The following is a 57671-nucleotide window of genomic DNA, read 5'->3' as shown; positions in this document are numbered from 1 at the left end:
CGACATCGCCGCGGTACGGGGCATCCTGCCGCGCGGCGGGACCATCCTCGGCTCCTCCCGCACCAACCCGTTCAAGCAGGAACACGGGGTCCGGCGGATCAAGGAGAACCTCGCCAAGCACGAGGTCGAGGCCCTGGTCGCGATCGGCGGCGAGGACACCCTGGGCGTCGCCGCGCGACTGTTCGAGGAGTACGGCATTCCGTGCGTCGGCGTGCCGAAGACCATCGACAACGACCTGTCGGCCACCGACTACACCTTCGGCTTCGACACCGCCGTCGGCATCGCCACCGAGGCCATCGACCGGCTCCACACCACGGCCGAGTCCCACATGCGGGTCCTGGTCGTCGAGGTCATGGGCCGCCACGCCGGCTGGATCGCCCTGCACTCGGGCCTGGCGGGCGGCGCCAACGTCATCCTCATCCCCGAGCAGCGCTTCGACATGGACCAGGTGTGCGCCTGGGTGACCTCCCGCTTCACGTCGAGCTACGCGCCGATCGTGGTCGTCGCGGAGGGCGCCATGCCCAAGGACGGCGACATGGTCCTCAAGGACACCACCAAGGACTCCTTCGGACACGTCCGACTGTCGGGCGTCGGCGAGTGGCTGGCCAAGGAGATCGAGGCGCGGACCGGCAAGGAGGCCCGTACGACCGTGCTGGGACACGTCCAGCGCGGCGGCACGCCCAGCGCCTTCGACCGGTGGCTGGCCACCCGGTTCGGGCTGCACGCCATCGACGCGGTCCGCGACGGCGACTTCGGCAAGATGGTCGCGCTCAAGGGCACCGACATCGTCCGGGTGCCGATCATCGAGGCCACCTCGAAGCTGAAGACGGTGGACCCGGCGCTGTACGCGGAGGCCGGAGTGTTCTTCGGCTGAGCCGGAGCGCACCCGCGGATCATGGGTCGTATCGTGACGAAACGACCCATGATCCGTCTTTTCCGGGCCCGGCGGGAGCGCACGTGGAGATCCTGGCATTCGGGGTGCAGGCCGACGAGAGGCCGCTGATCGAGAAGGCGTTCGCCGGCCACCACGACGTGCGCTGTCTGGACGTCTTCCTGACCGAGGACACCGCGCCCCTCGCCGCCGGCTACGAGATCGTCTCCACCAGCGTCAACGCCGACCTCGGCGCACGGGTCCTGCGGGCGCTGGCCGACGCCGGGACCAAGATGATCGCCCAGCGCTCCACCGGCTTCGACAACATCGACCTGGACGCCGCCCGGGAACTCGGTCTCACGGTCAGCCGGGTGTCCTCCTACTCGCCCCACTCCGTCGCCGAGTTCGCCTGGGCCCTCGCCCTGGCCGTGAACCGGCGCATCGTCCGCGCGTCGAACCGGACGCGGGACTTCGACTTCCGCCTGGACGGGTTGATGGGCCGGGACATGCGGGGCCGCACCGTCGGCGTCCTCGGCACCGGCAAGATCGGCGAGGCGTTCACCCGGATCGCCCACGGCTTCGGGATGAACCTGCTGGGCTGGGACGTCGAGCCCAACCCCGCCTGCGTGGAGCTGGGCATGCGCTACGTCGACAAGGACGAGCTGTTCGTCGCCTCCGACCTGGTCAGCCTGCACCTGCCGCTCCTCGACACCACGCACCACCTCGTCGACGGCGCGGCCCTGCGACTGATGAAGGACGACGCGATCCTGGTGAACGCCGGCCGGGGCGGTCTGGTGGACACCGAGGCACTGGTCGACGAACTGCGCGACGGGCGTTTCGCGGGGGTGGGGCTCGACGTGTACGAGGCGGAGGCCGGCGTGTTCTTCCTCGACAAGTCCCTGGAGGCCCCGGAAGACGACACGCTGGCGCGCCTGCTCACGTTCCCGCACGTGGTGGTCACCTCCCACCAGGCGTACTACACGCACGACGCGGTCGGACAGATCGTCGGCGCGACGGTGGCCAACGTGGCCGACTACCTGGCCGGCCGCCGCTCCGGGAACACCCTGACACCGGCGGGGTAGGGGCCGCGCGGCCGTCCCGAGCCGCCGCCCCCACCCCGAAGGCCTACGCCGGGGCGCCCGCGCGGACGGACGTCAACAGGTCGCCCAGCAGCTCCGCGCCGCGCAGGGTCAGGACCGACTCCGGGTGGAACTGGACCCCCGCGAAGCCCGCCGCCGAGCGCATGGCGTGCACCTCACCGCTCGCCGGGTCCCGGGCCACCTCGACCCCGCGCGCCGCCAAGCGCTGCGCGTCCCGCTCCGTGCAGTGCGCCGTGTAGGTGTTGTAGAACCCGACCACCTCCGGCTCCCCGAACAGGTCGATCCGCGTCTGCGCCCCCTGCGCGGGCTCCGCCTTGCGGATCAGCGGCAGCCCGAGTTCGGCGGCCAGCAGCTCGTGGCCCAGGCAGACCCCGAGCAGGCCGCCCCGGTGCCCGGCCAGGAGGTCCGCCGCCAGCGCGCGCAACGTCCGCATCTTCGGGTCGGCCGCGTCCGCCGGGTTCCCCGGCCCGGGGCCCAGCACGACCGGGCCCTCCCACGCCAGGTCCGCCCCCCGCAGGCCCGGGTCGTCGAAGTGGCGCACGGTCACCTCCAGTCCGGTCACCCGCAGGACATGGGCCAGCATCGCCGTGAAGGTGTCCTCCCCGTCCACCACCAGCGCGTGACCGGTCGCCCCCGCCGGCCGGTCCTGCATCCGCAGCCAGAACGGCGCCAGGTCGTGCCGCCGGGCCGCGAGGGCCGCCTGCACCCGAGGGTCGGATCCCAAGGCCGCCCCGGCGGACACCGGGCGGGGCGCCGCCGGTCGGACCCCCAGCGCCGCCAGCACCCCGGCCGCCTTGGCGTGGGTCTCGGCCACCTCGCCCGCCGGGTCGGAGTGCCGCACCAGGGTCGCCCCGACCGGCACGCGCAGGGTCCCGTCCGGCGCGATGTCGGCGGTGCGGATCAGGATGGGGGAGTCCAGCGTCTGCGCTCCGGCGCCGTCCCGGCCCAGCAGCGCGAGGGCGCCCGCGTAGTAGCCGCGCCCGCCGCTCTCGTACCGCTCGATCACCCGGCAGGCGTTCTGCACGGGTGAGCCGGTCACGGTGGCCGCGAACATGGTCTCCCGCAGCACCTCGCGGACGTCCAGCGAGGACCGCCCGCGCAGCTCGTACTCGGTGTGCGCGAGGTGCGCCATCTCCTTGAGCCGTGGTCCGACGACGACACCGCCCAAGGCGGCGACCGTGCACATCATCTTGAGTTCCTCGTCGACCACCATCGACAGCTCCTCGGTCTCCTTGCGGTCGCCGAGGAACGCCAGGAGGGATTCGGCCGTGGGTCCCCCGGCGGGATACCGGTACGTCCCGCTGATCGGGTTCATCACGACCGTCCCGCCGGACATCCGCACGTGCACCTCGGGGCTGGCGCCGACCAGCGTCCGCTCCCCGGTGTGGACCAGGTACGTCCAGTACGCGCCGCGCTCGCCCAGCAGCAGCCGCCGGAACAGGGCGAGCGCGTCGGCCCGCCCGAAGCCGTCGATCCGGCCCTCGAAGGTGCGCCGGATGACGAAGTTCGCGCCCTCGCCGCGCCCGATCTCGTCCCGGATCACGCGCTCGACGGTGGCGGCGTACTCCTCGTCGGGGACATCGAAACGGCCGCCCTCGACGCGTACCGCGTGGTCCGGCAGCGCGGCCAGCGCGTCGGCGAGCGGGACCTCGTAGGCGTCCTCGGCGACCAGCACGCTCATCGGGGTCCCGTCGTCGCGCACGTCGAACCCGCGCTCGCGGATCTGCCGGAACGGCACCAGGGCGAGGGTGGGCAGCTCCCGTACGGGCAGGTCGGCGAGGCGCTCGGCCTCGTGGACCGGGCCCAGCAGCACCTCGACGGTGTCGTGGTCCCGGCCGGGGGTGCGGCGGCGCAGCAGGGCGAACGGGGGGCAGGACTCGTCCAGCAGGCGGCTGAGGTCCGTGGTCATGGGGCGGGGCGTCCTTCCGGAGGGAGGGGCGGCCCGCGTCGGCATACGCCGAAGGCCGCCCCTCGGGGCGGCCTTCGTGTCGCTCGTGTCGTTACGTACGCGAGAGCAGCGGGCCGCCGGGAGCGGGCCACCACCAGTTCTGGTTCGAGTGCGCGTACATGCCGCCGAGCCTAGGGGATGACCCGCCGGAGGCGAAGCCTCCGGACCGCGTCCCCCATATCCGGAGACACCCGTCTCACGAAGTGGGCATCGGGCTGGACGTCCCGCGTGACGACGTAATGTGTACGAGGTGACCGTGAACGCTGAAAACCACGCCCCCGCCGTCAAGGCGACCTGGCGAGACCTTCCCGCGGCGCAGCAGCCTTCGTACCCCGATGCCGAGGCACTGCGCGCTGTCGTCGCGGACCTCGAGTCGTATCCGCCCCTGGTGTTCGCGGGTGAGTGCGACCAGCTGCGCGCCCGCTTGGGAGCCGTCGCCAAGGGCGAGGCGTTCCTGCTCCAGGGCGGCGACTGTGCCGAGGCATTCGACGCCGTATCCGCCGACCACATCCGCGCCAAGCTCAAGACGCTGCTCCAGATGAGCGCCGTCCTGACGTACGCGGCCTCCGTGCCCGTCGTCAAGGTCGGCCGCATCGCCGGCCAGTACTCCAAGCCGCGCTCCAAGGACACCGAGACCCGCGACGGCGTCACCCTGCCGACCTACCGCGGTGACTCCGTCAACGGCTTCGCCTTCACCGAAGAGGCCCGGATCCCGGACCCGGAGCGGCTGAAGCGCATGTACCACGCGTCCGCGTCGACGCTGAACCTGGTGCGCGCCTTCACCACCGGTGGTTACGCCGACCTGCGCCAGGTGCACGCCTGGAACCAGGACTTCGTGAAGAACTCCCCGTCCGGGCAGCGCTACGAGCAGCTCGCGCGGGAGATCGACAACGCCCTGAACTTCATGAAGGCGTGCGGCACCGACCCGGCCGAGTTCAAGGCGGTGGAGTTCTACGCCTCCCACGAGGCGCTGCTCCTCGACTACGAGGGCGCGCTGACCCGCACCGACTCGCGCACCGGCAAGCTGTACGACACCTCAGGCCACATGGTCTGGATCGGTGAGCGCACCCGCCAGCTCGACCACGCGCACATCGAGTTCTGCTCGCGGATCGCCAACCCGATCGGCATCAAGCTCGGCCCGACCACCACCGTGGACGAGGCGCTGACGTACATCGACCGCCTGGACCCCGAGCGCGAGCCGGGGCGGCTGACCTTCGTCGTCCGCATGGGCGCCGACAAGGTACGCGACAAGCTTCCCGAGCTGGTCGAGAAGGTCACGGCCTCGGGCGCGACGGTCGCCTGGGTCACCGACCCGATGCACGGCAACACCTTCGAGGCGGCCTCCGGCCACAAGACGCGTCGTTTCGACGACGTGCTCGACGAGGTCAAGGGCTTCTTCGAGGTCCACAAGGCCCTGGGCACCCACCCGGGCGGCATCCACGTCGAGCTCACCGGTGACGACGTCACCGAGTGCGTGGGCGGCGGCGACGAGATCTTCGTCGACGACCTGCACCAGCGCTACGAGACGGCCTGCGACCCGCGCCTCAACCGCAGCCAGTCCCTGGACCTGGCGTTCCTGGTCGCCGAGATGTACCGCGACCAGTAAGCGGCTCGTGACGGTGGGGCGCGGATCCGTGTGATCCGCGCCCCACTGTCGTATCCGGGTCTTTTAGGGGACCCTCACCTTAGGTACGGTTAGGTAAGCCTCACCGAATAGGAGTGGCTCGTCCGACCCCGTCCACTCCCAGGAGGTGAACCGCGTGTACGTCTGCTCGTGCTTCGGGATCACCGACAAGCAGGTCAAGGAACACGCGGAAGCCGGGGCCTGCACCCCCCGGCAGATCGCCTCGGCCACCAAGGCCGGCACCGACTGCGGATCGTGCGTCCGCACCATCCAGGGCCTCCTCGGCCGCGGCGCGTGCCCGCGCCGCGAGCTGCTGGAGAAGGGCCGGACGGCGGCCGTGCTCGCCGCCGAGTCCGCACCGGTGGCCCGGCCCGTGCCGGCGGACGCGGCCTGAGCACCCCGGCCTGACCACCCCGGCAGCGGGCTCAGCTCTCCGGCTGCTCGATCTGCTGGGCGATGTAGAGCGGCTCGCCGATGCTCTCAATGAGCTCCAGCTGCGTGTCGAGGTAGTCGATGTGGTGCTCCTCGTCCGCCAGGATCTCCTCGAAGAGGCGCGCGGAGGTGACGTCGCCCTTGCCGCGCATGACCTCGATGCCGCGCCGCAGGCGGTCGATCGCCTCCACTTCGACCTGCCGGTCCGCCTGGAACATCTCCGTCAGCGTCTGGCCGACGCGCACGTGGAAAAGACGCTGGTAGTTCGGCAGGCCGTCGAGCATGAGGATGCGCTCGGTGATCTTGTCCGCGTGCTTCATCTCGTCGATGGATTCGGCACGGGTGTAGTGGGCGAGCTTCGTCCAGCCCTTGTTGTCCTGGATGCGGTAGTGCAGCCAGTACTGGTTGATGGCCGTGAGCTCGCCGGTCAGCTGCTCGTTGAGAAACTCAAGGACCTCGGGGTCGCCCTGCATCGCAGAGGCTCCTTCCAAGCAATGTCGGCTAGGTGACTGGGCAGTGCGCGCATCCTTCCACCGTCCCCCGGGGCAGTCCAGTAAGTGCCTCCTTAGTGGGAGTTATCGTGACTTGCCCGGATCGGCCCGAAGCTGGTCATGACCACCCCACGGCGTCTGTCACCATGGAGACATGGGTCAGCCGGAAAGCCGGGAATCTCCGGGAGCAGAGCAGTTCGAGCTCCCTCCGGGGCAGCGGTTGCAGCGGGGCTGGCCGGTCACCCACTACGGTCCGGTACCCAAGTTCAAGCCCGACCGCTGGGAGTTCCGCGTCTTCGGGGCCACGGCCGACGGGGAGAAGCACTGCTGGAACCACGAGGAGTTCACGGCCCTGCCGTTCGACTCCGTCGTGGCGGACCTGCACTGCGTGACGAAGTTCAGCATGCAGGGGGCCGAATGGGGTGGCGTGCTCGCGCGGACCGTCCTCGAACTGGCCCCGCCGGCACCGCAGGTCACGCATGTGATGGTGTGGGCCGAGTACGGCTTCAGTTCGAACATGCGATTGGATGATTTCTCCTCGGAGCGGACCGTCTTCGCCACCCACCAGGGTGGCGAACTGCTGACGGCCGAGCACGGTTTCCCCCTGCGGCTCGTGGTGCCGCACCTCTACGCCTGGAAGGGGCCCAAGTGGGTCCGCGGCGTCGAGTACATGACCGCCGACCGGCGAGGCTTCTGGGAGGAGCGGGGGTACCACAACATCGGGGACCCCTGGCGCGAGCAGCGCTACTCGTACCAGGAGGAGCCGGGCGACGGGCCCGAGGTCTAGCTTCCCCCAGGTCCCCGAAGGACCTGGTGGTGGTGCTGGTGGACGACCGCGTGACCCTTGCCGCGGCCGATCATCCACTTGTTCACCGGCGTCGTGACGATGAAGGCCAACGCGAGGGATGGCGCGAGCGTCGTCCAGAACAGCGCGTCCGAGAGGTGCGCGTCCATCGCGCCCGGCCACAGCGCGATCACCCCGTTGTCGATCAGCTCCATCACCGCGATGGAGAGGGTGTCGGCGGCCAGTGCCACCCGGACGGCCGTACGGGTGTCGACGCCCGCGCCGAGGATGCCGCGCAGGGTGAGCGCGTAGCCGAAGAAGAAGGCGAGGGCGATGGCCGCGATCATCGTGGCCGCGTTGCCCCAGCCGAGCGCGGTTCCGATGATCATGCCGAGCACTTCGCCGATGGCGCAGCCGGTGAGGCAGTGCAGGGTGGCCTTGGCGGCCGTGGCCCAGCCGACGGGGGCGGGACCGGAGCTGTCGTGGTGCGCGTGTGCGTGGCCGCCGTGTGCGTGGTCGTGGTGCGCGTGTGCGTGGTCCATCGTCAGCCTCCTGGGGACGCCCGCCTCTTCTCGTGAGGCGGGGCACGTTCCTGCGGATACCGGAACCGTATACCCCCCAGGGGTATTCCCCAGGTGTTATGCGTGCGCCTCGCGCAACTCCTTCAGGAGCGCCACGTCCGCGGCGTGGCCCTCTTTTCCGCCCGGCGTCTCGATGATCAGCGGTACGCCCTCCATCGCGGGATGCGAGAACAGCTCGCCGAACGCCTCCCGCCCGATGTGCCCCTGCCCGATGTTCGCGTGGCGGTCCTTGTGCGCGCCGACGCCCTCCTTGGAGTCGTTGGCGTGGATCAGCTTCAACCGCCCCTCGCCCACCGTGTCCACGAGCAGGTCCAGCGTCTGCTTGGCGCCGCCCGGCTCCGCCAGGTCGTGACCCGCCGCGAAGATGTGGCAGGTGTCCAGGCAGATGCCGAGCTTCGGGTGGTGGTCGAGCGCGTCGAAGTACGGGCCGAAGTCCCAGGTGCGCGAGCACAGGGAAGAGCCCTGCCCGGCGGTGGACTCCAGCAGCAGGAACGGGTCGTCGTCGTGCGTGAGCTCGTCCAGCAGCGGCAGCATGTACTGCCTGACCTGCGCGTACGCCACCTCGCGCGATCGGCCGCCGGTGGCTGAGCCGGTGTGCACGACCACCCCGAGCGCGCCGATCTCCCGGGCGCGACGGAGCGAGTGGCGCAGGGACTCCACCGACTTCTCGACGGTCGCCTCGGTGTGGGAGCCGAAGTTGATCAGGTACGGCGCGTGTACGTAGGCCGGAACGGACGCCGCCGCGCACTGGGCCCGGAACAGCTCGTCCTGCGCCGGGTTCCCGATCGGGGTGGCCCAGCCGCGCGGGTTGGCCACGAAGACCTGGACGGCCTCGGCGCCCATCTCGCGCGCGTACGTCAGGCCGATCGAGGCGAGCCCGCCGGCCACGGGTACGTGGCCGCCCACGGGGTTGCGGCGCGCCGCGGCCCGGTCGGTTGCTTGGTCGGTGGCCCGGTCGACGAGCACTTACAGCCCCTTGGTCCTGATGATGATCGTGCTGCCTTCGGGGGCGCTCTGACCGCCCGACACCGACTGCGCGTCGACCGTGTTGCTGAAGCCGAAGAAGGGACGCTCCACCTTCACCTTGAAGCCCAGGGCCTCCAGTGCCTTGCGGGCCACCTCGGCGTCCTGGCCCGTGACGTTCGGCACCGGCACCGGGCGCGGACCCTTCGACACCGTGAGGGTCACCGTGTCACCAGCCGCGGCCTGGGTACCGGCGGCGGCCGACTGGTTGGCGACCGTACCGGCGGGGGAGGGGGAGTCGACCTGCTCGGCCGCCGTCTCCACCTTCAGGCCGAGGTCCTGGAGCGCGACGCGGGCCTGGTCCACCGGCCGGCCTGCCACGTTCGGGACCTGGATCGGGCGGCCCTTGCTGACGACGATCGCAACCGCCGTGTCGGGCGCGCGCTTCTGGCCGCCCTCCGGGTCGGTGCTGATCACCGCGCCCTGGGGGACGTCCTGACTGAAGGCCTGCGTCACGATGCCGGGTGCGAGCCCGGCCGAGGTCAGCTCCGCCTTGGCGGCGTCCAGCGTCTTGCCCTTGACCGCCGGCACGCTGACGACCTCGGGGCCGCGGGAGAGCGTCAGCGTCACCGCGCCGTTGCCGCGGATGCGCTTACCGCCCTGGGGGTCGGTGTTCATGACCGTGCCGCGGTCGAACACCTCGCTGAACTTGCGGTCCACCCCCTTCACCCCGAGACCGGCCGCCGACAGCTCGGAGCGGGCCTGCTCCTCCGTCTTGCCCAGGAGGTTGGGCACCTTCGTGAACTGGCCCGAATTGATGTACCAGACCCCCACGCCGAGACCGAGGGCCACCAGAACCCCGGCGACGACCAGGTACAGGCCGCGCGGCCGGGACCGGCGGCGGGACCGGGCCGGGGGCGGCGGGGTCGTCAGACGCGAGGTGTGGTGGACGCCGTCGGCCGCAGCCGCGCCCACCGGGGCGACGGGCCGGGGGATGACGCTGGTGCGGTCCTCGCTCGCGGCCCGCTCACCCGGGAGCGCCTGGGGCGGTACCGCGTCCAGCTCGGCCTCGCTCAGCCCGGCGCGGGCCTCCAACGTCAGGCCCAGCAGCGCGGCGGCGTCGGCGGGCCGCAGCCGCGGGTCGCGGGCCGTGGCGTGCGCGACCAGCCCGTCGAGGCCGGCGGGCAGCCCGGGCACGGCGGCCGACGGGGGCGGAACGTCCTCGTTGAGGTGCTGGTACAGCACCTGGGCGGGGGTGCCGCCGGTGTGCGGCTTGCCTCCGGTGAGCATCTCGTAGAAGACGACACCGCAGGCGTACACGTCCACGCGGGTGTCGGTGACGCCGTTCTCGATCTGCTCCGGGGCGAGATACGAGACGGTGCCGAGGACGGAACCGGTGGTGCTGGTGACCGTGTCGACACTGCGGACCAGACCGAAGTCGGCGACCTTCACCCGGCCGTCGTCGCCGATCAGGACGTTCTCGGGCTTCATGTCACGGTGGACGAAGCCCGCCCGGTGCGCGGCGCCGAGGGCGGCGAGGACCGGTTCGAGGATGTCGAGGGCGGCCCGCGGCTGAAGGGCGCCGCGCTGGCGCAGCACGTCGCGCAGGGTGCAGCCGGAGACGTACTCCATCGCCAGGTACGTGTACGGGCCGTCCGTGCCCTGGTCGAAAACGGCGACGACATTGGGGTGCGCGAGGCGGGCCACCGACTTCGCCTCGCGGATGAAGCGGTCGACGAAGGCGGCGTCCGCGGCGAGCGCCGGGTGCATCACCTTGAGCGCGAGGACACGGTCGAGGCGGGTGTCGAGGGCCCGGTAGACCGTGGCCATGCCGCCGGCCGCTATGCGGGCGTCGATGCGGTAGCGGCCGTCGAGCGTCTGCCCGACGAGGGGGTCATCCAGGGTCGTGTCCACCCGGCGATTCTACGAGCCGCCCCGGCGGGCCCTGCCGGTGCGGGTCGCCTTGCAGCCCAGCTGTGACGATGCCGCGTGCGGCGCCTCCGCCCCCGCGGGCCCCGCCCCGGGGCGGGGCCCCCGTACGGGCGCGGACCCGTACCCCCGATCCCGCCCCGCACCCTCAGAACGCCGGCCGTTCCGGGTCGAGGGTGGCGCGGCCGTCCTTCGGGGAGGAGGCTTCCGCGAAGCGGCGCTGGGGGATGCGGCCCGCGCGGTACGCGAGGCGGCCCGCCGTGACCGCGTCCCGCATGGCCGCCGCCATCAGCACCGGCGCCTGCGCGCGGGTCACCGCCGAGGCCAGCATCACCCCGGCGCAGCCCAGCTCCATCGCCAGCGCGGCGTCCGACGCCGTACCGGCCCCCGCGTCCAGGATCACCGGCACGCCCGCCCGCTCCGTGATCAACTCGAAGTTGTGCGGGTTGCGGATGCCCATCCCCGAGCCGATCGGCGAGCCCAGCGGCATGATCGCCGCGCAGCCCACGTCCTCCAGCTTCCGCGCCAGCACCGGGTCGTCGTTCGTGTACGGCAGCACGGTGAAGCCGTCGTCGACCAGGATCTCGGCGGCGTCCAGCAGCTCGACGCCGTCCGGCAGCAGCGTGCGTTCGTCCGCGACGACCTCCAGCTTGATCCAGTCCGTGCCCAGCGCCTCCCGGGCCAGGCGCGCCGTCAGCACGGCCTCGCCCGCCGTGAAGCAGCCCGCGGTGTTCGGCAGCACCGCGATGCCGAGCTTGTCCAGCACCGACAGCACCGAGCCCTGGACCGTCGGGTCCAGCCGGCGCATGGCGACGGTCGTGAGTTCCGTACCGGAGGCGACCAGCGCGCGCTCCAGCACGTCCAGGCTCGGGGCGCCGCCCGTGCCCATGATCAGGCGGGAGGAGAAGCTCCGGCCGCCGAGGGTGAAGACGTCGTCCGCCATGGGTCAGCCTCCCTGCACCGCGGTCAGGACCTCGACCCGGTCGCCGTCGTCCAGCAGGGTGTGCGGCCACCGCCCGCGCGGCACGACCGTCTCGTTGAGGGCCGCGGCGACCCCCTTGGAGGCCGGGGTCAAGGTGGCGACCACCGCGTCGAGCGTGGTGCCGGCCGCGACCTCGCGCGGCTCGCCGTTGACGGAGATGGTCATGCGTACGACTCCTGACGTGCCTCGGTGAACCGGCGCGGGGTGAAGGGGCGGGCGATCTCCGGCAGCGTGCCGGTGGCCAGCAGTTCCGCCATCACGTCGCCGGTGAGCGGGGTCAGCAGCACCCCGTTGCGGTAGTGCCCCGTCGCCAGGTGCAGGCCGGGAAGCGCGGTCGGCCCCAGCAGCGGGGCGTTGTCGGGGGAGCCGGGCCGCAACCCGGCCCGGGTCTCGGTCAGCGGCAGTTCGGTGATGCCCGGTACCAGTTCGTGGGCGTCCCGCAGCAGTTCGTAGACCCCGCCGGCGGTGACGGTGGTGTCCCAGCCCAGCTCCTCGCTGGTCGCGCCGACGACGAGTTCGCCGTTCTCGCGCGGCACGAGGTAGACGTGGCTGCCGCGTACGACCGCCCGTACGGTCCGGGACAGGAACGGCGCGTACGGGGCGGGCACCGTCAGCCGCAGTACCTGGCCCTTCACCGGCCGCACGGGAACCGCCACCTCCGGCGGCACCCCGGGCAACCGACCCGAGAGCGAGCCCGCCGCCAGGACCGTCTGGCCGGCGCGGAGCTCCGTACCGTCGTCGAGCAGGGCGCCGGCGGCCCGGTCGCCGGTGACGAGGAGCCGGGCGGCGGCCGCCCGGTGCACGGCCACACCGGCGCGTTCGCAGGCGGCAAGCAGCGCGGCCGTCAGCCGGCGCGGATCGACCTGGTGGTCGCCGTCGACCCGCAGACCGCCGCGTACGCCCGGGGCCAGCATGGGCTCCAGGCGGCGGCACTCGCGGCCGGTCAGCCACTGCGAGTCCAGGCCGCAGCGGCGCTGGAGGGCGTGCAGCTCCCGCAGGTGGAGGCGGTCGTCGGCGTCGAGCGCGACGGCGAGGGTGCCGCAGGCCCGGTAGCCGATGTCCATGCCGCCGCTCGCCTCGGCGAGTTCGGCGGTGAACTCCGGGTAGCGGGCGGCGGAGGCGACATTGAGCCCGAGCAGGGTCTCCTCGCCGTAGTGCAGTTCGGTGACGGCGGCGAGCATGCCGGCCGCGACCTGGGCGGCGCCGCCGCCGGGGGCCGGGTCGGCCAGTACGGTCCGCAGTCCGCGCCGGGCGGCGCGCCAGGCGGTGACCAGGCCGATGATGCCGCCCCCGATGACGAGGACGTCGGATCCCTTCGGGGATCCCCTCCGAGATGAGTGCATGGGCGTCCAGCCCCTCCCTTCGCCGGCATGACCCGGATCAGGTTCGTACGGTCGGAGGCCGGCCAGCCTCCCTCTCAGCCCGGTGCGTCCGGACTCCCGCGATAGGTACGGTGGCCAGACTAACCCCGCCGCGCATGCCGGGTAAGGCTGCCTCCCCCGGGCATGTTCCTGATGAAACGTCAGGAGATTAGGGTGGGCCGCGTGAGCGAGCAGACGGAACAGACTCAGAGCGGCGTCGTCATCGTCGGTGCCGGAATGGCCGGGGTGCAGACCGCGGTCGCCCTGCGGGAACAGGGCTTCACCGGCCCCGTGACCCTGCTGGGAGCCGAACCCCATCAGCCCTACGACCGGCCCCCGCTGTCCAAGGCGGTGCTGCTCGGCAAGGCCGAGGGCTCCGCCTTCGACGTGGACTTCGAGGCCCTCGGCATCGGCCTGCGGCTCGGCGTCGAGGTCACCGGGCTACGGGCGGACGCGCGCGTTGTGGACACCGAGGCGGGCCCGGTCCCGTACGACGTCCTGGTCCTGGCGACCGGCGCCCGCCCGCTGACCCTGCCCGGCTCCGACGGGGTCCCCGGCGTGCACCTGCTGCGCACGCTGGACGACGCGACCCGGCTGCGGCCGGTGCTCGCGGCGGCGCCGCCGGTGGTGGTGGTCGGGGCCGGGTGGATCGGCGCGGAGTTCGCGACGGCGGCCCGGGAGGCGGGCTGCGCGGTGACCGTGGTCGAGGCGGCGGAGCGGGTGCTGGCCGGTGCCGTGCCGGCGGAGGTCGCCGAGCCCATGGGGCGCTGGTACGCCGAGGCGGGCACGGAGCTGCTGACCGGGGCCCGGGTGGCGTCCGTGGAGGAGGGTCGGGTCCACTTGGCGGACGGGCGGACGCTGGAGGCGGGCGCGGTCGTCGTCGGCGTCGGGGCGCGGCCGGCGACGGACTGGCTCGCCGGATCCGGGGTCGAGCTGGGCGCGGACGGTTCGGTCACCGCCGACTCCCGGCTGCGGACCTCCGTGCCGGGCGTGTACGCGGTGGGGGACTGCGCGTCGTTCCCGTCGGCGCGGTACGGGGAGCGGCTGCTGGTCCATCACTGGGACAACGCGCTCCAGGGCCCGAGGGTGGTCGCGGCCAACGTGGTCGCGGGGGAGGCGGTGGAGACCGAGCCCTACGACCCGGTGCCGTACTTCTGGTCGGAGCAGTTCGGGCGGTTCGTGCAGTACGCGGGGCACCACGGCGGGGCGGACGAGATGGTGTGGCGCGGCGATCCCGCGGGCGCGTCGTGGTCGGTGTGCTGGCTGCGGGACGGGGCGCTGGTGGCGGTCCTGGCGGTGGGGCGGCCCCGGGACCTGGCTCAGGGGCGCCGGCTGATCGAGGCCGGCACGGTGCTCTCCGCGGCCGCGGTCTCCGACTCCGACACCCCGCTCAAATCGGCGTCGGTCTGACCCGGCCCCAACCCGGACGGGGTGGCCCAGGTACCGGCGGCGAGTCCGAGATGGCAGGCTTGTGCCCGTGACCGAGATTGACGCAAAGATCGATGCCCTTGTCCCCGCCTGGCTCTACCTCCCCGACATCGCAGAGATGCTCGACATCGAAGTGACCCGGGTCCGCCAGCTGGTCAAGGAAGGTCAGCTGCTCGCGGTGCGCCGCGGTGAGAACCGCTCCCTCCAGGTCCCCGCCCCCTTCATCGACGGCGACAAGATCGTCAAGGGCCTCACCGGTCTGCTGACCGTGCTCCGTGACGACGGCTTCTCCGACGAGGAGATCCTGGAGTGGATGTTCACCCCCGACCCGACCCTCCCCGGCACCCCCGCGCAGGCGCTGAGCGAGAATCGTGGCACGGAGGTGAAGCGCCGCGCTCAGGCGCTCGCCCTCTGATTCCACAGGCACTGATCCACAGGCGCTGATCCACACGGTGTACGGGCCACCCGCGGCCCGTACACCGCCACGACCACCGGGGGTACACCCATGCTGCTGTCCGACGCCCGGCTCTACCTGTGCACGGACGCCCGCAAGCGGCAGGGTGACCTCCCCGAGTTCCTCGACGCCGCCCTGGCCGGCGGCGTGGACATCGTCCAGCTCCGCGACAAGGGCATGGAGGCCGGCGAGGAACTCGAACACCTCCGGGTCTTCGCCGAGGCCGCCCGCCGCCACGGCAAGCTGCTCGCCGTCAACGACCGTGCCGACGTCGCGCACGCCATCGGCTCCGACGTGCTCCACCTCGGCCAGGGCGACATCCCCGTCCCCGCCGCCCGGGCGATCCTCGGCCGGAAGGTCCTCGTCGGCCGCTCCTGCCACGGCGAGTCCGAGGTCGACGCGGCCGTCGCCGAGCCCGGCGTGGACTACTTCTGCACCGGCCCCTGCTGGCCCACCCCCACCAAGCCCGGCCGCTACGCCCCGGGCCTCGACCTCGTCCGGTACGCGGCCTCCCTGCGCCAGGACCGCCCCTGGTTCGCCATCGGCGGCATCGACGCCACGAACCTGGACCAGGTGCTCGACGCCGGGGCCACCCGCATCGTGGTCGTACGGGCCATCACCGAGGCGACCGACCCCGGCGCCGCCGCCAACGAGCTCGCCAAGCGGGTCCGCGAGCGCGCCTGACCGGCCGACGACCTCCCGCCGCCACGGGTGTCCAAAAAGCTGTCCAATTGGCGGACCGGGCTACGGCGGGTGCCCACCCCCGTCTAACCTGCCCGTATGGCCTTTGGTACCGCTTCCACCTGGTCGGACCGTGCACACACGGTCCGCGACCTCCTCGCGTCCGGGCGCTCGTACTCCTTCGAGTTCTGGGCCCCCAAGACCGAGAAGGGCGAGCGCAACCTGTGGAACGCGCTGCGCCGGATCGAAGCGGTGGCCCCCGGCTTCGTCTCCGTCACCTACGGAGCCGGCGGCTCCACCCGCGGCGGCACCGTCCGCGCCACCGAGCAGATCGCCGCGAACACCACCCTGACCCCCGTCGCGCACCTCACCGCCGTGGACCACTCCATCGCGGAGCTGCGCCACGTCATCGGACAGTTCGCCGACGCGGGGATCCGCAACATGCTCGCGCTGCGCGGTGACCCGCCGGGCGACCCCATGGGCCCCTGGGTCAAGCACCCGGAGGGCGTGGACTACGCCGCAGACCTCGTGCGCCTGCTCAAGGAGTCCGGCGACTTCTGCGTGGGCGTCGCGGCCTTCCCCGAGATGCACCCCCGCTCCGAGGACTGGGACACGGACATCCGGCACTTCGTGGACAAGTGCCGTGCCGGCGCCGACTACGCCATCACGCAGATGTTCTTCGACCCGGAGAATTATCTGAGGCTGCGTGACAGCGTGCAGAAGGCGGGCTGTGAGACCCCGATCATCCCCGAGGTCATGCCTGTTGTGGGGATCAAGCAGTTGGACCGACTGCCCCAGCTCAGCAACGCCGTCTTCCCCGAGGCGGTAAAAGACCGCATGCTCGCGGTCAAGGACGACCCGGCGGCTGTACGCTCCATTGGCATCGAGTTCGCCACGGAGTTCTGCGCGCGGCTGCTGTCCGAGGGTGTCCCGGGGCTGCACTTCATCACGCTGAACAATTCCACGGCGACTCTCGAGATCTACGAAAACCTGGGTCTGCACCAGCGGGCCTGATCGGCCGGCCCCCGTTTCCCGCGCGGTCGGCCGTACGAGAGGGGCCATGCATGGGAATGACGGTCCTCTACATCGCGTTCGGCTTCGTCGCGTTGTGGCTGCTTGCCGAGGTCCTGATGCAGTACAAGGCCCGGCTCCGCTGGCGCCTGCTCGCCTTCGCCGGCTTCGTCGGCGTGGTCGCCGGGGTGGTGCTGCCGTCGGTGCTGGTCATCGCCGTCGGCGCGAGCGCTTTCGCGGTGGGCCAGACCCTGGTGACGCTCTCCTTCCGCAAGGGCTTCGTGGCCGGTTGGGCGCTGCGCCGGGGCGGGGAGCCGGTGCGCAAGGGCGGACGCCGCCGCAGTGGCGGCGCCCCGCGACCGCCGCGTCCGGAGCCCGCGCTGGAGGTGACGGCGCTGGAGTACGGCGCCGAGCGCGACCTGCCCGAGTACGAGGCGTCGTCCGGGCACCAGACGGCGGACCGGGACGCGTTGGACGCGGGGGACGAGGACGTGTTCACCCCGCAGCCCGTGCCCGAGGAGACCGGCTCCTACGGCATACAGAGTTTCGCGCCCCAGGCGGCGGCGTACTCCGAACACCCCGCCGAGACGGCCGCCTTCGCCCCGCCGTTCACCTCGCCCGAGCAGGACGCCCACCAGTTCGCCGCCTACTACGACCCGCAGAACCAGGGCGGTTACGACTACTCCGCGGGCTACCCGGGAGCCGAACAGCAGGTCTACGCCGCCTACTCGGACCCGTACATCGGCACCGGCGGCGGCGTCGCCCCGCAGCAGTACGACTACACCGCGTACGGCGACTACGGCCGGCAGCAGTACTCCATGGACACCCCTCCCGGCGGGGTCTGGGTGCCGCAACAGCGGGACGCCGCCCAGCCCTACCCGCCGGAGGACCAGCAACCCCCACAGCAGCCGCAGGGCTACCCGTACCAGGGCGACCCGGGCGAGTACGGCCAGTACCGCTACTGAGCCCCCCGGGCTGTCGTCAGCGGGAGCCGCGGAAGCCGGCGCCCTCCACGATCAGCCCGGCCACCAGGGCGCCGGTCATTCCCGCGTGCGGGAGGCCGCCGCCCGGGTGGGCCCAGCCGCCCGCGAGGTACAGGCCGGGCAGGGCGGTGGTGTTCGCGGGGTAGAGCAGCCGCCCGCCGGCCCCGGCCAGCGCGGGCGCCGGGACCGCGCCGTCCTCCGCGCCCGTGACGTCGGCGATGTCGGCCGGGGTGCGCAGCTCGTGCCACAGCAGCCGCTCCCGCAGCCCGGGCACGGCGCGGGCGGCCGCCGCCAGCAGGTCCTCGGCCGAAGGCGCCGCTGCGGCATCCACGACGGCCTGTACGGTGACGGCCTCGTGCTCCGGGTCGGGCGCCGTGGCCGGGTCGTCCGGGCGCAGCACGGTGACGCCGGCCCCCGCCAGGGTGCGGTGCACGGCATCCGCCGGGCGGGCCCCGCGCAGGGCCAGGAACAGGGTGGAGCGGGAGCGCAGGCCCGCACCGCCGCGGGCGGGCGTGGAACCGGGAGCGAGCGGGATCGCCAGTGCCCTCGGGTCCACTCCGCACACCACCGCGTCGGCCTCCGCCACCTCACCGTCGGCCAGCAGCAGCCCGGCGGCCCGTCCGTCGCGCTGTACGACCTCCCGCACCTCGGAGCCGAAGACGAAGTCGACCTTCCGCTCACGGCACCGCTCGTGGACGGCGGTGGCCAGCGCCCGCATTCCGCCGCGCACGTACCAACTCCCGAAGGTCTGCTCCATGTACGGCAGCACCGCCGCGGCGGCGGGCGCGGTCGCGGGGTCCACCCCGTAGGCGAGCACCCGCTCGGCGAGCAGGTCGCCCAGCGGGCCGCCCAGTTCGCGCGCGGCGATTTCGGCGAGGGTGGGCGGCCGGCGTCGCAGCAGGCCGCTCTTGCGCACCGCGGGGTAGGGGTCCGCGCCCAGCACCTGCCAGTCGGGCCACAGCGGCTCTTCCAGCAGGGGTCGGCGGGTGGCGTTCCAGGCGTCCCGGGCGCGGCCGAGCACCGCGCTCCAGCGGTCCCCGGCGCCGGTGCCGAAGGCGTCGTCCAAGACGGCCGCCGCGCCGCCGCGCGAGGCGTTGGGCAGGGTCACCGCCGCACCGTCGGGCAGTACGTGCCGAACTGCCGGGTCGACTTGGACGAGCTCGACGCACTCCTCCAGGGGCCGCTTGCCGGTCTTCACGAAGAGGTCGCGGTAGACGGCGGGCAGGTGCAGCAGTCCGGGGCCGGTGTCGAAGGCGAAGCCGTCGCGCTCGTACCGTCCGACGGCGCCGCCGTACGTGCTCGTGCGCTCGTACACCGTCACCTGGTGGCCCGCCACGGCCAGCCGGGCCGCCGTCGCCATCGCGCCCATGCCGGCGCCGATCACCGCAATTCGTGCCATGCGGGGAGCCTACCGAGCGCCGCGCACACGGACCGAGCCAGGTCAGTCCCGTTAAGCCCGGGTCAGTCGAGACCGGCCCGGGTCGGTCGCGGTCAGTACGGCGGGACGCCGGCGGTCCGGCGGGTTTCGGCCGCGAGCCGCTTCTCCTCGCGGCGCCGGGCCCGGCGGCGCAGGTAGCGGCGGATACGGGTCCAGAGGTAGATCACCAGGGCCAGGCCCGAAGCGAGCAGGACGGCGGCGATGACGGCCGCCGCCCACGGGTAGAACATCGCGAAGGTGACGACGCCGGCCACGCCGAGGTCCTCGGCGGTGCTGAGCGCGATGTTGCTGAACGGCTCCGGCGATGTGTTGACCGCCATGCGGGCGCCCGCCTTGACGAGGTGGCTGGCCAGTGCTGTGGAGCCGCCGATCGCACCGGCCGCGATGTGGGAGAGCGAGCCGCTCTGCCCGGCCAGCAGGGCGCCGACCACCGCCCCCGCGACGGGGCGGATCACCGTGTGGACGGAGTCCCACACGGAGTCCACGTACGGGATCTTGTCGGCCACGGCCTCGCAGAGGAACAGCACGGCCGCGACGATCAGGACGTCGGGGCGCTGGAGGGAGGCCGGAACGTCGTCGCTCAGCCCGGTCGCGCCGAAGACGCCGAGCAGGAGGACCACCGCGTAGGCGTTGATCCCGCTGGCCCAGCCGCTGGTGAAGACCAGGGGGAGGACGGTCATCGGGCCATCATGCCGCAGGGCCGGGCGCGCCGGGCGCGGCCGCAGGGCCGGGCGCGCCGGGCGCGAGCGGGCCGTATGGGAGCGGGCCGTATGCGTGAGGGACGGCCGCCATCCGGCGGCCGTCCCTCACGAAGCCATACGGGGTCACTGCCCCTGATCGTCCCGGCGGCGCTGCCACCGTTCCTCGATGCGGGTCATCATGGACCGACGCTGCCGGTTCTGCCCGCGGGCCGAACCACCTGCACTTCCGGAGACGGGCTGCTCGCCAGGCTTCGGGGCTCTGCGCCACCCGGTGACGACCAGGACCGTGCAGGCCAGCATGACGAGGAATCCCACCACGCTGATCCAGAGCACGCTCTGCCAGATCACACCGGTCATGAGGAGCGCGATACCCACCACAATGCCTGCGACTGCCTGGTAGACCCGTCGCCGGGTGTACGTACGCAGTCCGCTTCCCTCAAGCGCTGTCGCGAACTTGGGGTCTTCGGCGTACAGCGCTCGCTCCATCTGCTCGAGCATTCGCTGCTCGTGCTCCGAGAGCGGCACGGGAGTCCTCCTCATCCGTCGGTCGCGGGGGGAGCGACCAGGGGTCCCTTTCAGGATAGGCGGGGAATCGCCCCCGTGACACCCGCCCTCTACGCCAGGTTCGAAAAAGCACCGCCTGGAAAAGCACTGCCGGAAAGGCGCGCCTCGAACGAGCGCAGCGCCAGACCGCACCGCCGCGGGCGTGGTCATTGAGGCGCTTATTCCCCGATGACCGTTCCGCCATGCCGACCGGTGCACTCGATCATACGGTGACGGCGGCCCGTTCGGAGGGTGTCCGGCGAACCCCGCTCACGAGAGCTCCGCAGATCAGGCGGGCTTCTCGCCCAGGACGTGCAACTGCGTGGCGACCGCGTGGAAGGCCGGCAGCTCGGCGGCGGCCTCCTCCAGACGCAGCAGCGCCTCCACCGCCCCCGGCTCGGTGTCCACCAGCACACCGGGGACGAGGTCGGCGAAGATCCGGACGCCGTGCACCGAGCCGACGTCGAGTCCGGCTCCACCCACCACCTCGGACAGCTGCTCGGCGGTGAAGCGGCGCGGTACGGGGTCGCCCGCGCCCCAGCGGCCGGCCGGGTCGGTCAGGGCGGTGCGGGCCTCGGTGAAATGCCCGGCCAGCGCGCGGGCCAGTACGGCTCCGCCGAGGCCGGCGGCGAGCAGGCTGAGGACACCGCCGGGGCGCAGGGCGGCGACCGCGTTGGCCACACCCTCGGCCGGGTCGTCCACGTACTCCAGCACGCCGTGGCACAGCACGACGTCGTACGCGTCCCGCTCGACCACGTCCAGGAGGCCCTGGGCGTCACCCTGCACGCCGCGCACCAGATCGGCGACGCCCGCCTCGGCGACCCGGCGCTCCAGCCCGAACAGGGCGTTCGGGCTGGGGTCGACCACGGTGACGCGGTGGCCCAACCGGGCCACCGGTACCGCGAACTTGCCGGTGCCGCCGCCGGTGTCCAGTACGTCCAACACGTCCCGGCCGGTCGCCTTCACCCGGCGGTCGAGGACCTCCTTGAGGACCTCCCACACCACGGCGGTGCGGAGCGAGGCGCGGGGGCGGGAAGTGTCCGACACGACTGATGACTCCTCGGCGTAGGGGCACGTCCCAGCGGTAGCTGGGGGAGGGTGAAGCGGTGCAGGCCCCACCCTATTGCCTCCCGCAGCCGGGCAGGTCATCCCGCCTGCGGACGCTCCGACCGGGGTTGCGGCAGACCCTGCCGGCCGCCCGGGGCGACGGGCCGCAGCGCCAACATCCGCTCGACCAGGCGCAGGAACATGCCCACCTCGCGGACCAGGTCGTCGGCGTCCCGGCCGGTCGCCGCATCCGGTATGCCGGCCTCCGCCCGGGCCCGACGGGCGGCGCCCGAGGCGAACAGCGCACTCCACTCCGTCAGCTCCGGCGCTATCTCCGGCAGTACCTCCCACGCGCTGCGGATGCGAGGTCGCCGCCGCGGGTTCACCGGCTCGGGCCTGCCGCGGGCGGCGAGGACGGCCGCCGCCGCGCGCAGGGCGGCGAGGTGGGCGGTGGCGTACCGCTCGTTGGGCCGGGGCAGAAGGGCAGCCTCGGCCAGGCCGTCATGGGCCTTGGCGAGCAGGTCGAGGGCGGCCGGTGGGGCCGCCGACTTCCTCGGGACGGGGTGGACAGGGGACGGGGACGGTGTGGCCATGACGAACCTCCTGTCGATGCGTACTGCTGCGAACCGCTGGATGGTGCCGGGCAACTGTTCCGCTGCCTGTTCCCCATCGTGACGGGCCCCACTGACAATCGCGCTGACCTGCGGTTTGTCGCCAAGGTGGCCATTTGTGGCCCCTCGGGAGGCGAAGTACAACTAAGCCTGGTAGTTTTTGAACTGACCGGTCAGTTCAAAAGAAGGGGGACGGCATGGACAGCCCACAGGGCGCGGCCGTCAAGGCCGAGGGCTTCGGACTCAGGGGCCCGCGCGGCTGGGTGTTCCGCGGGGTGGCCATCGAAGCGGAGCCCGGCTCGCTCATCGCCATCGCGGGCCCCTCGGGCAGCGGTCGCACCTGTCTCCTGCTCGCCCTCACCGGCCGCATGAAGTCCTCCGAGGGGCATGCCGAGATCGGTCGCCACCGGCTGCCGAAGAAGATGGCAGCGGTCCGCCGGATCTCCGCCCTCGCCCACGTACCCGGGGTCAACGACCTGGACCCCGCCCTCACCGTCGCCGAACAGCTCCGCGAGGGAGCCCTGCTCCAGCGCCGTTACGAGGGCCCCGTGCGCGCCCTGCTGCGCCCGAGCGGCGAGCGCCGGATCTCCACCGCTGCCCGGATCGACGAGGCGCTCGCCGCCGCCGGACTGGACCTCGCCACCCTGCCCAAGGGCCCGCGCACCTCGGTGCGCGACCTCGAACGGCTGGAGTCCCTGCGGCTCTCGGTGGCCATCGCCCTGCTCGCGCAGCCCCGGCTGCTGGCCCTGGACGACGTCGACCTCAAACTCCCGGCCGCCCAGAGCGCCGAAGCCTGGGCCCTGCTCCGCTCGCTCGCCGAGCGCGGCACCACCGTCCTCGCGGCGTGCAGCGAGGCGCCGCGGGACGCGACGGTCCTGCGCCTGGGCGCAGCCGGCGAGGCGGCGGCACAGTCCGAGCCGCCCACCGCGCCGGCTGCCGGGCCCGACACCGCCGGGTCCGCGCCCGACGCCGCCGCAACCGACCAGCACGACCGCACCGACGGGGACCGCACCGACGCGGACCGCACCGACAAGGGCCACACCGACGCGGACACCGACGACGACACGAACACGAAGGGGGCCGACGATGCGCTCACCGAAGCTCGCCGCGCTTGAGCTCAAGCGCTTCGGCCGGGGCAAGCTCCCCGCCGCCGCCCTCGTCGCGCTGCTCCTCCTGCCCCTGCTCTACGGCGCGCTGTACCTGTGCTCGTTCTGGGACCCGTACAGCCGCCTCGACAAGATCCCCGTCGCACTCGTCAACGCCGACCGCGGCGCCACCGTCGACGGCAAGCGCATCGCGGCGGGCGACGAGATCACCAAGAAGCTGCACACCAGCAAGACCTTCGACTGGCGTGAGGTGAACGCCGACGAGGCGGCCAAGGGGCTGGAACACGGGAAGTACTACCTCTCGCTGACCATGCCCGCCGACTTCAGCGCGAAGATCGCCTCCAGCTCCGGCGCGGACCCCGCGACCAGCGCCCTCCAGGTCCGCACCAACGACGCGAACAACTACATCGTCGGCTCGATCTCGAAGACCGTCTTCTCCGAGGTCCGCGCGGCGGCGTCCACCAACGCCTCTCGAGGCTTCCTCGACAAGATCTTCGTCAGTTTCTCCGACCTCCACGACAAGACCGCCGAGGCCGCCGACGGCGCCGACAAACTCAAGGACGGCGCGGGCAAGGCCCAGCAGGGCGCCAAGGAGCTCGCCGACGGCCTCGACACGGCCAAGGAGAAGTCCGGTGAACTCACCGGCGGTCTCAAGAAGCTGAACTCCGCCGCCGGTCAGCTGGAGACCGGTACGAAGGAGGTCGCCGACGGCACCCAGATGGTCGCCGACCAGGTCAACGGCGCCGCCGCGAAGGCACGTCCGTTCGTCAAGGACCCCAAGTCCCTCGCCGACACCGCCCGTCTGGTCGCTGACACCGCCAAGGTGGTCAACAACCACCTCGACAAGTTCGCCGAGAAGGCACCCGCCGCGGCGTCCGTCACCAAGCGGGTCGCCACCGACGCCGCCACGTACTACACCGACCACTGCGTCACCCCGGGCGCCGAGCCGCACCTCACCTCCTGCCCCACCCTCAAGAAGCTCAAGGACGACGCGGCCGAGGGCGCCCTGCTGGCCGGAGACGTCAACAACGTTTTCAAGGACACGAACGGCGACCTCACCACCCTCCGCGGCCAAGTCACGGACCTGGAGACGAAGGCCAACGCCCTCGCCGCGGCGGCCCCCGGCCTCTCCTCCGACCTCGACTCGGCCGTCGCCAAGGTCAACGCCCTCAACACCGGCGCCCACCAGGTCGCCACCGGCATGGCCAAGCTGCACACCGGCCTCGGCACCGCCACCGGCGGCTCCGGCGCCCTCGGTGAAGGCGTGGGCAAGCTCGGCGACGGCGCCCACACCCTCGACGGCGGCATGTACAAGCTGGTGGACGGCACCGGCGAGCTTGCCGGCGGCCTGCACGACGGCGCCGGCAAGATCCCCGACTACGACCAGCAGGCGCGCGACGCCCGTACCCAGGTCATGGCCGACCCGATCCGGCTCGCCAACCAGTCCCTGCACCGGGCGCCCAACTACGGCACCGGCTTCGCCCCCTACTTCATCCCGCTCTCCCTCTGGGTCGGCGCGATGGTCGCCTACATGCTGATCGCGCCCCTCAACAAGCGGGCCCTGGCCACGGGCGCCTCGCCGTGGCGGATCGCCTTCGCGGGCTGGCTGCCCGTGGCGGGGATCGGCGTCGCCCAGGTCGCCGCGCTGATGTCCGTACTCCACTGGGGCCTCGGCCTGGAGATGTCGCGCCCGGCGCTGACCATCGCGTTCCTGGCGCTGGTGACCGCCTGCTTCGCCGCGATCGTCCAGTGGCTCAACGCCAAGTTCGGCGCGGCCGGACGCATCCTGGTCCTCGCCTTCCTGATGCTCCAACTGACCTCGGCGGGCGGCACGTACCCCGTCCAGACCAGCCCCGGTTTCTTCAACGCCGTCCACCCGTACCTGCCGATGTCGTACGTCGTGGAGGGCCTGCGCCGGCTGATCACCGGCGGTGACCTCACGCCGGTGTGGACGGGCTGCGCGGTCCTGGCCGCCTTCACGGCCGGGGCGCTCGCCCTCACCGCCCTCGCCGCCCGCGGCAAGCAGGTGTGGACGATGGACCGGCTGCACCCCGAACTGAGCCTTTAGGGAGCCGGTGACCTGTGAGAATCAGCGCCATGGAAAGCAGCAGCACCGGTACGGGTGCCGGCAGCGGCCGGCGGCGGGCGACCCGGCAGAAGCTCTACGAAGCGGCCGTCACCCTCATCGCCGAGCAGGGATTCTCCGCGACGACGGTCGACGAGATCGCCGAGCGGGCGGGCGTCGCCAAAGGCACCGTCTACTACAACTTCGCCAGCAAGACCGATCTCTTCGAGGAGCTGCTGCGCCACGGGGTGGGGCTGCTGACCGCCTCGCTGCGGGAAGCGGCGGAGTCCACCGAGGCCCGGGGCGGCACCCGGGTCGAGGCGCTGGACGAGATGATCCGCGCGGGCCTGGTCTTCATCGACCGCTACCCGGCCTTCACCCAGCTGTACGTGGCAGAGTTGTGGCGCACCAACCGGGCGTGGCAGTCCACGCTGATGGTTGTCCGCCGGGAGGCGGTGGCCGTGGTGGAGACGGTGCTGCGCGAGGGCGTGGAGCGCGGGGAACTCAGTGCGGAGATCGACGTGCCGCTGACGGCGGCGGCGATGGTCGGCATGGTGCTGGTGGCCGCGCTGGACTGGCAGTCCTTCCAGAGCGAGCGTTCGCTGGACGACGTGCACTCGGCGCTGTCCCTGCTGCTGCGGGGCCGTGTCAGCGGGAGCCGTTGACACCGGCGGGTGACCCCCGGTCGGCGGTGCCGCCGGGCGGGGGTCGCGGCGTAGAACTGAGTATCCGTACCCAGACGTCCCCGGGCCTCGAAATGAGTACCTGTACGGATGGGCTCCCACCTGTGTGAACAGCAGACTGGGGGCGACGGACGGGGCCGCTCGGCCCGCACCGCGGACACGGGGCCGCGGAGCGGGACCGGGTCCTCGCCCGGCACCGGTTCCCCGTCCCGCACCGGGAGGGGAAACCCGGTGGGTACGCCGGTCGCGGCGGGGCTCGGGGGGATCGGGCCCCGCCGCACCGGCGGGTATCCACCCCTCAGCCGCGCCCCCGCAGCGGGAGGCGGATCGCCGCCACGCGGGCGGAGAGCGCCGAGACGAACGCCGACCACCGGGCCGAGAGCGCCCAACCCACCCGGGCGGCCGAACGCGGCAGCAGCAGGGCCCGCAGCCGGGTGCCCCGGGACACCGCCGCCAGCAGCCCGGCCCGCGCCACCAGGACGTCGCCCGCCGGTCCCTCGTACGGCGACTCCGCGCCCGGCGGGGCGTACAGCGCCCGCTCCACCGCGCCCGCCACCCGGTGCACGGCCCGGGCCGCGTCACCCTCCAGCCGACCCCGCTCGACGATGCGCCCGGCCGCCCGGCGGGGCGACAGCGCCTCGTCCGGGGGGATGTTCACGTCCCAGGCCGCGTCACCCAGCTCCCGCCAGGCGAGCAGCACGTCCCGCGCGGCCAGCCGCCGCTGTCGCAGCCGCCTGCGCCACACCACCGGGAGCAGCGGCAGCGACAGCAGCATCAGCGCGCCCGCCGTCCAACCCAGCACGGCCAGGGCCGACACACCGCCGGAGCCCGCTCCCGCGTCCTGTCCGAGGACCGGGGCCCCGCACTCGCCGAGCTTCTTGAGGTCCGGCGGGCAGGCGTCCGTCTGCGACGGGGCGGCCGTCGGCTGCGACTCGTTCGGCGAGGGCAGGGCGGTCGGCGCGGACGGCTGGGTCTGCGGGGCGTCGGCGCGGCTGTAGTCCGGCAGCGAGATACCGGACCGGGGCGTCGGCTCGAAGCGGGTCCAGCCCGCGCCCTCGAAGTACAGCTCCGGCCAGGCGTGCGCGTCACGCATCGTCACGTTCACGCTGCCGTCCGACTGCTTGGTGCCCGGGGTGAACCCGACCGCGACCCGCGCCGGGATGCCCAGCGAGCGGGCCATCGCCGCCATCGAGAACGAGAAGTGGATGCAGAAGCCCTCCTTGTCGTTCAGGAACCGGGCGATGGCCTGCGACCCCGTCCCCGAGGACACCGTCGTGTCGTAGCGGAAGCCGCCGCTGACCGCGAAGAAGTCCTGGAGCATCACGGCCCGCGTGTAGTTGTCCTTCGCGCCCCGGGTGACCCGCCGGGCCGTGTCCCCGACGACCGGCGGAAGGTTGTCCGGCAGCCGCGTGTACTCGTTCATGACCAGCGGGTCGGTCGGTGGGGCGTGCCGGAGCTGCTCCGCCGTCGGCTGGAGCAGCAGGCTCCGGACCGTGTACTGCGCGCCCTGCACGTTCTGGTAGGTGTCCTTGCCGAGCTGGTCGCCGACCAGGGTCCGGCCGACCGGTTCGAACCGCCACTTCCCGCCGATGTCCACCTGCGTCGCCGGGTAGGGCATCGGCAGGTAGCGCTGGGCGTACGTCTCGGCCGCCGAGACGGTCGTGCGCACCTCGGACGCGCCGCGCCGGATCTCCGGGTCGACGAGCCCCTGCGGGTTCGGCAGTCGCGGCGGGACGTCCGTCAGGGGCCGCCCGGACGCTTGCCACTTGACGCCGTCGAACTCGTCGAGCGCCAGGATGCGCAGGTACTGCTCGGAGAGCTGCGGACTGTCCGTGCGGTAGCGCAGCACCACCCGGTTGTCCTGCGCGTTGAGGCTGCTCTGCAGGGAGACCAGCGGGTTGACCGCCGAGATCGTCCCGCCGCCCGCACCGCCGGAGCCGTCGCCGCCACCGCCCAGCATCCCGCCGCCCATGGCCGGCAGCGCCAACGGCAGGGCCAGCGCCAGGCCCAGCGCGACGGCGCCGATCCGTCGCCCGGTCCGTACGGGGGCCACGGCCTCACCGCCGCTCCCGACACCACCGGACCCCGGGGCCGCCCCGCCGAACACCCGACCCCACTGCGCGAGCCGGTCGCGACTCTCCGCGAGCAGGAGCAGCAGGTAGCCGCAGCCGGCCATGACGAAGGACAGCCAGGCGCCGCCGCGGCCCGCCGACAGCCCGGCGGCCACCGAGTACAGCGCGAGCAGCGGAAGCCCGGCCGCGGCGGCGGAGCGCACCGTCACGGCCAGCAGGTCCACCAACAGCCCGATCAACAGCACCCCGGACAGCAGCAGCATCCGGATGCCGTCGGTCGTCGGAGCCGGTATGGCGAACTCGCCGACGTCCCGGACGCCCTGCCCGAACAGCGAACCGAAGTCGGTGAGGAAGTAGCCCGGCACCCCGCCCGAGGAGTTCTCGGCCTTCCCGGCGAACAGGAACGCCAGGAGCAGCAGGGACACCAGGACCTGCGCGCCGACCGTCAGGGCCGGGCCCGCCGGCAACCGCCGGGCGCCGGCCCCCACCAGGCTCTGTACGGCCAGCAGCAACGCCGCCTGCGCCAGCCAGCCGGGGGACTCCACCAACGGTGTCAGCGACCAGGAGGTGAGCAGGGTCGCCAGCAGCGCGAAAAGCGTGACTCGTGCCTGCCCGCTCATCCGCGGCCTCCCGAAGCGGTCGTGCCCCGCGCGGTCGTACCCGAGGAGACGGCACCGGCCTGGCGCCACAGCTCGCCGAAGGCGGCCCCGGGCGGGACCGCGAGCGCCGTCCAGCCCGCGTCGCGCAGCCGGCGCAGCGGTTCCTCCACCCGCGAGGGCAGCCCGGTCCAGGCCGCCGGGTCCAGGACGAACGCCACCGCGCCCCCGCTGCGCCGGCACATCCGGGCCGCGAGTTCGCTCTGTACGTCGTCCAGGTCCCCGAAGAAGGCGATGAGGAGTCCGTCGGAGCCGGCCGAGGCGAAGCCGCCGCCGCCCACGCCGCCGCGCAGTGCCTCGTGGGCACCGGCGAGACCCGCGCCGTCGGAGTGGCCGACGACCGCGAGGGTGTCCATCATCAGCCCGGCCGCCTCGGCGGACTCCTGGGCGCCGGAGGAGAACCCGCCGCCCGCCTCGCCGGGGACCGAGTTGCCCGTGTCGGTCAGCAGCCGCACCGAGAAGCCGTGCTCCAGCAGGTGCAGCAGGGTGGAGGCGGCCCCCGACACCGCCCACTCGAAGGCGGAGTCGGGTCCCGCGCCCTCGTAGGCGCCCTGCCGGGTGTCCAGCAGGACGGTCGCCCTGCTGCGCTGCGGCTGTTCCTCGCGGCGCACCATCAGCTCGCCGTAGCGGGCGGTGGAACGCCAGTGCACCCGGCGCAGGTCGTCCCCGCGCCGGTAGGTGCGCGGGATGACGTCGTCGTCCCCGGCCAGGGCCAGCGAGCGGCGGCTGCCGTCGCCGTACCCGGAGGACTCGCCGCCCAGCCGGACCGGGGGCAGCGCCTCGGTGCGCGGGACGACGGTCAGGGTGTCGTAGGTGCTGAACGAGCGCGTCAGCTCGACCATCCCGAACGGGTCGGTCAGGCGAAGCTGGAGCGGGCCCAGCGGGTAGCGCCCGCGCAGGTCGGAGCGGACCCGGTAGGACACCTCGCGGCGGCCGCCCGGCTCGACCCGGTCCAGTACGAAGCGGGGCCGCGGCCCCAGGACGTAGGGCACCCGGTCTTGGAGCATCAGCAGTCCGGTGGGCATCCGGGACACGTTGTCCATGCGCAGTCGCACCCGGGCCTCGCCGCCGGCGGGCACCCGGTCCGGGGTCAGCCGGCGGCTGCCGGAGACCCGGTAGCGGGTGCGGTGCAGGGCGGCGACGCAGATCAGCGGCAGCAGGGCGAGCAGCAGCCCGACCCGGAGCAGTTCGCTCTGGCCCAGGACGTACGCGCACACGGCGGCGGCGGCCCCGGCGGCCAGGAAGGACCGGCCGCGGGTGGTCAGCCCGGACAGCGAGGCACGCAGGCCGCCGGTCCCCTGGGCCGTCCCGCCGGCGCCGTGCGGGGCACCGGCGCTCATCAGAAGCCCCGGATGCCCGCGCCGGGCGGCATCTCGCCGCGGGCGTGCGCGGGGACGGGGGTGCGCTGGAGGATGTCGACGACGACCTGCTCGGCGGTGCGCCGGTTGAGCTGGGCCTGCGCGGTGGGCAGCAGCCGGTGCGCGAGGACGGGCCCGGCCAGTTGCTGGACGTCGTCGGGAAGCACGTAGTCGCGCCCCGACAGCGCGGCGGACGCCTTGACGGCGCGCAGCAGGTGCAAGGTGGCGCGGGGCGAGGCGCCCAGGCGCAGGTCCGGGTGACCGCGGGTGGCGGAGACCAGTTCGACCACGTACCGGCGCACGGGCTCGGCCACGTACACCTCGCGGACGGCCTCGATCAGTTTGACGATGTCGTGGGCGTGCGCGACGGCCTGGAAGTCGTCGAGCGGGGAGACGCCGCCGTGCACGTCGAGCATCTGGAGCTCTGCCTCGCGGCTGGGGTAGCCGACCGAGACGCGCGCCATGAACCGGTCGCGCTGGGCCTCGGGCAGCGGGTAGGTGCCCTCCATCTCCACCGGGTTCTGGGTGGCGACGACCATGAAGGGGCTGGGCAGCGCGTAGGTGGTGCCGTCGGTGGTGACCTGCCGCTCCTCCATCGACTCCAGCAGCGCCGACTGCGTCTTCGGCGAGGCTCGGTTGATCTCGTCGCCGATGACGATCTGGGCGAAGATCGCGCCGGGCTTGAACTCGAACTCGTGGCGCTGCTGGTCGTAGATGCTGACGCCGGTGATGTCGGAGGGCAGCAGGTCCGGGGTGAACTGGATGCGCTGCACCGAGCAGTCGATGGACTTGGCGAGCGCCTTGGCGAGCATCGTCTTGCCGACGCCCGGCACGTCCTCGATGAGCAGGTGGCCCTCGGCGAGCAGGACGGTCAGCGCGAGGCGGACGACCTCGGGCTTGCCCTCGATGACGCTTTCGACCGAGTGGCGCACCCGCTCCGCCGTGCTGGTCAGATCCGCGAGGCTCGCTCGATCGTCGTACGTGGTCACCTGGTTCTCCTCGGCCTTTCCCAGGGCCGACGCCCCTTGGCGCATGAACCGGCCCACCCCGAAACCCCCCGATCGCGCGAGGGGGCGGACGCCGGGCCCGACGGCTCCCGGGTGGCGTCACCCCGCATTCTTGACGGCGTTGCGGCGCCGTGTCACTCAGGAGACGGGATCGATCTCCCGCAGGAGCCCGGTGTGCACGTCGAAGACGAAGCCTCGCACATCGTCCTTGAAGGGCAGGAAGGGGTTGGTGCGGACCCGCTGCATGGACTGGCGGACGTCCTGGTCGACGTCCCGGAACGCCTCCACGGCCCAGGCGGGACGCTGGCCCACCTCGTCCTCCAGCTCGTGCCGGAAGTCCTCGGTCAGGCTTTCGAGGCCGCAGCCGGTGTGGTGGATCAGTATCACCGCGCGGGTGCCGAGCGCCCGCTGGCTGATGGTGAGCGAACGGATCGTGTCGTCGGTGACCACACCCCCCGCGTTGCGGATGGTGTGGCAGTCGCCGAGTTCCAGCCCGAGGGCCTTGTGCAGGTCGAGTCGGGCGTCCATACAGGCCACCACGGCCACCTTCAGCACGGGACGGGCGTCCATGCCGGGGTCTGTGAATCGGGCGGCGTAGCGCCGGTTCGCCTCGACCAGCCGGTCCGTGACGGAGCGGCCGCCGGTTGCCTGGGTTGCCGGGTCTGCGGGCAGCGATGCGGAAGTCGTCATGGGTACGACGTTAGTGGTCACAGCCCGTTGTGGCATCGAGTGAGGGGGGACAAAGAACGTCAACGGGGTTTGTTGTGAGCTAACCCACAGGGGTGGGGCGGGGTCGGCCGTTCGGGTGATTGGCGGCTTTTGCGGATTGGCCCACAGTGGGGCGCACCGCGCGCGGGGCGGTTCGTTGACCGTGGCGACCGTTGCACTAAAGTGACGCGAACCGGCCGGGGCCCGGCCCTCACCGGCCGCCCGGCCCCCTGGTAACACTCCGCGTGCGCGGCGCGGCGTATGCCTGCCGCGCCGTTATCTGAGAGGGCGCTTTGACTAGCGAGTCCCGACATGTCCCGGTGATGCTCCAGCGGTGCCTGGACCTGTTGGCCCCGGCGCTGGAGAGGCCCGGCGCCGTCGTCGTCGACTGCACCCTCGGCCTCGGCGGCCACAGCGAGGCCCTGCTCACCCGGTTCCCCGAGGTCCACCTGATCGGCCTGGACCGGGACAAGGAGGCCCTGCGGCTCTCCGGCGAACGGCTCGCGCCCTTCGGCGAGCGGGCCACCCTCGTACACGCCATCTACGCCGACCTCGCCGAGGTGCTGGACGGCCTGGGCATCCCCACCGTCCAGGGCATCCTCTTCGACCTCGGCGTCTCCTCCATGCAGCTCGACGAGGCCGACCGCGGGTTCGCGTACGCGCAGGACGCGCCGCTCGACATGCGGATGGACCAGACCACCGGCATCAGCGCCGCCGAGGTCCTCAACACCTACGCGCCCGGCGAGCTGGTCCGCATCCTGCGCCAGTACGGCGAGGAGAAGCAGGCCAAGCGCATCGTCTCGGCGATCGTGCGCGAGCGCGCGAGGGAACCGTTCTCGAACAGCGCCCGACTGGTCGAGGTGATCCGCGAGGCGCTGCCGCAGGCGGCGAAGCGGACGGGCGGCAACCCGGCGAAGCGGACCTTCCAGGCGCTGCGGATCGAGGTCAACGCCGAACTGGCCGGGCTGGAGCGGGCGATCCCGGCGGCCGTGGACCGGATCGCGGTCGGCGGCCGCGTTGCGGTGCTGTCCTACCACTCGCTGGAGGACCGGCTGGTGAAGCAGGTCTTCGCCGCGGGCGCGACCTCCACCGCGCCGCCGGGGCTCCCGGTCGTGCCCGAGCGCTACCAGCCGAAGTTGAAACTGCTCACCCGCGGTGCGGAGCTCCCGACGGAGGAGGAGATCGCCGAGAACCGGCGGGCCGCCCCGGCGCGCTTCCGCGGGGTAGAGCGCATCCGGGAGGCGCGACTGTGACGAAACGCGGGCTGCTGCGGGGCGGGGGCGGCGCGGGGGCCGGTCAGGGCGGGTTCGGCCAGAGCACGTCCGGCCAGAGCACGTCCGGGCAGGCGGCGCGGATGCCGTTCGTCCTGCTGGTCGTGGCCCTGCTCGGCGGCGGGCTGATCAGCCTGCTGCTGCTGAACTCGGCGCTGAACCAGGGCTCCTTCCAGCTCAGCAAGCTGAAGAAGGAGACCACCGTCCTGCGGGACGAGCAGCAGGAGCTGCAGCGGGACGTGGACGGGTACTCGGCGCCGGACGCGCTCCAGCGGCGGGCGCACGAGCTGGGCCTGGTGCCTGGCGGCAGCCCGGTCTTCATCGGCCCGGACGGGAAGGTCGCGGGAACACCGACGGCGGCCGATACACCGCCCCCGCCGTCGCCCCCGCCGGCCGCACCGCCGGTTTCCCAGAGCCCGGCCGCACCGCCGGCCGCGTCGATCTCCCCCACCCCGAGCCCGGCGGGCTCGCCCTCCTCCGGAAGGTGACGTCGTGAACCGAATCCAGCCCCGCCGGCCACCGAGGCACGGGGTCGGGCGCGGAGCCCCGGCAGCGGCGCCGCCGACGACCAAGGCGGCGACCACACCGACGACCACGACGGGCCGGCGGCACGGGGCGCGGACGTGAGCCCGCAGGTGCCCCGACGCAGGGTGCCCGGCCCGGCGCGGGCGCGGGCCACCGGCCGCCCCGGCCCCGCGCGCACCCCCCACACCATCCGCCTCGGCAGCCCCAAACCCCGACTGCGTCTGGTCAGCGTCGCCCTCACCCTCGTGATGCTCGCCTTCGTCGTCCGACTCCTCCAAGTGCAGGCCGTCGACGCCTCCGCCTACTCCGCCAAGGCGTCCGAGAACCGCTTCGCCAGCTACACCCTGGCCGCCGAGCGCGGGGAGATCACCGACCGCAGGGGCGTGGCCTTGGCCACCAGCGTCGACGCGTACGACATCACCGCCGACCCGAAGATGTTCACCCCGCAGGAGAGCAAGGCCCCGGACGCCCCCGAGCAGGCCGCCGCCCTCCTCGCGCCGATCCTCGGCAAGGACGCCAAGGAGATCGCGGGCCGCCTGGGGACCAAGAACTCCCGCTACGTCGTCCTCGCGCGCCGGCAGACCCCCCAGGTCTGGAACCAGATCAAGAACCTCCAGAAGGTCTTCGCCGACAAGGCGGCCGCCGACCGGAAGAACAACGGGCCCGGCGCCAACGTCCTGGCCGGAGTGTTCAAGGAGGACAGCAGCAAGCGCGTGTACCCGAACGGCGACCTGGCCGCCGGGATACTGGGTTACGTCAACGCCGACGGCAAGGGCGGCGGCGGCCTGGAGTCCGCCCTCGACAAGAAGCTGGCCGGCAAGGACGGCGAACTCACCTACGCCCAGTCCGGCGGCCGTCGCGTCCCCACCGCCGGATCCAGCGAGAAGCCCGCCGTGCCCGGCGACGACATCGAGCTGACCATCGACCGCGACATCCAGTGGGCCGCGCAGAGCGCCATTACCGAGCAGGTCGAGAAGTCCGGCGCCGACCGCGGCTACGTCATCGTCCAGGACACCCGCACCGGCGAGGTGCTGGCCATGGCCAACGCCCCCGGCTTCGACCCCAACGACCTCAGCAAGGCCAGCTCCGCCGCCATGGGCAACGCGGCCCTCCAGGACGTCTACGAGCCCGGCTCCACCGCCAAGGTGATGTCGATGGCCGCCGTGCTGGAGGAGAAGAAGGCCACCCCGGAGACCCACGTCGAGGTCCCCAACCGGCTCCACCGAGGCGACCGGCTCTTCAAGGACGACATCGACCACCCCACCTGGTACCTGACCCTCAACGGGGTCCTCGCCAAGTCCTCGAACATCGGCACGATCCTCGCCACCGGTCAGCTGGGCAGCACGCAGAGCGAGGCGAACAAGGTCCTCTACTCCTACCTGAACAAGTTCGGCATCGGGCAGCCCACCGGCCTGAACTACCCGGGCGAGTCCCGCGGCATCCTCGCCAAACCCGAGGACTGGTCCACCTCGCAGCAGTTCACCATCCCCTTCGGCCAGGGCCTCTCCCTCAACGCCATGCAGGCCGCCTCGGTGTACTCGACCATCGCCAACGGCGGGGTCCGGATCCAGCCGACGCTGGTCCGCGGCACCAAGGGCCCCGACGGCCGCTTCACCCCCGCCAAGGCGCCCGGGCAGACGCGCGTCGTCAGCCCGGAGACCGCAAAGACCCTCGCCCAGATGCTCGAATCCGTCGTCGACGACCAGGAGGGCACCGGCATCAAGGCGCGGATCCCCGGCTACCGGGTCGGCGGCAAGACCGGCACCTCCAACCGGGTGGATCCGGCCACCGGCCGCTACAAGGGCTACACCGCCTCCTTCGCCGGGTTCGCACCCGCCGACAACCCGCGGATCACCGTCTACTGCGCCATCCAGAACCCTACGAAGGGCAGCTACTTCGGCGGCCAGATCTGCGGGCCGATCTACAAGCAGGTCATGGAGTTCGCGCTCAAGACCCTCCAGGTCGCCCCCACCGGAACCGCCCCCGCCGGGCTGCCCGTCACCTACGACGTCGCACCCCCGCCGGCCCCGGAGCCCGCACCCCGGACCAGCCCGCAGCCCGGCCAGTGAACCGACCGCCCAGCCAGAGACGCGTGAGGCACCATCAGTGACAACGATCACCCCGAAAACCGGGAACCAGTCGGCCCCCGACGCCGCCGCCGGGCCCTCGCTTCGCGAGCGGCCCGCCACGCCCGGTACGCTCACCGCCGTGTCCCACGCTGATCAGCCCAGAACGCCCCAGAAAGACGCCCCGGCAGCGCCGCCGGGAGCGCCCCGGCCCCTCTCCGTCCGCCCGACCCCGCTGGGCGAGCTGGCGCAGTTGCTGGGCGTCCGAACGGCAGGAGCCGAGCCGCGGACGGAAACGACGCGGATCACCGGCATCACGCACGACTCCCGCGCCGTGCGCCCCGGCGACCTGTACGCGGCCCTGCCCGGCGCCAAGCTGCACGGGGCGGACTTCGCCGCCCAGGCGGCCGCCCTCGGCGCCGCCGCCGTGCTGACCGACCCGGCCGGCGCCGACCGCGCCACCGCGACGGGACTGCCGGTACTCGCCGTCGCCGACCCGCGCGTCCGGATGGGCGAGCTCGCCGCCGAGATCTACGGCCGCCCCGGTGAGGCCCTGCTCCAGCTCGGCATCACCGGCACCTCCGGCAAGACCACCACGGCCTACCTCGTCGAGGGCGGCCTGCGCGGCGCCGGACGCGCGACGGGCCTGGTCGGCACAGTCGAGACGCGCATCGGGGACGAGCGCATCAAGTCCGAGCGCACCACCCCCGAGGCCACCGACCTCCAGGCCCTCTTCGCCGTCATGCGCGAACGCGGGGTCGAGGCCGTGACCATGGAGGTCTCCAGCCACGCCCTGGTGCTCGGCCGGGTGGACGGCTGCGTCTTCGACGTCGCCGTCTTCAACAACCTCAGCCCCGAGCACATGGAGTTCCACTCCGACATGGAGGACTACTTCCAGGCCAAGGCGCAGCTCTTCACCGAGCGCCGCGCCCGCCTCGGAGTGGTCAACGTCGACGACGAGTACGGCCGCCGCCTGGCCAAGGAGGCGACCATCCCGATCGTCACCTTCTCCGCCTCGGGCGACCCCGCCGCCGACTGGCGCGCCGAGGACGTGGCGCTGGGCGCCGCCGACTCCACGCTGACCCTGCTGGGCCCGGAAGGGCAGCGGGTACGGGCCACCGCGCCGCTGCCCGGCCCGTTCAACGTCGCCAACACCGTCGCCGCGATCGTCACGCTCGCCGCCGCCGGCCTCGACCCGCAGACCGCCGCCGACGGCGTCGCCGCGGTCCCCGGGGTCCCCGGCCGGCTGGAGCGGGTCGAGGCGGGACAGCCGTTCCTGGCCGTCGTCGACTACGCGCACAAGACCGACGCCGTCGAATCGGTGCTGCGGGCGCTGCGCGAGGTCACCGAGGGCAAGCTGCACATCGTGCTCGGCTGCGGCGGCGACCGGGACACCACCAAGCGCGCCCCGATGGGCGCCGCGGCCGCCCGCTTCGCCGACACGGCCGTCCTGACCTCCGACAACCCGCGCTCCGAGGACCCGCTCGCGATCCTCGCCGCGATGTTCGAGGGGGCCGTCTCCGTACCGCCCGCCGAGCGGGGCGCCGTCCTGGTCGACGCCGACCGGGCCGCGGCCATCGCCGCCGCCGTCGCGCGGGCCCGGCCCGGTGACACCGTCCTGGTGGCCGGCAAGGGCCACGAGCAGGGCCAGGACACCGCGGGTGTCGTCCGCCCCTTCGACGACCGCGCGGTGCTCCGCGCCGCCATCGAACGCCAACAGCAGGCCCCCCAGGCCGAGGTGACCCCGTGATCCCCCTCTCCCTCGCCGAGATCGCCGACATCACCGGCGGGCAGCTCCACGACATACCGGATCCGTCCGTCCTGGTCACCGGCCCGGTCGTGTTCGACTCCCGCGAGGTGGCGGACGGCAGCCTGTTCGCCGCCTTCGTCGGCGAACGCGTCGACGGCCACGACTACGCCGCCACGGCCATCGCGGCGGGCGCCCGCGCCGTCCTCGCCACCCGGCCCGTCGATGTGCCCGCCGTCATCGTCCCCGACGTCGTCGCGGCCCTCGGGGCGCTGGCCGGCGCCGTCGTCGCCCGGATCGGCACCGACGTGGTGGCCCTGACCGGTTCGGCCGGCAAGACCTCCACCAAGGACCTCATCGCCCAGGTCCTCCAGCACCACGCGCCGACCGTGTGGACGCCGGGCAACCTCAACAACGAGATCGGCCTGCCGATCACCACGCTGCGCGCCACCGAGGAGACCCGGCACCTGGTGCTGGAGATGGGCGCCCGCGGCATCGGCCACATCCGCTACCTCACGGGGCTCACCCCGCCCCGCATCGGCCTCGTGCTGAACGTCGGCACCGCCCACATCGGCGAGTTCGGCGGCCGGGAGGCCATCGCCCAGGCCAAGGGCGAGCTGGTCGAGGCCCTGCCGTCCGAGGCCGAGGGCGGCGTCGCCGTCCTGAACGCGGACGACCCGTTGGTCCGCGCCATGTCCGCCCGCACGAAGGCCCGTACGGTCTTCTTCGGCGAGGCGGAGGACGCCGACGTACGGGCCACGGATGTCCGGATGACGCCCCAGGGCCAGCCGTCCTTCACACTCCACACACCCACCGGGTGCAGTGACGTGACCTTGCGCCTGTACGGTGAGCACCACGTGTCGAACGCGCTCGGCGCGGCCGCGGTCGCCCATGTTCTGGGCATGTCCGCCGAGGAGATCGCCACCGCGCTCTCCGGGGCGGGCACCTTGTCCCGGTGGCGGATGGAGGTCACCGAGCGCGCGGACGGCGTCACCATCGTCAACGACGCCTACAACGCGAACCCCGAGTCCATGCGGGCCGCTCTGCGAGCGCTCGCCGCGATGGGCTCCGCCGCTCAGGCGACCGGGGGTCGTACGTGGGCGGTGCTCGGCCCCATGGCCGAACTCGGTGACGACGCGCTGGCCGAACACGACGCGGTGGGACGGCTCGCCGTCCGGCTCAACGTGAGCAAGCTCGTCGCAGTCGGGGGCAGGGAAGCGTCCTGGCTGCAACTGGGCGCATATAACGAGGGTTCGTGGGGTGAGGAGTCGGTGCTCGTGTCCGACGCGCAGGCGGCGGTCGACCTGTTGCGCAGTGAACTGCGCCCGGGGGACGTCGTGCTGGTGAAGGCTTCCAGGTCCGCCGGTCTGGAGCGGGTCGCACAGGCTCTGCTCGAAGGCGAGGCCGCCGACCGATGAGGCAGATCCTGTTCGCCGGTGTCATCGGCATGTTCCTCACCGTCATCGGCACCCCGCTGCTGATCAAGCTGCTGGCCCGCAAGGGCTACGGCCAGTTCATCCGCGACGACGGCCCGCGCGGCCACGCCGGCAAGAAGGGCACGCCCACCATGGGCGGTATCTCCTTCATCCTGGCCACACTCATCGCGTACGCCCTCACCAAGGTGATCACGGGCGAGGAGCCGAGCTTCTCGGGTCTGCTGGTCCTGTTCCTGATGGCGGGCATGGGCCTGGTCGGTTACCTGGACGACTACATCAAGATCGTCAAGCGGCGCTCGCTCGGTCTGCGGGCCAAGGCCAAGATGGCCGGCCAGCTGATCGTCGGCATCGCCTTCGCGGTCCTCGCACTCCAATTCAAGGACGCGCGCGGGCTCACCCCGGCCTCCACCAAGCTGTCGTTCGTCACGGACTTCGGCTGGGCGATCGGCCCGGTGCTGTTCGTGGTCTGGGCGCTGTTCATGATCCTCGCCATGTCCAACGGCGTGAACCTCACGGACGGCCTCGACGGCCTGGCCACGGGCGCCGCGGTGATGGTCTTCGGCGCGTACACCTTCATCGGTGTCTGGCAGCACCAGGAGTCCTGCGTGAACGCGCAGGACCTGACCAACCCGGCGGCCTGCTTCGAGGTCCGCGACCCGCTGGACCTCGCGGTCGTCGCCTCCGCCCTGATGGGCGCCTGCTTCGGATTCCTGTGGTGGAACACCTCGCCCGCCAAGATCTTCATGGGTGACACCGGTTCGCTCGCGCTCGGCGGCGCCCTCGCCGGCCTCGCGATCTGCTCCCGCACGGAGTTCCTGATCGCCCTGCTCGGCGGCCTCTTCGTCCTCATCACCATGTCGGTCGTCATCCAGGTCGGGTCCTTCAAGGCGACCGGGAAGCGCGTCTTCCGGATGGCCCCGCTCCAACACCACTTCGAACTCAAGGGGTGGTCCGAAGTCCTTGTCGTGGTCCGCTTCTGGATCATCCAGGGCATGTGCGTGATCGTGGGCCTCGGACTCTTCTACGCGGGATGGGCAGCGGACAAGTGACGTCCTGGCAGGGCAAGAACATCACCGTCGCCGGCCTCGGCGTGAGCGGCGTCAGCGCCGCCCGCGCCCTGGCCGGCCTCGGCGCGGTCGTGACCGTCGTCGACGGCGGTGACAGCGAGGGACACCGGGCCCGCGCTGCGGAGCTGGAGGCGGCGGGGATCTCCGTACGCCTGGCGGACGCCGAGACGCTGCCGGAGGGCACCGACCTGGTCGTGACCTCGCCCGGCTGGAAGCCCGACAGCCCGCTCTTCGAGGCGGCCGCGAAAGCCGGTGTCGAGGTCGTCGGGGACGTGGAGATCGCCTGGCTGCTGCGCGGCCCCGACGCCGCCCCCTGGCTCGCGATCACCGGCACCAACGGCAAGACCACCACCACGCAGATGCTCGCCTCCATCCTGCGCGCCGCGGGCCTGCGGACGGCGGCCGTCGGCAACATCGGCACCCCCATCATCGACGTGGTGACCGGCGAGGAGCAGTACGACGTACTCGCCGTCGAACTCTCCAGCTACCAACTGCACTGGGCGCCCTCGGTGCGCGCCCACTCCGCGGCCGTCCTCAACCTGGCCCCCGACCACCTCGACTGGCACGGCTCCATGGCGGCGTACGCCGCCGACAAGGGCCGGATCTACGAGGGCAACACCGTCGCCTGTGTCTATAACGTCGCCGACCGGGCCACCGAGGAACTGGTCGAGAAGGCCGACGTCGAAGAGGGCTGCCGGGCCATCGGGTTCACCCTCGGCGCCCCCGGCCCCTCCATGCTCGGCGTCGTCGACGGCATCCTCGTGGACCGCGCCTTCGTCGAGAACCGGCAGAAGAACGCCCAGGAACTCGCCGAGGTCGGCGACGTCAACCCGCCGGCCCCGCACAACATCGCCAACGCGCTCGCCGCCGCCGCCCTCGCCCGCGCCTTCGGGGTCGAGCCCCGCGCCGTCCGTGACGGCCTGCGCGACTTCCGGCCGGACGCGCACCGGGTAGCGCACGTCGCGGAGGTGGCGGGAGTCACGTACGTCGACGACTCCAAGGCCACCAACACGCACGCCGCGGAGGCGTCCCTCGCCGCCTTCGAACCCGTCGTCTGGATCGCCGGCGGCCTCGCCAAGGGCGCGACCTTCGACGAACTCGTGCGGAAGTCGGCGGAGCGGCTGCGCGCCGTGGTGCTGATGGGCGCCGACCGGGCCCTCATCGCCGAGGCGCTGGCGCGACACGCCCCGCAGGTCCCGGTCGTGGACCTCGACCGGACCGACACTGGGGCGATGCTCGCAGCGGTCCGGGAAGCGGCCCGGCTCGCCGAGCGCGGCGACACCGTCCTGCTGGCACCTGCCTGTGCCTCGATGGACATGTTCGCGAACTACAACAAGCGTGGGGACGCGTTCGCCGACGCGGTACGCGAACTGGCCGCCGAGAGCGCCTAGGTCGACCCAGGGCAGGTGTCCCTCCCCGACCGGCTGCTCGCCTCGTACGAGTGGAGGGGAAGATCACAGATGCCGGCCAGACAAGTCCTGCCGGGACGGCGGCCGTCCGCCACCAAGGCCGTGAAGGCCGTGAAGGCGGTCAGAGCCGCCACCTCCGTGAAGACGGTCCGGGCGCAGGGCCGCAAACGCCCCGCGCCCCGCCCCGGCGGCCCCGCGGGCCGCGGGCCGCTCGCCGGGCTCCGGCGCACGCAGTGGCAGTTGCGCAAAGCCTGGGACCGTCCGCTCACCGCGTATTACCTGATTTTCGGCAGCTCGCTGCTCATCACCGTCCTCGGACTGGTGATGGTCTACTCCGCCTCCATGATCAAGGCGCTCCAGCTGGGCCTGGGCGACGCCTACTTCTTCAAGAAACAGTTCCTGGCCGCCCTGATCGGCGCCGGCCTGCTGCTGATCGCCTCGCGGATGCCGGTCAAACTCCACCGGGCGCTCTCCTATCCGGTGCTCGCCGGAACCCTCTTCCTGATGGCCCTGGTCCAGGTCCCCGGGATGGGGGTGTCGATCAACGGCAACCAGAACTGGATCTCCCTCGGTGGCCCGTTCATGCTCCAGCCCAGCGAGTTCGGCAAGCTGGCGCTGATCCTGTGGGGCGCCGACCTGCTGGCGCGCAAGGGTGAGAAGGGGCTGCTGAGCCAGTGGAAGCACCTGCTGGTGCCGCTCGTGCCGGTGACCTTCCTGCTGCTCGGACTCATCATGCTCGGCGGGGACATGGGAACCGCCATGATCCTCGGGGCGATCCTGTTCGGGCTGCTCTGGCTCGCCGGGGCGCCCACGAGGATGTTCGCGGGCGTGCTGGCCTTCGCGGGTGTGATCGTCGTACTGCTGATCAAGACCAGCCCGCACCGGATGGACAGGCTCGCCTGCATCGGTGCGACAGAACCGGGCAAGAACGACCTTTGCTGGCAGGCCGTGCACGGGATCTACGCACTCGCGTCCGGTGGATGGTTCGGTTCCGGTCTGGGTGCGAGTGTGGAAAAATGGGGGCAACTCCCCGAAGCCCACACGGACTTCATCTTTGCCATCACCGGTGAGGAACTGGGTCTGGCGGGGACGCTGTCGGTGCTCGCCCTGTTCGCGGCTCTAGGCTATGCGGGTATCCGCGTGGCCGGACGCACGGAGGACCCCTTCGTACGGTATGCCGCGGGAGGCGTGACCACGTGGATCACGGCGCAGGCCGTGATCAACATCGGTGCGGTGCTCGGTCTGCTGCCGATCGCCGGGGTCCCGCTCCCGCTGTTCTCCTACGGAGGGTCCGCCCTGCTGCCGACCATGTTCGCGGTCGGACTGCTCATCGCCTTCGCGCGGGGGGAGCCGGCGGCGCGCGCGGCGCTCGCGATGCGGCAGCCGAAGAACGGCCGGCTGCGGACCGGGCTGAGATGGAAGTCGATGAGACGGCGCGTCACCAGGCGTCCGTCCGGAGAGCGGTGAATTTCGGTGCATGTCGTACTCGCCGGTGGGGGGACCGCCGGCCACATCGAGCCGGCGCTCGCCCTCGCGGACGCCCTGCGCAGGCAGGACCCTTCCGTGGGCATCACCGCCCTCGGCACGGAACGCGGACTCGAAACCCGCCTCGTGCCCGAGCGCGGCTACGAGCTGGGGCTGATCCCCGCCGTTCCGTTGCCCCGCAAACCCACCCCCGAGCTGATCACCGTCCCCGGACGGCTGCGCGGCACGATCAAGGCGGCCGAGGAGATCCTGGAGCGCACCAAGGCCGACTGCGTCGTCGGCTTCGGCGGCTACGTGGCCCTGCCCGGCTACCTCGCGGCCAAGCGCCTCGGGGTGCCGATCATCGTCCACGAGGCCAACGCCCGGCCCGGACTGGCCAACAAGATCGGCTCCCGGTACGCGCACGCCGTCGCGGTGTCCACCCCGGACAGCAAGCTGCGCGGCGCCCGCTACGTGGGCATCCCGCTGCGCCGCTCGATCTCGACCCTGGACCGGGCCGCCGTCCGCCCCGAGGCGCGCGCCGCCTTCGGGCTGGACCCCAACCTCCCCACCCTGCTCGTCTCCGGCGGCTCGCAGGGCGCCCGCCGCCTCAACGAGACGATCCAGGCGGTCGCTCCGACCCTCCAGCGCTCCGGAATCCAGATCCTGCACGCGGTCGGCCCCAAGAACGAACTGCCGCGTGTCGACAACATGCCCGGGATGCCGCCGTATGTCCCGGTACCGTACGTGGACCGGATGGACCTCGCGTACGCCGCCGCCGACATGATGCTGTGCCGCGCGGGCGCGATGACCGTCGCCGAACTCTCCGCCGTCGGGCTTCCGGCCGCCTATGTACCGCTGCCGATCGGCAACGGTGAGCAGCGGCTCAACGCCCAGCCGGTGGTGAAGGCCGGCGGCGGCCTGCTCGTCGACGACGCGGAACTGACCCCCGAGTGGGTGCTCGGTCAGGTCCTCCCGGTGCTCGCCGACCCGCACCGCCTCTACGAGATGTCCCGCGCCGCCGCCGAGTTCGGCCGCCGGGACGCCGACGAACTGCTCGTCGGCCTGGTCTACGAGGCGATCGCCGCACGCAGTAACCGCTAGCCAGGAGGCACAGGAGTGGCCGGAGCGACGACCGCACAGCGAGGCAATCCCGGCCCCGGCCGGCCCCGCCCCAAGGGCGGGGGCTCCGGCGCTCCCACGCCGCCGGGCGGCCCGAAGTCGTCGAAGCGGAGCGGCCCGCGCGGGCCCGGCACCGGATCGCGCCGGGTCCTCGTGCTCGCCTCGCTCGTCGCGGCGGTGCTCCTCGCCGCCGCCGGCACCTGGGTGCTCTACGGGTCCTCCTGGCTCCGCGTCGAGAAGGTCACCGCCGCGGGCACCGACGTGCTCACCGAGCAGCAGGTGCTCGCGGCGGCGGCCGTGCCCGTCGGCGCGCCCCTGGTGAGCGTCGACAGCGACGAGATCGAGAGCCGGTTGCTCCGCCGGCTGCCCCGTATCGATTCGGTCGATGTGGTGCGGGCCTGGCCGCACGGAATTGGTCTGAAAGTGAAGGAACGCAAACCCGTCCTGCTCATCAGGAAGGACGCGAAGTTCGTCGAAGTGGACGCTTCGGGTGTGCGATTCGACACGGTGGCGAAAGCGCCCACCGGTGTCCCGGTCCTCGAATTGGTCGCGGAACGCTCGCCGAGCGGTCGTCGCTTCGACGCCGAACGGCTGCTGCGCGAGGCCGTGGGCATCGCCGGGAGCCTTCCCGAAGCCGTCGCCAGAGAAGCCGTGCAGGTCAAGGTGGAGTCCTACGACTCGGTCGTGCTCCAGCTGACGCGGGGCCGTACGGTCGTGTGGGGGAGCGGTGAACTGGGCGAGGCGAAGGGGCGGGCGTTGACCGCTCTGCTGAAAGCCGCGCCGGGCGCCGGGCACTTCGACGTGAGCGTGCCCACCGCCCCTGCGGTGTCCGGGAGTTGACGTCCGGTCGAACGGCGTCGCACCCTGGTTGGCCAGCGATACGGGTGATCACATAGGGTGAAAAGAAAAACGGGAGGTTCGGCGTGTTCGTTGAACACGCGCTACTTGTCGACTTAGTGTCCTGTTCGGAAGAGTCCAAGGAACAGACACACTCTCTCACCCTAAACTTCAGGGTGAGGGTTCGGGTCGGCGCGTACGGACCGCCCCATTTCGGCATCAGTCGTCGCAACGCAGGCCCGCGAGGCGGCGACACGTAACTCGAGGCGAGAGGCCTTCGACGTGGCAGCACCGCAGAACTACCTCGCAGTCATCAAGGTCATCGGTGTCGGCGGCGGTGGTGTCAATGCCATCAACCGAATGATCGAGGTCGGTCTCAAGGGCGTCGAGTTCATCGCCATCAACACGGACGCCCAAGCGCTGTTGATGAGCGACGCCGACGTCAAGCTCGACGTCGGCCGTGAACTCACCCGGGGCCTCGGCGCCGGCGCCAACCCGGACGTCGGCCGCAAGGCGGCAGAGGACCACCGCGAGGAGATCGAAGAGGTCCTCAAGGGGGCCGACATGGTCTTCGTCACCGCCGGTGAGGGCGGCGGCACCGGCACGGGCGGCGCACCTGTCGTCGCCAACATCGCGCGTTCGCTGGGCGCCCTGACGATCGGTGTGGTCACCCGGCCGTTCACCTTCGAGGGCCGGCGCCGCGCGAACCAGGCGGAGGACGGCATCGCCCAGCTCCGCGAACAGGTCGACACCCTCATCGTCATCCCCAACGACCGCCTGCTGTCCATCTCGGACCGCCAGGTCAGCGTGCTCGACGCGTTCAAGTCGGCCGACCAGGTCCTGCTCTCGGGCGTGCAGGGCATCACCGACCTGATCACCACCCCGGGCCTGATCAACCTCGACTTCGCCGACGTCAAGTCCGTGATGTCCGAGGCGGGCTCGGCCCTGATGGGCATCGGCTCGGCCCGCGGCGACGACCGCGCGGTGGCCGCCGCCGAGATGGCGATCTCCTCGCCGCTGCTGGAAGCCTCCATCGACGGCGCCCGGGGCGTCCTGCTGTCCATCTCCGGCGGCTCGGACCTCGGTCTCTTCGAGATCAACGAGGCCGCGCAGCTGGTGAGCGAGGCCGCGCACCCCGAGGCCAACATCATCTTCGGCGCCGTCATCGACGACGCGCTCGGCGACGAGGTGCGGGTCACCGTCATCGCGGCCGGGTTCGACGGCGGACAGCCCCCGGCCCGCCGGGACAACGTCATCGGCGCCGCGTCCACCAAGCGCGAGGAGCCGGCCCCGGCGCCGGTCCGCGCCGCCCCCGAGCCGGTTCGCCCGGCCTTCGGCGGACTCGGCACGGTCACCCCGCGTGAGGACCCCCCGGCTCCGGTCGAGATCCCGGTCGAGGCGGCCGCCCCGGCACCGCAGGTCCCGACGGCCCGTCCCTACGCGGACAGCCCGGCCGAGGAACTGGACGTACCGGACTTCTTGAAGTGACGCTGGCACACCACAGCGAGAACGGCGCGCACTTCGCCTTCACCGACAGGTGGGGCGGGGTGAGCGCCGTTCCGTACGAGGAGCTCAATCTCGGCGGCGCGGTCGGAGACGACCCGGCCGCCGTTCGCGCGAACCGGACGCGGGCCGCCGCGTCCCTGGGCGTCGACCCGGAACGGGTCGTCTGGATGAACCAGGTGCACGGCCGGGACGTTGCGGTGGTCGACGGACCGTGGGGCGCCGACCGGGAGGTCCCGGCGGTGGACGCGGTGGTGACCGGTCGTCGGGGGCTCGCCCTCGCGGTGCTCACCGCCGACTGCGTGCCCGTCCTGCTCGCCGACCCGGTCGCCGGGATCGCGGGCGCCGCCCACGCCGGGCGGCCGGGGCTGGTCGCGGGCGTGGTGCCCGCCGTCGTCGAGGCGATGACCGCCCTCGGCGCCGACCCCGCCCGCGTGATCGCCTGTACCGGACCGGCCGTCTGCGGACGGTGTTACGAAGTGCCGGCCGAGATGCGGGCGGCGGTGTCGGAGGTGGTTCCGGCCGCCTGGGGCGAGACCCGTCGGGGAACGCCCTCCGTCGACGTGGTCGCCGGGGTGCACGCGCAACTGGCCGAGGCGGGGGTGGCCGACAGTCGGCGATCCCCGGTCTGCACACTGGAGTCGCGGGACCACTTCTCGTACCGCCGCGACCGGGTGACCGGGCGGCTGGCCGGATATGTCTGGTTGGACTGAAATATGATGGACCGTAAGTCGGAACTCGCGGAGAACCTCGCGCGGGTGGAGGGGCGGATCGCCTCCGCGTGCGCGGCGGCCGGCCGTGTACGGGACGAGGTGACGCTGATCGTGGTCACCAAGACGTATCCGGCGAGCGACGTACGACTGCTGGCGGACCTGGGTGTCCGTCATGTGGCGGAAAATCGCGACCAGGACGCCGCCCCCAAGGCCGCGGCCTGCGCGGATCTGCCGCTCGACTGGCACTTCGTGGGCCAGTTGCAGACGAACAAAGTCCGTTCGGTCGCCGGATACGCGCACGTGGTGCAGTCGGTCGACCGACCGAAGCTCGTCACGGCGCTGTCCGCGGCGGCGTTGAACGCGGGGCGCGAGATCGGCTGCCTCGTACAGATCGCCCTCGACGCCGAGTCGGGCGAACGGGGCGCGCGGGGAGGGGCGGCGCCCGACCTGCTCCCGGAACTGGCGGAACTCGTGGACGCCGCGCCGGGACTGCGGCTCGACGGTCTCATGACCGTGGCCCCGCTGGCGGGTCCCTACGCGGGACGCGAACAGGCGGCCTTCGAGCGGCTGATGGAATTGTCATCCGGCCTGCGCGCCGACCATCCGGCTGCCACGATGGTATCGGCCGGAATGAGCGCGGACTTGGAACAGGCCGTGACGGCCGGTGCGACACATGTGCGCGTCGGCACTGCGGTACTCGGCGCGAGACCCCGGCTCGGGTAACGTCGCGAAGAAAGTCGGACCACAGCAGAAAATATGGTCATTTCCGCCGATGAGCGGACGGGCCACGTGGATCGCGGGCAGTTGGTGACATTGCCGACAAAGCCTTCGCCGGTACGGCGGCACCTGCGACAGGGCGATCCACCACAGAGCGGAGGACTCGGAGAATGGCCGGCGCGATGCGCAAGATGGCGGTCTACCTCGGCCTCGTGGAGGACGACCGGTACGACAATCCGGGGTACGACCCCGATGACGAGTTCGAGCCGGAGCCGGAGCCGGAACGGGATCGCCGGCGTCAGCCACCCGCGCACCAAACGCCCGTAACGGACGAACCGGTACGGGTCGTACAGCCTCCGGCGCCACGGGAACCCAGCCCGGCACCGGTCGAAAGCGGACGTCCGGCGCGAATCGCACCCGTGGCATCCATCACACCTGACCGCACCAACATGGAGAAGAACGCCCCCGTGATCATGCCCAAGGTCGTCTCCGAGCGGGAGCCGTACCGCATCACGACGCTGCACCCCCGGACCTACAACGAGGCCCGTACCATCGGGGAACACTTCCGTGAGGGCACTCCGGTGATCATGAATCTCACGGAGATGGACGACACCGACGCGAAGCGTCTGGTCGACTTCGCCGCCGGACTCGTGTTCGGTCTGCACGGCAGTATTGAACGCGTGACACAGAAGGTGTTCCTGCTGTCGCCTGCTAACGTCGATGTCACGGCGGAGGACAAGGCCCGCATCGCGGAGGGCGGGTTCTTCAACCAAAGCTAGACCGATCCGTCAGACACGGGGCCGGGAACAGAGCGGGAGCAGGGGAGAGGGAAGCGCGGGATGGGCGTCGCACTGCAGGTGGTCTACATCGCGCTGATGTGCTTCCTTATCGTGCTGATCTTCCGACTGGTCATGGACTACGTGTTCCAGTTCGCACGCTCATGGACACCCGGCAAGGCGATGGTGGTCGTTCTGGAGGCCACCTACACTGTCACCGATCCACCGCTCAAGCTTCTCCGGCGTTTCATCCCGCCGTTGCGTCTCGGGGGCGTGGCACTCGACCTGTCCTTCTTCGTTCTGATGATCATCGTTTACATCCTCATCAGTTTCGTGAGCACCGCTGCGAGAAGCGTGTGAACGATGAGCTTCTCCGCGCGCGCGGGGACAGTCCCGATACGGTCTTGCCGACTGCCGACGACTACGTAGAGGTGAAGAAGACATGCCGCTGACTCCCGAGGACGTGCGGAACAAGCAGTTCACGACCGTCCGCCTGCGAGAAGGCTATGACGAGGACGAGGTCGATGCCTTCCTCGACGAGGTCGAGTCCGAACTGACGCGCCTGCTGCGCGAGAACGAGGACCTGCGCGCCAAGCTGGCCGCCGCCACGCGCGCCGCCGCGCAGAACCAGCAGCAGCAGGGCATGCGCAAGCCGGAGCCCCAGGATCAGCGAGGCCCCGGCGGCCCCGTCCCGGCGGCCATATCCGGCCCGCCGCAGCAGCAGCCGCAGATGGGCCCGCCCCAGCTGCCGGGTGGCCAGCCGCAGCTGCCCTCCGGCCCCGGCGGACATGGTCCGCAGGGCCCGGGCCCGATGGGCGGCCCCATGCAGCAGCACACCATGGGCGGCCAGCAGCAGATGGGTCAGCAGCAGATGGGCCAGCAGCAGCAGATGGGCCAGCAGCCCATGCAGCAGCAGTCCATGGGCGGCCAGAACCCGCTCGGCCAGCCCATGGGTCAGCCGATGGGCCAGCAGATGCAGCCGATGGGGCAGCAGATGCAGCCCATGGGTCAGCCGATGCACCAGCAGCAGCCGCAGCTCCCGCAGCAGGGCCCCGGTGGCGACAGCGCCGCCCGCGTCCTGTCGCTCGCGCAGCAGACCGCCGACCAGGCGATCGCGGAGGCCCGCTCCGAGGCCAACAAGATCGTCGGCGAGGCCCGTAGCCGCGCCGAGGGCCTGGAGCGGGACGCCCGCGCCAAGGCCGACGCGCTGGAGCGGGACGCGCAGGAGAAGCACCGCGTCGCGATGGGCTCCTTGGAGTCCGCCCGCGCCACGCTGGAGCGCAAGGTCGAGGACCTGCGGGGCTTCGAGCGCGAGTACCGTACGCGCCTCAAGTCCTACCTGGAGTCGCAGCTGCGCCAGCTTGAGACCCAGGCCGACGACTCGCTCGCCCCGCCGCGCAACCCGGCCGGTCCGGCGCTGCCGCCGTCGCCGTCCCCGTCGATGGCTCCGGCCGGTGCGATGGGCCACTCCATGGGCGGCCCGTCCCCCATGGGCGGTCCCTCCCAGATGGGCGGCGGTCCGTCCTACGGCGGCCAGCAGCAGATGTCCCCGGCGATGACGCAGCCGATGGCTCCGGTGCGGCCGACCGCGCCGCAGCCGATGCAGGCGCCGTCTCCCATGCGGGGGTTCCTGATCGACGAGGACGACAACTAAGCCGCCGCCGCCTCTGTCGGCAGTCGCTTCACGGGCCGGGCCCGGTTCCCCTTCGGGGGCACCGGGCCCGGCCCGTTTCCGCACCCGGGTGCGGCGCGTGTGCCAGGGCTCCGCCCCGGACCCTGCGCCCCAAACGCCGGCGGGGCTGGGGTTTGGCCCCTGTCCGGCCGTCGGGTGCGGCCCGTTTGGGGCTCCGCCCCGGATCCGCGCCTCAGGCCGGCGGGGCTGAATGTGGCCGCCGCGCCTCAAACGCCGGCGGGGCTGGTTTTGGCCCCGGGCCGAGAATGATTCAGCCCGCCCGGCGATTGAGGGCGCGGGCGCGGAGCGGGCGCCTACGGGGCGGAGGCGGAGCCCCGGTCTTTGAGCCTCGCCGGCGCTTGAGGCGCGGGCGCGGAGCGCCGTGTAGTGACCTTGAGTCGCGCCGGCGCTTGAGGCTGGGGCACCGGACGGCCCTCGCAGTGGCTCCCGGGCGGGATACGGCTGTGGCCCGGACCCCCCGCGCGGGGGCCCGGGCCACAGCCGGCCGGAGCGGCTACGCCTTGCGGAGGCGGAACGTCAGGCCTAGGGCCTCGTCCGTGAACTCGGCGCCGTAGGCGCCGTCCGCCGGGCCCTGCGCGAAGTCCGTCGCCAGGACCTCGTCCGCGATCAGCGCCGCGTGGTCCGTCAGGGCCGTCACGACCTCCGCGTCCGACGCCGACCACCGCAGGGCGATCCGGTCCGCCACGTCCAGGCCGGAGTTCTTCCGGGCCTCCTGGATCAGCCGGATCGCGTCCCGGGCGAGGCCCGCCAGCCGCAGCTCCGGGGTGATCTCCAGGTCCAGCGCCACCGTGGCACCCGAGTCGGACGCCACCGACCAGCCCTCCCGCGGGGTCTCCGTGATGATGACCTCCTCCGGGGTGAGGGTGACCGGCTCGCCGTTCACCTCCACGGACGCCTCGCCCGAGCGCAGGGCCAGGGACAGCGCCGCCGCGTCGGCCGCGGCCACCGCCTTCGCGACATCCTGCACGCCCTTGCCGAAACGCTTGCCCAGCGCGCGGAAGTTGGCCTTCGCCGTGGTGTCCACCAGCGACCCGCCCACCTCCGACAGGGAGGCCAGCGAGGAGACGTTCAGCTCCTCCGTGATCTGGGCCTGGAGCTCGGGGGACAGGGCGTCGAAACCGACGGCCCCGACCAGCGCCCGCGACAGCGGCTGACGGGTCTTGACCCCGGACTCCGCACGCGTCGCGCGGCCCAGCTCCACCAGGCGGCGCACCAATTGCATCTGCTGCGACAGGACCGGGTCCACCGCCGAGGCGTCCGCGACCGGCCAGGACGACAGGTGCACCGACTCGGGGGCGTCCGAGGCGACCGGCACGATCATGTCCTGCCAGACCCGCTCCGTGATGAACGGGGTCAGCGGGGCCATCAGTCGGGTCACCGTCTCGACCACGTCGTGCAGGGTGCGCAGCGCTGCCGCGTCGCCCTGCCAGAACCGGCGGCGCGAGCGGCGCACGTACCAGTTGGAAAGGTCGTCCACGAAGGAGGACAGCAGCTTGCCGGCGCGCTGGGTGTCGTAGGACTCCATCGCCTCCGTGACCTCGGCGGTCAGCGTGTGGAGTTCCGACAGCAGCCAGCGGTCCAGGACCGTGCGGTCCGCGGGGGCCGGATCGGCCGCCGAGGGCGCCCAGTTCGCGGTGCGGGCGTACAGGGCCTGGAAGGCGACGGTGTTCCAGTACGTGAGGAGCGTCTTGCGGACGACCTCCTGGATCGTGCCGTGGCCCACCCGGCGCGCCGCCCACGGTGAACCGCCGGCCGCCATGAACCAGCGCACCGCGTCCGCGCCGTGCTGGTCCATGAGCGGGATGGGCTGGAGGATGTTGCCCAGGTGCTTGGACATCTTGCGGCCGTCCTCGGCGAGGATGTGGCCCAGGCAGACCACGTTCTCGTAGGACGACTTGTCGAACACCAGGGTGCCGACCGCCATCAGCGTGTAGAACCACCCGCGCGTCTGGTCGATGGCCTCCGAGATGAACTGCGCCGGGTAGCGCTTCTCGAAGATCTCCTTGTTCTTGTACGGGTATCCCCACTGCGCGAACGGCATCGAACCCGAGTCGTACCAGGCGTCGATGACCTCGGGGACGCGCACCGCTTCGAGGGAGCAGCCCTCGTGGGTGCAGGTGAAGGTGACGTCGTCGATGTACGGGCGGTGCGGGTCCAGGTCCGACTGGTCCGTGCCCGACAGCTCCGACAGCTCCGCGCGCGAGCCGACGCAGGTGAGGTGGTTCTCCTCGCAGCGCCAGATGGGCAGCGGGGTGCCCCAGTAGCGGTTGCGGGACAGCGCCCAGTCGATGTTGTTCTTCAGCCAGTCCCCGAAGCGGCCCTGCTTGACCGAGTCCGGGAACCAGTTCGTCTTCTCGTTCTCCCGCAGCATCGCGTCCTTGACGGCGGTGGTGCGGATGTACCAGGACGGCTGCGCGTAGTAGAGCAGGGCCGTGTGGCAGCGCCAGCAGTGCGGGTAGCTGTGCTCGTAGGCGATGTGCTTGAAGAGCAGGCCGCGGGCGTCGAGGTCGGCGGTCAGCCGCTCGTCGGCCTTCTTGAAGAAGATGCCGCCGACCAGCGGGACGTCCTCCTCGAAGGTGCCGTCGGGGCGGACCGGGTTCACGACCGGCAGGCCGTACGCGCGGCAGACCGCGAGGTCGTCGGCGCCGAAGGCGGGGGACTGGTGGACCAGACCCGTACCGTCCTCCGTCGTGACGTACTCGGCGTTCACGACGTAGTGGGCGGGCTCGGGGAACTCGACGAGGTCGAACGGGCGCTGGTACGTCCAGCGCTCCATCTCCTTGCCGGTGAAGGACTCGCCGGTGGCCTCCCAGCCTTCGCCGAGGGCCTTCTCCAGCAGCGGCTGGGCGACGACCAGCTTCTCCTGACCGTTGCTCGCGACGACGTAGGTGACCTCCGGGTGCGCGGCCACGGCGGTGTTCGAGACGAGGGTCCAAGGGGTGGTCGTCCAGACCAGCAGGGCGGCCTGACCGGCGAGGGGGCCGGAGGTCAGCGGGAAGCGCACGTAGACCGAGGGGTCCACGACCGTCTCGTAGCCCTGGGCCAGCTCGTGGTCGGAGAGGCCGGTGCCACAGCGCGGGCACCAGGGGGCCACGCGGTGGTCCTGGGTGAGCAGGCCCTTGTTGAAGATCTCCTTGAGCGACCACCACACGGACTCGACGTACTCGGGGTCCATGGTCCGGTAGGCGTCGTCCAGGTCGACCCAGTAGCCCATCCGGGTCGTGAGCTCGGCGAACGCGTCGGTGTGGCGGGTGACGGAGTCGCGGCACTTGGCGTTGAACTCGGCGATGCCGTACGCCTCGATGTCCTGCTTGCCGTTGAAGCCGAGCTCCTTCTCGACGGCGAGCTCGACGGGCAGGCCGTGGCAGTCCCAGCCGGCCTTGCGCGCGACGTGGTAGCCGCGCATGGTGCGGAAGCGGGGGAAGACGTCCTTGAAGACGCGGGCCTCGATGTGGTGGGCGCCGGGCATGCCGTTCGCGGTGGGCGGGCCCTCGTAGAAGACCCACTCGGGGCGGCCCTCGGACTGGGCCAGGGTCTTGTCGAAGGTCTTGTTCTCGCGCCAGAAGTCGAGAACGGCGTGCTCAAGGGCAGGCAGGTCGACCTGGGCGGGTACCGGGCGGTACTGCGGCGGTGTGGTCATGAGGCTGAACTCTTCCTCCGGCGGGATGCGACGTCCGTCCGGAGGGACGAGAGCCGACTGCTCCCGCGGTACCACCCTCCTTGGCCGCCGGCAGCGCCGGTGGCCCCCTCATTGGGGTGCGAAGCCGGTTCTACTCGCCGTCGTGACGGCTTTCTTCCGGCGGCTCCGGGGTGATCCTTCGCATCGCGCTCGCCCCCGGGCTCTCACCGTCCCCGGGTCGCTCCTGGCTGCGTCCGACGCTACTCGTCCCCATCCATGCCTTTCGCTGGGCCCAGTGTACGGGGCGGGGCGGTGCGCGGCCGACCGGTTTACCGGTCGGGGAGGGGGCGCGGGCGGGCCCGGCGGGGCGCCCCGGATGACCCGGATGGGCCGACGCGGCCGGTCGGCGCCCCGCCGGGACGGGAGGGGCGGATTACCGGGCTTCCGGCTGGGCACAACGGATGCAGGTTGACCACGACGGATGCGCGCCCCGTTGCCGCGCGGCCGGAGCCGATTTATCGTTCCGGCACGATTCGCGAGCAATGATCACAGTATGTGAAGGGGCCGCGGCCATGGTGGCGAAGAAGACCGCCGGGACTACCGAGAAGGCTGTCGAAAAGGCTGCCGGGGCCCGCGCCGAGACGGACGCCCCGGCCGGGAAGGGGGCCGCCACCCGGAAGACGTCCGCGACGGCTCCCGCCGCGAAGAAGGCGGCCGTGAAATCCGTGAAAGGCGTGAGAACCGCGGAGAAGGACGGCGGCAAGAAGGCGGCCGAGAGGAAGGCACCGGAGGCGAAGGCACCCGCGAAGAAGGCACCCGCGAAGAAGGCACCCGCGAAGAAGGCGCCCGGGAAGAAGTCGGCGGCCGAGAAGGCACCCGCCGAGAAGGCATCTGCCGAGAAGTCATCCGCGACCAAGACACCCGGGAAGAAGGCAGTGGTGGACAAGACGGCTGTGCAGAAGGCGCCCGCGACCACGGCATCCGCCGGCGGCAAGGCACCCGCGAAGAAGGCAGCCGCGAAGAAGGCGCCGACGGCGCCCGCGGAGAAGGCGACGGCCGCCGCCAAGAAGACGACGGCGAGGAAGACCGCGGCCAAAACGGCCGTGGCCGAGGGGGCGGCGCAGGCCGCGAAAGAGACTGGAGCCCGCACAGTGGTTGCCAAGAAGAGCACCGGCGCGACGCGCAAGACGGCCGAGGCCGCCACCAGCGGCCTCCCCAAGGCGGCCCCCGCCGCCACCGGCCCCGTGGCCCCCGGCCAGCTGCCCGTACGCCCCGGCGAGGACCCGTGGACGCCGGACGAGGTCGCCGAAGCCAGGTCGGAGCTGACCGGCGAGGTACTGCGGCTGCGCGCCGAGCTGGAGGCGTCCGAGCAGGCGATCTCGGGTCTCATGCGGGACTCGGGCGACGGCGCAGGCGACGACCAGGCCGACACGGGCACCAAGAACATCACCCGGGAGTCCGAGCTGGCCCTCGCGGCGAACGCCACCCTGATGCTGGAGCAGACGGAGCGGGCCCTGGAGCGCCTGGAGGCGGGCACGTACGGCTTCTGCGAGAACTGCGGCAAGCCCATCGGCAAGGCCAGGATGCAGGCGTTCCCGCGGGCCACCCTGTGCGTGGACTGCAAGCAGAAGCAGGAGCGACGGCACTGAACCGGCCCGGGCAGGCGGAGCGGCCCACGGCACCCTGACGTACTCTCGTGTCTCGTCAGGGTCCAGGAACCTGCCGGGAACCTGGTTCGTGCTAGTTCGAGGGACTCACGTGGCAGAGGCGGAGCGCATCATCGGTACGCCGGACGTCGGGGACGGCGCGGAGCCGGAGCCGACCGCGCCCAAGGGGCGCCGGCGGATCGCGGCGCTGCTCGTCGTGGCGGTACTGGCGTACCTGATCGACCTCGGAAGCAAGATGGTCGTCGTCGCCAGACTGGAACACCGACAGCCCATCGAGGTCGTCGGCGACCTGCTGAAGTTCGAGGCCATCCGCAACCCCGGGGCCGCGTTCGGCTTCGGCGAGGCGTTCACGATCATCTTCACCTGCATCGCGGCCACCGTGATCGTGGTGATCGTCCGGCTGGCCCGAAAGCTCTACAGCCTGCCGTGGGCGATCGCGCTGGGCCTGCTGTTGGGCGGCGCCCTGGGCAACCTGACCGACCGGATCTTCCGTTCGCCGGGGGTCTTCCGCGGGGCCGTCGTCGACTTCATCGCGCCCGCCCACTTCGCCGTGTTCAACCTGGCGGACTCGGCGATCGTGTGCGGCGGCATCCTGATCGTCCTGCTCTCCTTCAAGGGCCTGGACCCGGACGGCACCGTCCACGAGGACTGATCGAGGGACTGCTCGTCTGCCGAGTCCTGCATACTCGACAGGTGAGTACGATTCCCGAGATCCGCACCCTGCCCGTTCCCGATGGCCTTGAGGGCGAGCGCGTCGACGCCGCCATCGCCCGTATGTTCGGATTTTCCCGGACGAAGGCGGCCGAGCTCGCGGCCGCGGGGAAGGTGGCGGTCGACGGCAGCGTCGTCGGGAAGTCCGAGCGCGTGCACGGTGGCGCCTGGCTCGAAGTCGAGATGCCCGCGCCGGCGCGGCCGGTCGAGCTCGTCGCCGAGCCGGTCCCGGGCATGGAGATCGTCCATGACGACGACGACATCGTGGTCATCATGAAGCCGGTGGGCGTCGCCGCCCACCCGAGCCCCGGCTGGACCGGCACCACCGTCATCGGCGGCCTCGCCGCCGCCGGCTACCGGATCTCCACCTCCGGCGCGTCCGAGCGCCAGGGCGTCGTGCACCGCCTCGACGTCGGCACGTCCGGCCTGATGGCCGTCGCCAAGTCCGAGCGCGCGTACACCTCGCTCAAGAACCAGTTCCGCGAGCGCGTCGTGGACAAGCGCTACCACGCGCTGGTGCAGGGCCACCCGGACCCGATGAGCGGCACCATCGACGCGCCGATCGGCCGGCACCCCAGCGCGGACTACAAGTGGGCCGTGACGCAGGAGGGCAAGCCCTCCGTCACCCACTACGACCTGATCGAGGCGTTCCGCGCGGCCTCGCTGCTGGACATCAAGCTGGAGACCGGTCGTACGCACCAGATCCGCGTGCACATGTCCGCCCACCGCCACCCCTGCGTCGGCGACCTGACCTACGGCGCCGACCCGACCGTCGCCAAGCGGCTCGGGCTGACCCGCCAGTGGCTGCACGCCGTCCGCCTCGGCTTCGAGCACCCCGCCGACGGCCAGTGGGTGGAGTTCGAGAGCGGCTACCCGGCGGACCTCCAGCACGCCCTGGACGTGATCCGGGCCGAGAGCGAGTGACCTCCTTCACCGTTCGCGTGGCGGCCGGCGAGGCGGACCGCGCGGCGTGCTTCGCGGTGCGCCACCAAGTGTTCGTGGTCGAGCAGTCCGTACCGGAGTCGATCGAGTACGACGCCTACGACGCGGGCGCCGTGCACGTGCTGGCCGAGGGGCCCGACGGGAAGCCGCTGGGCACGGGCCGGCTGCTGTACGGGCCGGACGCCCTCGGCAAGACCGGCTCCCCGGAGGTCGGCTCCCTCGGGCGGCTCGCCGTGAGCGCCGCCGCGCGGGGGCTGGGCGTGGGCGCGGCCCTGGTACGGGCCATCGAGGCGGAGGCCGGCCGGCTGGGGCTCACCGCCGTGGACCTGGGCGCGCAGACGCACGCCCTCGGTTTCTACGAGCGCCTGGGCTACGTGGCCTACGGACCGGAGTTCCAGGAGGCGGGCATCCCCCACCGCGCGATGCGGCGCGCGTTGCCGTAGCGCGTCTTTCGGCCCCGCCGGCGGGTCCAGTCCCCGGCTGCCCGGGGCCGCGTCTTTCAGGCCCGAAAGGGGCGTATCTTCCCGCCCGCCGGCGTTTGAGGCGCCAGGCCGCAAAATCAGCCTCGCCCGGCGTTTGAGGCGCGGGGTCGGCATTTTCAGCCTCGCCGGCGTTTGAGGCGCGGGTCCGGGCGGAGCCCGGTGCCCGGCGGAGCCGGGTTTCGGGGGGGGGGGGGGGCCGCCCCCCCCCCCCCCCCGCCGCGGGCGGCGGGGGGGGGCGGGGGTTGGGGGTGGGGGTGGGGAGGGAGAAGGTTGTAGTAGGGGGGTG

The 57671-nt window shown here is 72.1% G+C and carries 51 protein-coding genes and 1 riboswitch (1 of these 52 running past the window's edge); of the genes, 33 read left to right on the top strand and 18 right to left on the bottom strand.

All coding sequences use genetic code 11. The features are described 5' to 3' along the window. On the top strand, positions 1-874 hold the 3' portion of the coding sequence (locus ABZ934_RS22450) for a 6-phosphofructokinase (protein ID WP_361315975.1). 155 nt of this gene lie to the left of the window's left edge; only the last 874 of its 1029 coding nucleotides appear in the window; its start codon lies beyond the left edge, outside the window; it ends in the stop codon at positions 872-874. A gap of 83 nt (positions 875-957) precedes the next feature. Further along, the gene (locus ABZ934_RS22445) at positions 958-1953 is read left to right on the top strand and encodes a 2-hydroxyacid dehydrogenase (protein ID WP_361315972.1); all 996 of its coding nucleotides are present in this window, start codon (positions 958-960) and stop codon (positions 1951-1953) included. A 43-nt stretch (positions 1954-1996) separates the two neighbouring features. On the opposite strand, the gene ABZ934_RS22440 is transcribed toward ABZ934_RS22445, so the two are convergent. Beyond that, a complete protein-coding gene (locus ABZ934_RS22440; protein WP_361315970.1) occupies positions 1997-3880 on the bottom strand; it encodes an anthranilate synthase family protein in 1884 nt (627 codons plus the stop codon). Between the two features lie 289 nt (positions 3881-4169). Here ABZ934_RS22440 and ABZ934_RS22435 point away from each other — a divergent pair, with 289 nt between their 5' ends. Then, complete coding sequence (locus tag ABZ934_RS22435) at positions 4170-5525, top strand: class II 3-deoxy-7-phosphoheptulonate synthase (RefSeq protein WP_361315968.1); 1356 nt, start codon at positions 4170-4172, stop codon at positions 5523-5525. Between the two features lie 145 nt (positions 5526-5670). Further along, positions 5671-5937 (top strand): (2Fe-2S)-binding protein, encoded by a 267-nt coding sequence (locus tag ABZ934_RS22430; protein WP_361315965.1) that lies wholly within the window; start codon positions 5671-5673, stop codon positions 5935-5937. 31 nt (positions 5938-5968) lie between these two features. On the opposite strand, the gene bfr is transcribed toward ABZ934_RS22430, so the two are convergent. Further along, positions 5969-6448, bottom strand: a complete 480-nt coding sequence (gene bfr, locus ABZ934_RS22425) for a bacterioferritin (protein WP_190182156.1) — start codon at positions 6446-6448, stop codon at positions 5969-5971. Between the two features lie 172 nt (positions 6449-6620). Between bfr and ABZ934_RS22420 the strand changes: the two genes are divergently transcribed. Further along, on the top strand, positions 6621-7253 hold the full coding sequence (locus ABZ934_RS22420; RefSeq protein WP_361315962.1) for a sulfite oxidase-like oxidoreductase: 633 nt from the start codon (positions 6621-6623) through the stop codon (positions 7251-7253). Here the strand turns inward: ABZ934_RS22420 and ABZ934_RS22415 are convergent. The 6 genes from ABZ934_RS22415 to thiO form a co-directional block, all read right to left on the bottom strand. Beyond that, positions 7250-7792 (bottom strand): DUF4396 domain-containing protein, encoded by a 543-nt coding sequence (locus ABZ934_RS22415; protein WP_361315960.1) that lies wholly within the window; start codon positions 7790-7792, stop codon positions 7250-7252. The genes ABZ934_RS22420 and ABZ934_RS22415 overlap by 4 nt on opposite strands. Positions 7793-7888: 96 nt before the next feature. Continuing rightward, positions 7889-8797, bottom strand: a complete 909-nt coding sequence (locus tag ABZ934_RS22410) for a deoxyribonuclease IV (RefSeq protein ID WP_361315958.1) — start codon at positions 8795-8797, stop codon at positions 7889-7891. Further along, complete coding sequence (pknB, locus tag ABZ934_RS22405; protein ID WP_361315956.1) at positions 8798-10708, bottom strand: Stk1 family PASTA domain-containing Ser/Thr kinase; 1911 nt, start codon at positions 10706-10708, stop codon at positions 8798-8800. Between the two features lie 163 nt (positions 10709-10871). After that, positions 10872-11666: a thiazole synthase gene (locus ABZ934_RS22400; protein ID WP_361315954.1), complete on the bottom strand. Its 795-nt coding sequence runs from the start codon at positions 11664-11666 to the stop codon at positions 10872-10874. Positions 11667-11669: 3 nt separating this feature from the next. Continuing rightward, a complete protein-coding gene (gene thiS / locus ABZ934_RS22395; RefSeq protein ID WP_361315951.1) occupies positions 11670-11870 on the bottom strand; it encodes a sulfur carrier protein ThiS in 201 nt (66 codons plus the stop codon). After that, positions 11867-13048, bottom strand: a complete 1182-nt coding sequence (thiO, locus tag ABZ934_RS22390; protein ID WP_361315949.1) for a glycine oxidase ThiO — start codon at positions 13046-13048, stop codon at positions 11867-11869. Before thiO ends, thiS begins: the two co-directional genes overlap by 4 nt. Continuing rightward, positions 13046-13158, bottom strand: a riboswitch (TPP riboswitch). Its footprint overlaps the gene before it by 3 nt. Before the next feature lie 91 nt (positions 13159-13249). Between thiO and ABZ934_RS22385 the strand changes: the two genes are divergently transcribed. The 5 genes from ABZ934_RS22385 to ABZ934_RS22365 all read left to right on the top strand — a co-directional run bounded on the left by ABZ934_RS22385 (position 13250) and on the right by ABZ934_RS22365 (position 17605). Continuing rightward, positions 13250-14476 carry an FAD-dependent oxidoreductase gene (locus ABZ934_RS22385; protein ID WP_361315947.1) on the top strand — a complete coding sequence of 409 codons (1227 nt, stop codon included), beginning with the start codon at positions 13250-13252 and terminating at the stop codon, positions 14474-14476. 67 nt (positions 14477-14543) lie between these two features. Beyond that, positions 14544-14909, top strand: coding sequence for an Rv2175c family DNA-binding protein (locus ABZ934_RS22380; protein ID WP_136215209.1), 366 nt, complete (start codon positions 14544-14546; stop codon positions 14907-14909). A gap of 90 nt (positions 14910-14999) precedes the next feature. Then, positions 15000-15632: a thiamine phosphate synthase gene (thiE, locus tag ABZ934_RS22375; RefSeq protein ID WP_361315944.1), complete on the top strand. Its 633-nt coding sequence runs from the start codon at positions 15000-15002 to the stop codon at positions 15630-15632. A gap of 96 nt (positions 15633-15728) precedes the next feature. Further along, a complete protein-coding gene (gene metF / locus ABZ934_RS22370; protein WP_361315942.1) occupies positions 15729-16643 on the top strand; it encodes a methylenetetrahydrofolate reductase [NAD(P)H] in 915 nt (304 codons plus the stop codon). Between the two features lie 50 nt (positions 16644-16693). Beyond that, a complete protein-coding gene (locus ABZ934_RS22365) occupies positions 16694-17605 on the top strand; it encodes a hypothetical protein (protein ID WP_361315939.1) in 912 nt (303 codons plus the stop codon). A gap of 16 nt (positions 17606-17621) precedes the next feature. Here the strand turns inward: ABZ934_RS22365 and ABZ934_RS22360 are convergent, their stop codons facing one another. From ABZ934_RS22360 to ABZ934_RS22340, 5 genes are all read right to left on the bottom strand, one after another. Further along, entirely contained in the window at positions 17622-19022 is a 1401-nt protein-coding gene (locus tag ABZ934_RS22360; RefSeq protein WP_361315936.1) for an NAD(P)/FAD-dependent oxidoreductase, read from the bottom strand. Between the two features lie 92 nt (positions 19023-19114). Beyond that, positions 19115-19741, bottom strand: coding sequence for a DUF4126 domain-containing protein (locus tag ABZ934_RS22355; protein ID WP_361315934.1), 627 nt, complete (start codon positions 19739-19741; stop codon positions 19115-19117). Between the two features lie 144 nt (positions 19742-19885). Continuing rightward, positions 19886-20287, bottom strand: coding sequence for a DUF3040 domain-containing protein (locus ABZ934_RS22350; RefSeq protein ID WP_361315931.1), 402 nt, complete (start codon positions 20285-20287; stop codon positions 19886-19888). A 306-nt stretch (positions 20288-20593) separates the two neighbouring features. After that, positions 20594-21352, bottom strand: a complete 759-nt coding sequence (locus ABZ934_RS22345; RefSeq protein WP_361315928.1) for a methyltransferase — start codon at positions 21350-21352, stop codon at positions 20594-20596. A gap of 98 nt (positions 21353-21450) precedes the next feature. After that, a complete protein-coding gene (locus ABZ934_RS22340; RefSeq protein WP_361315926.1) occupies positions 21451-21945 on the bottom strand; it encodes an SAV_6107 family HEPN domain-containing protein in 495 nt (164 codons plus the stop codon). A 215-nt stretch (positions 21946-22160) separates the two neighbouring features. Between ABZ934_RS22340 and ABZ934_RS22335 the strand changes: the two genes are divergently transcribed. From ABZ934_RS22335 to ABZ934_RS22325, 3 genes are read left to right on the top strand one after another with little or no spacing between them, the layout of a single operon-like run. Beyond that, a complete protein-coding gene (locus tag ABZ934_RS22335) occupies positions 22161-23078 on the top strand; it encodes an ATP-binding cassette domain-containing protein (RefSeq protein ID WP_361315924.1) in 918 nt (305 codons plus the stop codon). Then, positions 23050-25137 carry a YhgE/Pip domain-containing protein gene (locus ABZ934_RS22330; RefSeq protein WP_361315921.1) on the top strand — a complete coding sequence of 696 codons (2088 nt, stop codon included), beginning with the start codon at positions 23050-23052 and terminating at the stop codon, positions 25135-25137. Before ABZ934_RS22335 ends, ABZ934_RS22330 begins: the two co-directional genes overlap by 29 nt. A gap of 29 nt (positions 25138-25166) precedes the next feature. Continuing rightward, positions 25167-25799 carry a TetR/AcrR family transcriptional regulator gene (locus ABZ934_RS22325; protein WP_136215220.1) on the top strand — a complete coding sequence of 211 codons (633 nt, stop codon included), beginning with the start codon at positions 25167-25169 and terminating at the stop codon, positions 25797-25799. Positions 25800-26115: 316 nt separating this feature from the next. Here ABZ934_RS22325 and ABZ934_RS22320 read toward each other — a convergent pair whose 3' ends face one another. The 4 genes from ABZ934_RS22320 to ABZ934_RS22305 form a co-directional block, all read right to left on the bottom strand. Further along, a complete protein-coding gene (locus ABZ934_RS22320; protein WP_361315918.1) occupies positions 26116-28509 on the bottom strand; it encodes a DUF3488 and transglutaminase-like domain-containing protein in 2394 nt (797 codons plus the stop codon). Beyond that, positions 28506-29885 carry a DUF58 domain-containing protein gene (locus ABZ934_RS22315; protein ID WP_361315915.1) on the bottom strand — a complete coding sequence of 460 codons (1380 nt, stop codon included), beginning with the start codon at positions 29883-29885 and terminating at the stop codon, positions 28506-28508. The genes ABZ934_RS22320 and ABZ934_RS22315 overlap by 4 nt, the downstream gene beginning before the upstream one ends. Continuing rightward, positions 29885-30892 (bottom strand): MoxR family ATPase, encoded by a 1008-nt coding sequence (locus ABZ934_RS22310; protein ID WP_361315912.1) that lies wholly within the window; start codon positions 30890-30892, stop codon positions 29885-29887. Before ABZ934_RS22310 ends, ABZ934_RS22315 begins: the two co-directional genes overlap by 1 nt. A 156-nt stretch (positions 30893-31048) precedes the next feature. Further along, entirely contained in the window at positions 31049-31636 is a 588-nt protein-coding gene (locus tag ABZ934_RS22305) for a carbonic anhydrase (RefSeq protein WP_361315909.1), read from the bottom strand. A 275-nt stretch (positions 31637-31911) separates the two neighbouring features. On the opposite strand from ABZ934_RS22305, the gene rsmH reads away from it, so the two are divergent. The 16 genes from rsmH to ABZ934_RS22225 all read left to right on the top strand — a co-directional run bounded on the left by rsmH (position 31912) and on the right by ABZ934_RS22225 (position 49925). After that, positions 31912-32871: a 16S rRNA (cytosine(1402)-N(4))-methyltransferase RsmH gene (gene rsmH, locus ABZ934_RS22300; RefSeq protein ID WP_361315906.1), complete on the top strand. Its 960-nt coding sequence runs from the start codon at positions 31912-31914 to the stop codon at positions 32869-32871. Continuing rightward, positions 32868-33377 (top strand): hypothetical protein, encoded by a 510-nt coding sequence (locus ABZ934_RS22295; RefSeq protein ID WP_361315903.1) that lies wholly within the window; start codon positions 32868-32870, stop codon positions 33375-33377. The genes rsmH and ABZ934_RS22295 overlap by 4 nt, the downstream gene beginning before the upstream one ends. A gap of 135 nt (positions 33378-33512) precedes the next feature. Continuing rightward, positions 33513-35483: a penicillin-binding protein 2 gene (locus ABZ934_RS22290; RefSeq protein WP_361315900.1), complete on the top strand. Its 1971-nt coding sequence runs from the start codon at positions 33513-33515 to the stop codon at positions 35481-35483. A 37-nt stretch (positions 35484-35520) separates the two neighbouring features. Then, positions 35521-37230, top strand: coding sequence for a UDP-N-acetylmuramoyl-L-alanyl-D-glutamate--2,6-diaminopimelate ligase (locus ABZ934_RS22285; protein ID WP_361315897.1), 1710 nt, complete (start codon positions 35521-35523; stop codon positions 37228-37230). Continuing rightward, positions 37227-38645, top strand: coding sequence for a UDP-N-acetylmuramoyl-tripeptide--D-alanyl-D-alanine ligase (murF, locus tag ABZ934_RS22280; RefSeq protein WP_361315894.1), 1419 nt, complete (start codon positions 37227-37229; stop codon positions 38643-38645). Before ABZ934_RS22285 ends, murF begins: the two co-directional genes overlap by 4 nt. Beyond that, positions 38642-39712 carry a phospho-N-acetylmuramoyl-pentapeptide-transferase gene (gene mraY / locus ABZ934_RS22275; protein ID WP_361315892.1) on the top strand — a complete coding sequence of 357 codons (1071 nt, stop codon included), beginning with the start codon at positions 38642-38644 and terminating at the stop codon, positions 39710-39712. The genes murF and mraY overlap by 4 nt, the downstream gene beginning before the upstream one ends. Further along, on the top strand, positions 39694-41121 hold the full coding sequence (gene murD / locus ABZ934_RS22270; protein WP_361315890.1) for a UDP-N-acetylmuramoyl-L-alanine--D-glutamate ligase: 1428 nt from the start codon (positions 39694-39696) through the stop codon (positions 41119-41121). Before mraY ends, murD begins: the two co-directional genes overlap by 19 nt. Before the next feature lie 69 nt (positions 41122-41190). Further along, positions 41191-42606: a putative lipid II flippase FtsW gene (gene ftsW / locus ABZ934_RS22265; protein WP_361315888.1), complete on the top strand. Its 1416-nt coding sequence runs from the start codon at positions 41191-41193 to the stop codon at positions 42604-42606. 6 nt (positions 42607-42612) lie between these two features. Beyond that, a complete protein-coding gene (gene murG, locus ABZ934_RS22260) occupies positions 42613-43707 on the top strand; it encodes an undecaprenyldiphospho-muramoylpentapeptide beta-N-acetylglucosaminyltransferase (protein ID WP_361315885.1) in 1095 nt (364 codons plus the stop codon). A gap of 171 nt (positions 43708-43878) precedes the next feature. Next, positions 43879-44565: an FtsQ-type POTRA domain-containing protein gene (locus tag ABZ934_RS22255; RefSeq protein WP_361316132.1), complete on the top strand. Its 687-nt coding sequence runs from the start codon at positions 43879-43881 to the stop codon at positions 44563-44565. A gap of 279 nt (positions 44566-44844) precedes the next feature. Further along, a complete protein-coding gene (ftsZ, locus tag ABZ934_RS22250) occupies positions 44845-46050 on the top strand; it encodes a cell division protein FtsZ (protein ID WP_361315882.1) in 1206 nt (401 codons plus the stop codon). Between the two features lie 2 nt (positions 46051-46052). Then, entirely contained in the window at positions 46053-46778 is a 726-nt protein-coding gene (pgeF, locus tag ABZ934_RS22245; protein WP_361316130.1) for a peptidoglycan editing factor PgeF, read from the top strand. A 3-nt stretch (positions 46779-46781) separates the two neighbouring features. After that, entirely contained in the window at positions 46782-47501 is a 720-nt protein-coding gene (locus tag ABZ934_RS22240) for a YggS family pyridoxal phosphate-dependent enzyme (RefSeq protein ID WP_361315879.1), read from the top strand. A 164-nt stretch (positions 47502-47665) separates the two neighbouring features. After that, the gene (gene sepF / locus ABZ934_RS22235; protein WP_361315876.1) at positions 47666-48274 is read left to right on the top strand and encodes a cell division protein SepF; all 609 of its coding nucleotides are present in this window, start codon (positions 47666-47668) and stop codon (positions 48272-48274) included. A gap of 60 nt (positions 48275-48334) precedes the next feature. Beyond that, positions 48335-48631: a YggT family protein gene (locus tag ABZ934_RS22230; RefSeq protein ID WP_030155988.1), complete on the top strand. Its 297-nt coding sequence runs from the start codon at positions 48335-48337 to the stop codon at positions 48629-48631. 82 nt (positions 48632-48713) lie between these two features. Next, positions 48714-49925 carry a DivIVA domain-containing protein gene (locus tag ABZ934_RS22225; protein WP_361315873.1) on the top strand — a complete coding sequence of 404 codons (1212 nt, stop codon included), beginning with the start codon at positions 48714-48716 and terminating at the stop codon, positions 49923-49925. A gap of 532 nt (positions 49926-50457) precedes the next feature. Here ABZ934_RS22225 and ileS read toward each other — a convergent pair. Then, positions 50458-53604 (bottom strand): isoleucine--tRNA ligase, encoded by a 3147-nt coding sequence (gene ileS, locus ABZ934_RS22220; RefSeq protein WP_361315870.1) that lies wholly within the window; start codon positions 53602-53604, stop codon positions 50458-50460. A gap of 551 nt (positions 53605-54155) precedes the next feature. Between ileS and ABZ934_RS22215 the strand changes: the two genes are divergently transcribed. The 4 genes from ABZ934_RS22215 (at position 54156) to ABZ934_RS22200 (ending at position 57346) form a co-directional block, all read left to right on the top strand. Beyond that, the gene (locus ABZ934_RS22215) at positions 54156-55232 is read left to right on the top strand and encodes a TraR/DksA family transcriptional regulator (RefSeq protein WP_361315868.1); all 1077 of its coding nucleotides are present in this window, start codon (positions 54156-54158) and stop codon (positions 55230-55232) included. Positions 55233-55341: 109 nt separating this feature from the next. Continuing rightward, positions 55342-55902, top strand: coding sequence for a signal peptidase II (gene lspA / locus ABZ934_RS22210; RefSeq protein ID WP_361315866.1), 561 nt, complete (start codon positions 55342-55344; stop codon positions 55900-55902). 41 nt (positions 55903-55943) lie between these two features. Then, positions 55944-56885 carry an RluA family pseudouridine synthase gene (locus ABZ934_RS22205; RefSeq protein WP_361315863.1) on the top strand — a complete coding sequence of 314 codons (942 nt, stop codon included), beginning with the start codon at positions 55944-55946 and terminating at the stop codon, positions 56883-56885. Then, complete coding sequence (locus tag ABZ934_RS22200) at positions 56882-57346, top strand: GNAT family N-acetyltransferase (protein WP_361315860.1); 465 nt, start codon at positions 56882-56884, stop codon at positions 57344-57346. Before ABZ934_RS22205 ends, ABZ934_RS22200 begins: the two co-directional genes overlap by 4 nt. The last annotated feature ends 325 nt before the right edge of the window (positions 57347-57671 follow it).

The organism is Streptomyces sp. NPDC046557 (assembly GCF_040645975.1).
Lineage (GTDB): Bacteria > Actinomycetota > Actinomycetes > Streptomycetales > Streptomycetaceae > Streptomyces.
This window is presented reverse-complemented; position numbering and strand designations above follow the sequence as displayed.

Coding starts and splice junctions, on each gene's coding strand:
- ABZ934_RS22325 (WP_136215220.1), top strand. CDS start 25,167: ATGGAAAGCAGCAGCACCGGTACGGGTGCCGGCAGCGGCCGGCGGCGG.
- ABZ934_RS22335 (WP_361315924.1), top strand. CDS start 22,161: ATGGACAGCCCACAGGGCGCGGCCGTCAAGGCCGAGGGCTTCGGACTC.
- ABZ934_RS22225 (WP_361315873.1), top strand. CDS start 48,714: ATGCCGCTGACTCCCGAGGACGTGCGGAACAAGCAGTTCACGACCGTC.
- thiO (WP_361315949.1), bottom strand. CDS start 13,048: ATGCACTCATCTCGGAGGGGATCCCCGAAGGGATCCGACGTCCTCGTC.
- ABZ934_RS22330 (WP_361315921.1), top strand. CDS start 23,050: ATGCGCTCACCGAAGCTCGCCGCGCTTGAGCTCAAGCGCTTCGGCCGG.
- ABZ934_RS22360 (WP_361315936.1), bottom strand. CDS start 19,022: ATGGCACGAATTGCGGTGATCGGCGCCGGCATGGGCGCGATGGCGACG.
- murD (WP_361315890.1), top strand. CDS start 39,694: ATGGGCAGCGGACAAGTGACGTCCTGGCAGGGCAAGAACATCACCGTC.
- metF (WP_361315942.1), top strand. CDS start 15,729: ATGGCCTTTGGTACCGCTTCCACCTGGTCGGACCGTGCACACACGGTC.
- ABZ934_RS22340 (WP_361315926.1), bottom strand. CDS start 21,945: ATGGCCACACCGTCCCCGTCCCCTGTCCACCCCGTCCCGAGGAAGTCG.
- mraY (WP_361315892.1), top strand. CDS start 38,642: ATGAGGCAGATCCTGTTCGCCGGTGTCATCGGCATGTTCCTCACCGTC.
- ftsW (WP_361315888.1), top strand. CDS start 41,191: ATGCCGGCCAGACAAGTCCTGCCGGGACGGCGGCCGTCCGCCACCAAG.
- ABZ934_RS22305 (WP_361315909.1), bottom strand. CDS start 31,636: ATGCCACAACGGGCTGTGACCACTAACGTCGTACCCATGACGACTTCC.
- ABZ934_RS22420 (WP_361315962.1), top strand. CDS start 6,621: ATGGGTCAGCCGGAAAGCCGGGAATCTCCGGGAGCAGAGCAGTTCGAG.
- ABZ934_RS22230 (WP_030155988.1), top strand. CDS start 48,335: ATGGGCGTCGCACTGCAGGTGGTCTACATCGCGCTGATGTGCTTCCTT.
- ABZ934_RS22320 (WP_361315918.1), bottom strand. CDS start 28,509: ATGAGCGGGCAGGCACGAGTCACGCTTTTCGCGCTGCTGGCGACCCTG.
- ABZ934_RS22415 (WP_361315960.1), bottom strand. CDS start 7,792: ATGGACCACGCACACGCGCACCACGACCACGCACACGGCGGCCACGCA.
- ABZ934_RS22400 (WP_361315954.1), bottom strand. CDS start 11,666: ATGGCGGACGACGTCTTCACCCTCGGCGGCCGGAGCTTCTCCTCCCGC.
- thiE (WP_361315944.1), top strand. CDS start 15,000: ATGCTGCTGTCCGACGCCCGGCTCTACCTGTGCACGGACGCCCGCAAG.
- ABZ934_RS22315 (WP_361315915.1), bottom strand. CDS start 29,885: ATGAGCGCCGGTGCCCCGCACGGCGCCGGCGGGACGGCCCAGGGGACC.
- ileS (WP_361315870.1), bottom strand. CDS start 53,604: ATGACCACACCGCCGCAGTACCGCCCGGTACCCGCCCAGGTCGACCTG.
- ABZ934_RS22240 (WP_361315879.1), top strand. CDS start 46,782: ATGATGGACCGTAAGTCGGAACTCGCGGAGAACCTCGCGCGGGTGGAG.
- ABZ934_RS22355 (WP_361315934.1), bottom strand. CDS start 19,741: ATGACCGTCCTCCCCCTGGTCTTCACCAGCGGCTGGGCCAGCGGGATC.
- ABZ934_RS22440 (WP_361315970.1), bottom strand. CDS start 3,880: ATGACCACGGACCTCAGCCGCCTGCTGGACGAGTCCTGCCCCCCGTTC.
- thiS (WP_361315951.1), bottom strand. CDS start 11,870: ATGACCATCTCCGTCAACGGCGAGCCGCGCGAGGTCGCGGCCGGCACC.
- ABZ934_RS22215 (WP_361315868.1), top strand. CDS start 54,156: ATGGTGGCGAAGAAGACCGCCGGGACTACCGAGAAGGCTGTCGAAAAG.
- ABZ934_RS22365 (WP_361315939.1), top strand. CDS start 16,694: ATGGGAATGACGGTCCTCTACATCGCGTTCGGCTTCGTCGCGTTGTGG.
- sepF (WP_361315876.1), top strand. CDS start 47,666: ATGGCCGGCGCGATGCGCAAGATGGCGGTCTACCTCGGCCTCGTGGAG.
- bfr (WP_190182156.1), bottom strand. CDS start 6,448: ATGCAGGGCGACCCCGAGGTCCTTGAGTTTCTCAACGAGCAGCTGACC.